General features: G+C 61.2%; 52 protein-coding genes (2 of these 52 cut by a window edge). 31 read left to right on the forward strand and 21 right to left on the reverse strand.

Annotation, left to right across the window (positions count from 1 at the left end; translation table 11 throughout):
• The 4 genes from ACZ1HH_RS00260 to ACZ1HH_RS00275 form a co-directional block, all read left to right on the forward strand.
• On the forward strand, nt 1–725 hold the 3' portion of the coding sequence (locus tag ACZ1HH_RS00260; RefSeq protein WP_472637000.1) for an exodeoxyribonuclease III. Its footprint begins 64 nt before the window's first position; 725 of the gene's 789 nt are visible here — the last part of the coding sequence; its start codon lies off the left edge, out of view; the stop codon is at nt 723–725.
• A gap of 223 nt (nt 726–948) precedes the next feature.
• Nucleotides 949–1,884, forward strand: a complete 936-nt coding sequence (locus ACZ1HH_RS00265; protein WP_168610683.1) for a tetratricopeptide repeat protein — start codon at nt 949–951, stop codon at nt 1,882–1,884.
• A gap of 27 nt (nt 1,885–1,911) precedes the next feature.
• Entirely contained in the window at nt 1,912–2,556 is a 645-nt protein-coding gene (locus tag ACZ1HH_RS00270) for an LON peptidase substrate-binding domain-containing protein (protein WP_487320324.1), read from the forward strand.
• Nucleotides 2,553–2,738, forward strand: a complete 186-nt coding sequence (locus ACZ1HH_RS00275) for a Trm112 family protein (protein ID WP_011537427.1) — start codon at nt 2,553–2,555, stop codon at nt 2,736–2,738. The genes ACZ1HH_RS00270 and ACZ1HH_RS00275 overlap by 4 nt, the downstream gene beginning before the upstream one ends.
• A 19-nt stretch (nt 2,739–2,757) precedes the next feature.
• Here the strand turns inward: ACZ1HH_RS00275 and ACZ1HH_RS00280 are convergent, their stop codons facing one another.
• Nucleotides 2,758–3,984: a UbiH/UbiF/VisC/COQ6 family ubiquinone biosynthesis hydroxylase gene (locus tag ACZ1HH_RS00280; protein ID WP_472637001.1), complete on the reverse strand. Its 1,227-nt coding sequence runs from the start codon at nt 3,982–3,984 to the stop codon at nt 2,758–2,760.
• 223 nt (nt 3,985–4,207) lie between these two features.
• On the opposite strand from ACZ1HH_RS00280, the gene ACZ1HH_RS00285 reads away from it, so the two are divergent.
• The 4 genes from ACZ1HH_RS00285 (at nt 4,208) to ACZ1HH_RS00300 (ending at nt 10,657) form a co-directional block, all read left to right on the forward strand.
• Nucleotides 4,208–5,539, forward strand: coding sequence for an amidase (locus tag ACZ1HH_RS00285; protein WP_487320325.1), 1,332 nt, complete (start codon nt 4,208–4,210; stop codon nt 5,537–5,539).
• 108 nt (nt 5,540–5,647) lie between these two features.
• Entirely contained in the window at nt 5,648–6,826 is a 1,179-nt protein-coding gene (locus ACZ1HH_RS00290) for an aminotransferase class I/II-fold pyridoxal phosphate-dependent enzyme (protein WP_168610173.1), read from the forward strand.
• Nucleotides 6,827–6,945: 119 nt separating this feature from the next.
• Complete coding sequence (locus ACZ1HH_RS00295) at nt 6,946–9,993, forward strand: DNA translocase FtsK (RefSeq protein ID WP_487320326.1); 3,048 nt, start codon at nt 6,946–6,948, stop codon at nt 9,991–9,993.
• A 67-nt stretch (nt 9,994–10,060) separates the two neighbouring features.
• Nucleotides 10,061–10,657: a LolA family protein gene (locus tag ACZ1HH_RS00300; RefSeq protein ID WP_011537432.1), complete on the forward strand. Its 597-nt coding sequence runs from the start codon at nt 10,061–10,063 to the stop codon at nt 10,655–10,657.
• Nucleotides 10,658–10,715: 58 nt separating this feature from the next.
• Here the strand turns inward: ACZ1HH_RS00300 and ACZ1HH_RS00305 are convergent, their stop codons facing one another.
• Nucleotides 10,716–11,303 carry a transglycosylase SLT domain-containing protein gene (locus ACZ1HH_RS00305; RefSeq protein ID WP_168610171.1) on the reverse strand — a complete coding sequence of 196 codons (588 nt, stop codon included), beginning with the start codon at nt 11,301–11,303 and terminating at the stop codon, nt 10,716–10,718.
• 230 nt (nt 11,304–11,533) lie between these two features.
• Between ACZ1HH_RS00305 and hspQ the strand changes: the two genes are divergently transcribed.
• A complete protein-coding gene (hspQ, locus tag ACZ1HH_RS00310; RefSeq protein ID WP_011537434.1) occupies nt 11,534–11,860 on the forward strand; it encodes a heat shock protein HspQ in 327 nt (108 codons plus the stop codon).
• 37 nt (nt 11,861–11,897) lie between these two features.
• On the opposite strand, the gene ACZ1HH_RS00315 is transcribed toward hspQ, so the two are convergent.
• The 3 genes from ACZ1HH_RS00315 to ACZ1HH_RS00325 form a co-directional block, all read right to left on the reverse strand.
• Complete coding sequence (locus ACZ1HH_RS00315; RefSeq protein WP_472637004.1) at nt 11,898–13,475, reverse strand: gamma-glutamyltransferase family protein; 1,578 nt, start codon at nt 13,473–13,475, stop codon at nt 11,898–11,900.
• 307 nt (nt 13,476–13,782) lie between these two features.
• Nucleotides 13,783–14,223: an ATP-binding protein gene (locus tag ACZ1HH_RS00320; RefSeq protein WP_011537436.1), complete on the reverse strand. Its 441-nt coding sequence runs from the start codon at nt 14,221–14,223 to the stop codon at nt 13,783–13,785.
• Between the two features lie 33 nt (nt 14,224–14,256).
• A complete protein-coding gene (locus ACZ1HH_RS00325) occupies nt 14,257–14,601 on the reverse strand; it encodes an STAS domain-containing protein (protein ID WP_011537437.1) in 345 nt (114 codons plus the stop codon).
• Nucleotides 14,602–14,698: 97 nt separating this feature from the next.
• On the opposite strand from ACZ1HH_RS00325, the gene ACZ1HH_RS00330 reads away from it, so the two are divergent.
• The 6 genes from ACZ1HH_RS00330 (at nt 14,699) to ACZ1HH_RS00355 (ending at nt 19,296) form a co-directional block, all read left to right on the forward strand.
• Nucleotides 14,699–15,871 (forward strand): thiolase family protein, encoded by a 1,173-nt coding sequence (locus tag ACZ1HH_RS00330; protein ID WP_487320327.1) that lies wholly within the window; start codon nt 14,699–14,701, stop codon nt 15,869–15,871.
• A 99-nt stretch (nt 15,872–15,970) separates the two neighbouring features.
• Nucleotides 15,971–16,438 carry a GAF domain-containing protein gene (locus ACZ1HH_RS00335; RefSeq protein WP_168610168.1) on the forward strand — a complete coding sequence of 156 codons (468 nt, stop codon included), beginning with the start codon at nt 15,971–15,973 and terminating at the stop codon, nt 16,436–16,438.
• A 15-nt stretch (nt 16,439–16,453) separates the two neighbouring features.
• Nucleotides 16,454–17,083 carry a LysE family translocator gene (locus ACZ1HH_RS00340; protein WP_416367691.1) on the forward strand — a complete coding sequence of 210 codons (630 nt, stop codon included), beginning with the start codon at nt 16,454–16,456 and terminating at the stop codon, nt 17,081–17,083.
• 27 nt (nt 17,084–17,110) lie between these two features.
• Nucleotides 17,111–17,482, forward strand: a complete 372-nt coding sequence (locus ACZ1HH_RS00345; protein ID WP_416367692.1) for a GFA family protein — start codon at nt 17,111–17,113, stop codon at nt 17,480–17,482.
• A gap of 151 nt (nt 17,483–17,633) precedes the next feature.
• Nucleotides 17,634–18,569, forward strand: coding sequence for an EamA family transporter RarD (rarD, locus tag ACZ1HH_RS00350; RefSeq protein WP_416367693.1), 936 nt, complete (start codon nt 17,634–17,636; stop codon nt 18,567–18,569).
• A 73-nt stretch (nt 18,570–18,642) separates the two neighbouring features.
• Nucleotides 18,643–19,296: an RluA family pseudouridine synthase gene (locus ACZ1HH_RS00355; RefSeq protein ID WP_416367694.1), complete on the forward strand. Its 654-nt coding sequence runs from the start codon at nt 18,643–18,645 to the stop codon at nt 19,294–19,296.
• Here ACZ1HH_RS00355 and ACZ1HH_RS00360 read toward each other — a convergent pair.
• Nucleotides 19,280–19,993, reverse strand: coding sequence for a helix-turn-helix transcriptional regulator (locus ACZ1HH_RS00360; protein ID WP_472637005.1), 714 nt, complete (start codon nt 19,991–19,993; stop codon nt 19,280–19,282). The two genes, ACZ1HH_RS00355 and ACZ1HH_RS00360, sit on opposite strands and share 17 nt — an antisense overlap.
• 141 nt (nt 19,994–20,134) lie before the next feature.
• A complete protein-coding gene (locus ACZ1HH_RS00365; protein ID WP_472637006.1) occupies nt 20,135–21,577 on the reverse strand; it encodes an aldehyde dehydrogenase family protein in 1,443 nt (480 codons plus the stop codon).
• Nucleotides 21,578–21,822: 245 nt separating this feature from the next.
• Between ACZ1HH_RS00365 and ACZ1HH_RS00370 the strand changes: the two genes are divergently transcribed.
• Nucleotides 21,823–22,473, forward strand: a complete 651-nt coding sequence (locus ACZ1HH_RS00370) for a peroxiredoxin (protein WP_011537446.1) — start codon at nt 21,823–21,825, stop codon at nt 22,471–22,473.
• Between the two features lie 83 nt (nt 22,474–22,556).
• On the opposite strand, the gene ACZ1HH_RS00375 is transcribed toward ACZ1HH_RS00370, so the two are convergent.
• The 11 genes from ACZ1HH_RS00375 to rbfA all read right to left on the reverse strand — a co-directional run bounded on the left by ACZ1HH_RS00375 (nt 22,557) and on the right by rbfA (nt 33,313).
• On the reverse strand, nt 22,557–23,714 hold the full coding sequence (locus tag ACZ1HH_RS00375) for a rhamnan synthesis F family protein (RefSeq protein ID WP_472637007.1): 1,158 nt from the start codon (nt 23,712–23,714) through the stop codon (nt 22,557–22,559).
• A 70-nt stretch (nt 23,715–23,784) separates the two neighbouring features.
• Nucleotides 23,785–24,648, reverse strand: coding sequence for a glycosyltransferase family 2 protein (locus ACZ1HH_RS00380; protein ID WP_472637008.1), 864 nt, complete (start codon nt 24,646–24,648; stop codon nt 23,785–23,787).
• 101 nt (nt 24,649–24,749) lie between these two features.
• On the reverse strand, nt 24,750–26,885 hold the full coding sequence (gene pnp / locus ACZ1HH_RS00385) for a polyribonucleotide nucleotidyltransferase (protein WP_011537449.1): 2,136 nt from the start codon (nt 26,883–26,885) through the stop codon (nt 24,750–24,752).
• A 193-nt stretch (nt 26,886–27,078) separates the two neighbouring features.
• Entirely contained in the window at nt 27,079–27,339 is a 261-nt protein-coding gene (locus tag ACZ1HH_RS00390) for a DUF6525 family protein (protein ID WP_487320328.1), read from the reverse strand.
• 2 nt (nt 27,340–27,341) lie between these two features.
• Nucleotides 27,342–28,556, reverse strand: a complete 1,215-nt coding sequence (gene zigA, locus ACZ1HH_RS00395; protein ID WP_472637010.1) for a zinc metallochaperone GTPase ZigA — start codon at nt 28,554–28,556, stop codon at nt 27,342–27,344.
• A gap of 162 nt (nt 28,557–28,718) precedes the next feature.
• The gene (rpsO, locus tag ACZ1HH_RS00400; protein WP_005607207.1) at nt 28,719–28,988 is read right to left on the reverse strand and encodes a 30S ribosomal protein S15; all 270 of its coding nucleotides are present in this window, start codon (nt 28,986–28,988) and stop codon (nt 28,719–28,721) included.
• 264 nt (nt 28,989–29,252) lie between these two features.
• Nucleotides 29,253–30,320, reverse strand: coding sequence for a calcium-binding protein (locus ACZ1HH_RS00405; RefSeq protein WP_472637011.1), 1,068 nt, complete (start codon nt 30,318–30,320; stop codon nt 29,253–29,255).
• A 103-nt stretch (nt 30,321–30,423) separates the two neighbouring features.
• The gene (locus ACZ1HH_RS00410) at nt 30,424–30,945 is read right to left on the reverse strand and encodes a DUF1643 domain-containing protein (protein ID WP_472637012.1); all 522 of its coding nucleotides are present in this window, start codon (nt 30,943–30,945) and stop codon (nt 30,424–30,426) included.
• Between the two features lie 228 nt (nt 30,946–31,173).
• A complete protein-coding gene (gene truB / locus ACZ1HH_RS00415; protein WP_472637013.1) occupies nt 31,174–32,082 on the reverse strand; it encodes a tRNA pseudouridine(55) synthase TruB in 909 nt (302 codons plus the stop codon).
• A gap of 57 nt (nt 32,083–32,139) precedes the next feature.
• Entirely contained in the window at nt 32,140–32,913 is a 774-nt protein-coding gene (locus ACZ1HH_RS00420) for a phosphodiester glycosidase family protein (protein ID WP_011537455.1), read from the reverse strand.
• 4 nt (nt 32,914–32,917) lie between these two features.
• Complete coding sequence (rbfA, locus tag ACZ1HH_RS00425) at nt 32,918–33,313, reverse strand: 30S ribosome-binding factor RbfA (RefSeq protein WP_005636729.1); 396 nt, start codon at nt 33,311–33,313, stop codon at nt 32,918–32,920.
• A 93-nt stretch (nt 33,314–33,406) separates the two neighbouring features.
• On the opposite strand from rbfA, the gene dapB reads away from it, so the two are divergent.
• Complete coding sequence (dapB, locus tag ACZ1HH_RS00430) at nt 33,407–34,216, forward strand: 4-hydroxy-tetrahydrodipicolinate reductase (RefSeq protein WP_011537456.1); 810 nt, start codon at nt 33,407–33,409, stop codon at nt 34,214–34,216.
• 194 nt (nt 34,217–34,410) lie between these two features.
• Here dapB and ACZ1HH_RS00435 read toward each other — a convergent pair whose 3' ends face one another.
• Complete coding sequence (locus ACZ1HH_RS00435) at nt 34,411–34,605, reverse strand: DUF1674 domain-containing protein (protein ID WP_011537457.1); 195 nt, start codon at nt 34,603–34,605, stop codon at nt 34,411–34,413.
• Nucleotides 34,606–34,703: 98 nt separating this feature from the next.
• Here ACZ1HH_RS00435 and ACZ1HH_RS00440 point away from each other — a divergent pair, with 98 nt between their 5' ends.
• From ACZ1HH_RS00440 to ACZ1HH_RS00470, 7 genes are all read left to right on the forward strand, one after another.
• Complete coding sequence (locus tag ACZ1HH_RS00440) at nt 34,704–35,978, forward strand: RsmB/NOP family class I SAM-dependent RNA methyltransferase (RefSeq protein ID WP_472637014.1); 1,275 nt, start codon at nt 34,704–34,706, stop codon at nt 35,976–35,978.
• 191 nt (nt 35,979–36,169) lie between these two features.
• Nucleotides 36,170–37,915 carry a heparinase II/III family protein gene (locus tag ACZ1HH_RS00445; RefSeq protein WP_472637015.1) on the forward strand — a complete coding sequence of 582 codons (1,746 nt, stop codon included), beginning with the start codon at nt 36,170–36,172 and terminating at the stop codon, nt 37,913–37,915.
• A gap of 24 nt (nt 37,916–37,939) precedes the next feature.
• Nucleotides 37,940–39,529 (forward strand): bifunctional phosphoribosylaminoimidazolecarboxamide formyltransferase/IMP cyclohydrolase, encoded by a 1,590-nt coding sequence (gene purH / locus ACZ1HH_RS00450; protein WP_472637016.1) that lies wholly within the window; start codon nt 37,940–37,942, stop codon nt 39,527–39,529.
• A 19-nt stretch (nt 39,530–39,548) separates the two neighbouring features.
• A complete protein-coding gene (lspA, locus tag ACZ1HH_RS00455; protein ID WP_011537461.1) occupies nt 39,549–40,031 on the forward strand; it encodes a signal peptidase II in 483 nt (160 codons plus the stop codon).
• A 152-nt stretch (nt 40,032–40,183) separates the two neighbouring features.
• Nucleotides 40,184–40,690 carry a DUF3035 domain-containing protein gene (locus tag ACZ1HH_RS00460; RefSeq protein WP_472637018.1) on the forward strand — a complete coding sequence of 169 codons (507 nt, stop codon included), beginning with the start codon at nt 40,184–40,186 and terminating at the stop codon, nt 40,688–40,690.
• A 133-nt stretch (nt 40,691–40,823) separates the two neighbouring features.
• Complete coding sequence (locus tag ACZ1HH_RS00465) at nt 40,824–42,257, forward strand: M16 family metallopeptidase (RefSeq protein WP_487320329.1); 1,434 nt, start codon at nt 40,824–40,826, stop codon at nt 42,255–42,257.
• The gene (locus tag ACZ1HH_RS00470; protein ID WP_472637019.1) at nt 42,254–43,627 is read left to right on the forward strand and encodes a M16 family metallopeptidase; all 1,374 of its coding nucleotides are present in this window, start codon (nt 42,254–42,256) and stop codon (nt 43,625–43,627) included. The genes ACZ1HH_RS00465 and ACZ1HH_RS00470 overlap by 4 nt, the downstream gene beginning before the upstream one ends.
• 104 nt (nt 43,628–43,731) lie before the next feature.
• Here the strand turns inward: ACZ1HH_RS00470 and ACZ1HH_RS00475 are convergent, their stop codons facing one another.
• Nucleotides 43,732–46,074 (reverse strand): aldehyde dehydrogenase family protein, encoded by a 2,343-nt coding sequence (locus ACZ1HH_RS00475; RefSeq protein ID WP_472637020.1) that lies wholly within the window; start codon nt 46,072–46,074, stop codon nt 43,732–43,734.
• A 10-nt stretch (nt 46,075–46,084) separates the two neighbouring features.
• On the reverse strand, nt 46,085–47,140 hold the full coding sequence (gene deoC, locus ACZ1HH_RS00480) for a deoxyribose-phosphate aldolase (protein WP_416367712.1): 1,056 nt from the start codon (nt 47,138–47,140) through the stop codon (nt 46,085–46,087).
• A gap of 212 nt (nt 47,141–47,352) precedes the next feature.
• Here deoC and ACZ1HH_RS00485 point away from each other — a divergent pair, with 212 nt between their 5' ends.
• From ACZ1HH_RS00485 to ACZ1HH_RS00515, 7 genes are all read left to right on the forward strand, one after another.
• The gene (locus tag ACZ1HH_RS00485) at nt 47,353–48,315 is read left to right on the forward strand and encodes a metal ABC transporter solute-binding protein, Zn/Mn family (protein WP_472637021.1); all 963 of its coding nucleotides are present in this window, start codon (nt 47,353–47,355) and stop codon (nt 48,313–48,315) included.
• Between the two features lie 2 nt (nt 48,316–48,317).
• Nucleotides 48,318–49,121 (forward strand): metal ABC transporter ATP-binding protein, encoded by an 804-nt coding sequence (locus ACZ1HH_RS00490; RefSeq protein WP_472637333.1) that lies wholly within the window; start codon nt 48,318–48,320, stop codon nt 49,119–49,121.
• A 31-nt stretch (nt 49,122–49,152) separates the two neighbouring features.
• On the forward strand, nt 49,153–50,355 hold the full coding sequence (locus ACZ1HH_RS00495; RefSeq protein WP_472637022.1) for a metal ABC transporter permease: 1,203 nt from the start codon (nt 49,153–49,155) through the stop codon (nt 50,353–50,355).
• Complete coding sequence (locus tag ACZ1HH_RS00500) at nt 50,356–51,282, forward strand: metal ABC transporter permease (protein WP_472637023.1); 927 nt, start codon at nt 50,356–50,358, stop codon at nt 51,280–51,282.
• 90 nt (nt 51,283–51,372) lie between these two features.
• The gene (gene mutL, locus ACZ1HH_RS00505) at nt 51,373–53,307 is read left to right on the forward strand and encodes a DNA mismatch repair endonuclease MutL (protein ID WP_472637024.1); all 1,935 of its coding nucleotides are present in this window, start codon (nt 51,373–51,375) and stop codon (nt 53,305–53,307) included.
• 10 nt (nt 53,308–53,317) lie between these two features.
• On the forward strand, nt 53,318–54,553 hold the full coding sequence (locus ACZ1HH_RS00510) for a DNA recombination protein RmuC (RefSeq protein WP_472637025.1): 1,236 nt from the start codon (nt 53,318–53,320) through the stop codon (nt 54,551–54,553).
• On the forward strand, nt 54,550–55,797 hold the 5' portion of the coding sequence (locus ACZ1HH_RS00515) for an adenylate/guanylate cyclase domain-containing protein (protein WP_472637026.1). Its footprint extends 66 nt past the window's final position; the window shows 1,248 of its 1,314 coding nt (coding positions 1–1,248); the start codon lies at nt 54,550–54,552; the stop codon falls past the right edge of the window. The genes ACZ1HH_RS00510 and ACZ1HH_RS00515 overlap by 4 nt, the downstream gene beginning before the upstream one ends.

Consider the following 55,797-nt stretch of genomic DNA (forward strand, 5'->3'; position numbering starts at 1 on the left):
AGCTGCTCGAAGAGGAAGGGCCGGATGTTCTCTGTCTTCAGGAGTGCAAGAGCCCGGTGGACAAGATCCCGACGGAGGCCTTTCGCGCGCTGGGCTACGAGCATATGATCGCGCGGGGTCAGAAGGGCTATAACGGCGTGGCGATCCTGTCGCGCCTGCCGATTGAGGACGTCGGCGACAAGGATTTCGCCAGCCTTGGTCACGCCCGCCATGTTGCGGGTCGGCTGGAGAACGGTGTCACAATCCATAACTTTTATGTCCCGGCCGGAGGCGACGAGCCCGACCGCGAAAAGAATGTGAAGTTTGGCCAGAAACTCGACTACCTCACGGAGATGCGGGATTGGTTCCATGCGGAGCGTCCCGAGAAGTCGGTATTGGTCGGTGATCTCAACATCGCGCCGCGCGAGGATGACGTGTGGGATCACAAGAAGCTCTTGAAGGTGGTGAGCCACACGCCCGTTGAGGTGGAGCATCTGGATCAGGTGATGGACGCGGGCGGATGGGCCGATGTGACACGCAAGGACATCCCCGAAGGGCAGCTTTATAGCTGGTGGAGCTATCGGGCAAAGGATTGGGATGCGGCTGACAAAGGGCGTCGCCTCGATCATGTATGGACAACGGCGGATATTACCAATGCCGCCCACTCCAGCCGGATCTTGCGCCATGCGCGCGGCTGGGAGAAACCCAGCGATCATGCGCCGGTCTTTGCCACCTTTGATCTCTGATCCTCGCAAGGCGACCGCCGCGCTCTTATCCGGCGCTAAGCAGTCGGCGGGAAGCTCCCGCCAAAAATGCGCACCCAGTCGGGTGCGCATTTTTGTTGGGCTGGGCGCCGCACCTGTGGTGCGGCGGGGCAAGGCGCGCATTTTGGGCTAAACTCATCCCTTGGTTTTCCGCCGCTGAAATCGCATATAGGGCGCAAGCAAGACTCGAAAGGAGTGCAGAGCAATGATGGACATTCTGGGCGGCGGCGCAAGCGCGGCACCTGCAGGCGATCTCATCAAGGATGTGACCGAAGAGACTTTTATGGCCGATGTGGTCGAGGCCTCGATGGACGTGCCAGTTGTCGTGGATTTCTGGGCGCCTTGGTGTGGCCCGTGCAAGACGCTTGGTCCGATGCTGGAAACCGCAGTGACCAAGGCCAAAGGCGCGGTCAAGATGGCCAAGATCAACGTCGATGAAAACCAGCGCCTCGCGGCAGCGCTGGCCCAGCAGGGCCTGCCGTTGCAGTCGATCCCAACGGTTGTCGGTTTCTATCAGGGCCGCCCGGTAGATATGTTCCAGGGCGCTCTGCCGCAGTCGGAGATCGAAGCCTTTCTGCAAAAGATGGCCGAAGCCGCTGGTAGCACCGCAGATGGCGGGCTGGGCGAAGCATTGGAAACCGCAGAGCAGATGCTCGAAGAAGGCGCGGCCGCCGATGCTGCACAGGTCTTTGCCGCAATCCTTGGCGAAGACGACAAGAACGCTGCGGCCTATAGCGGACTAGCGCGGTGCCACGTGGCCATGGGCGAGCTCGATCAGGCCGAGGCAGTGCTGAATGGCGCTCCGGCGGAGATCTCCACCGCAGCCGAAATCGAGGCAGCACACGCACAGATCGAACTGGCGCGGCAGGCTGAAAACGCAGGGCCGGTGGCAGAGCTGCGTGCGGCGGTCGACGCCAACCCGGACGATCACCAGGCACGTTTTGACCTGGCGCAGGCGCTGCACGCGGCGGGGGACGCCGAGGCGGCCGTGACCGAATTGCTGGAGCTGTTCCGCCGCGACCGTGAGTGGAATGAAGGGGCTGCAAAAGCGCAGCTGTTCACCATTTTCGAGGCGCTCAAACCCAACGATCCGGTTGTGCTCAATGGCCGCCGCAAGTTGAGCTCCATGATATTTGCCTGAGCCGTTTGCGGCGCTAGGTTCTCTCTCATGATAAAAGCCGCAGACCTGCCGGAGACGATCCCCGTCTTCCCTTTGCCCGGAGCGCTCCTGCTGCCTCGGGCAAAGCTACCTTTGCATATCTTCGAACCGCGTTATCTCCAGATGCTGGAGGACGTGCTTAAGACACCGAACCGCGTCATTGGCATGATCCAACCGAGCCATGCCCGCAACGCGGATGGCTCGGGGCTGCATGCCATAGGGTGTGCCGGGCGTGTGACCCAGTTCTCCGAGACCGAGGATGGTCGATATTTCATAACCCTCAGCGGTCTGTCCCGCTTTCGGGTCAAGGAAGAGATCGAAGGTTTCACCCCCTATCGCCGTTGCGCTGTGGATTGGGCCGGGTTTGATATGGATCTGGGCCCAGCGGAATGTGATGATGGTTTCGATCGCACAGCCCTGATGGGGCTCCTTGGGCGCTATCTCGATGCGCGCGGGATGTCGACGGATTGGGGCGCGCTTGATGAGGCCGGAGACGAGCTTCTGGTGAACTCGCTTTCCATGCTGCTCGATTTCGAACCCGAAGACAAACAGGCGCTTTTGGAAGCGCCAAGCCTGTCGACACGGCGGGAAACGCTGGTCACATTGATGGAGTTTGCCCTGCGTGGCGGCTCTTTAGAGGAAAAACTGCAATGAATGAAACGACACCCGCCTTTGATCGGCATATGCTGGAGGCGCTGGTCTGCCCGGTGACGCAGACCGTTCTGGAATATGATGCCGAGGCGCAGGAGCTGGTGTCGCGCGCGGCCAATCTTGCTTTCCCAATCCGCAACGGTATCCCCGTGATGCTGACGGATGAGGCGCGCCCGCTTGAATAACCTGTCGGTACGTGGGCGCTCAGAGCGGGCGCCCGCGCAACAGGCGCGGCAAATCTCCCGCAAGTCCTGCCGCTTCGCGCACAAAACCTCGGCGTAGGCCAGGCAGTGCATTTGTGAGGCCAAGCCCCAGATCTCGGGTGGCGCGCAGGATAGGATTGTCGTTTGAAAACAGCTTGTTGAACACATCTGTCGCTAGCGCGAGAGAGGTGGTGTCGAACCTGCGCCACTGTTGATAGCGCGCCAGAACCAAGGGGCTGGCGAGATCCTCACCGCGCCGCGCTGCATCGGTCAGAACTTCTGCAAGGCTGGCGATGTCGCGCAGCCCCGCATTGAGTCCCTGGCCCGCGATCGGGTGCAGCCCATGCGCCGCATCGCCCACCAAGGCCAGTCGCTCGCCATAAAAGGCATTGGCAAGGCTCAATTTCAGCGGATAGCTGAAGCGCTTGCCCTCCAAATCGATCTCTCCGAGGAAAGACCCAAACCGGGGGCGCAGCACCGAGAGGTAGTCCTGATCCGAAAGTGCCTGAATGCGCGCTGCCTCGGCATGAGTCTCACTCCAGACAATAGAGCTGCGATTGCCCGGCAACGGCAGAATTGCAAGCGGCCCCGGCGGCATAAAGAACTGATGGGCAATGCCGTTGTGAGGTTGCTCATGTGAGATAGCGCAGACCAGTGCGGTCTGGCCGTAATCCCACCCGGTGCGCTTGATGCCAGCGCGCGCGGCGGTGCCGCTTTGACGTCCATCGGCGCCGACCAAAAGCGCGCCCGAGAGCTGCGTGCCATCTTCGAGAGTGACGGTGATGGCATCCGCACTCACGGTCTGTGCGATCACAGGCTGGCCCGAGATCTGGGTGATTTTTGGCTCGGCCTCTAATGCTTCCAGAAGGGCGCGGCGCAGGTAGCGATCTTCGACCATGTAGCCCATGGGGCCCTCGTCGAGGTCGCTTTCCTCAAAATGCAGGAAAAGCGGCGAAGGGCCGCGACCGGCAACGCCGTCGCTGACCTTGATCTCGTTCATCGGTTGAGCGTGATCCTCGATACCTGCCCAGATGCCGATCTGTTGCAGGAGCCGCGTCGAGGCAAGCGCCAGAGCATAGGAGCGGCCATCAAATTCTGCGTCCTCGCGCAGGGGCGCCGGGAGCGCGTCGATCAGGGTCACAGAATGGCCAGCCTGTGCCAGCGCAAGAGCAAGCGACGGACCATTCAGGCCTCCGCCCACAATCAGGATATCACGCGTATCAGTCATGCCTCGCAATATGCGCTGCCTTGGGGGATTGTCCATGCTGTTGTCGTGCCATCGCACAGAGGCATGCTGCCGCAGCCCGCCGATCGCGTGGTGCCTGTCACACCTTCAGTGTCTTGGTGCGCCATTGTGGGGCCGAGCGGGATTGTGCGCGTGGGGTGCTCTCGCTACGGTGGCCGCAATTGACACTCTACCCTTTCAGGGGACCCACAAAGAGGCACAGGTGATGCAGGACTGGCTGACCATGAGCGCGGCGCAATTGGGGCGCGGGATCGCCGCCGGAGAGATCGACCCGGTGGCACTGACAGAGACCTATTTGACGGCGATCGACGGCCATCCTGAGACAGCGCGGATCTACACAAAAGTCACCCATGACCGCGCACGCGCCGAGGCCAAGGCCGCGCAAGAGCGCGCAAAAGCCGGCTTGCGCCGCTCGCCGCTCGATGGGGTACCGATCAGCTGGAAGGATCTTTTTGACAGTGCCGGGGTGGAGACCGAGTCCGGCTCGGATCTCCTCAAAGGACGGATCCCCGATACCGACGCGCTGGTGCTGGACACAGCTACGGCGCTGGGTTCGGTGTGCCTTGGCAAAACACATATGAGCGAGCTGGCCTTTTCTGGTCTTGGCCTCAATCCGATCAAGGCGACCCCGCCTTGCGTGAATGATCCCGAGGCGGTTCCGGGCGGGTCTTCCTCGGGCGCGGCAGCCTCTGTGGCCTTTGGGCTGGCGGCAGGGGCGATTGGCTCTGATACCGGCGGATCAGTGCGAATCCCATCGGCCTGGAATGATCTCGTGGGGCTCAAGACCACTTCCGGGCGGGTGAGCCTTGAGGGCGTTGTGCCCCTGTGTCTGAAGTTCGACACCATCGGCCCGCTGGCGCGCAGCGTCGAAGATGCGGCCTTGATGCTGGCGCTCATCGAAGGCTCTGCCACGGCGCCAGATCTTGAGGGCACGACGGTCGAGGGCAAGCGCTTTGCGGATCTACGCACGGTGGCGCAGGATGATCTCGCACCCGAAGTGGCCAATGCTCATGCGGCCGCCCTTGATAAGCTGCGCGAGGAAGGGGCAGAGATTGTTCCGCTCGAGGTGCCAGAGTTGCCAGATGCGATGGCGCTCTCTGCTATCCTTTTCACCACCGAAGCCTACGGCCTGTGGAAAGACGTGATCGAGGCCTCTCCTGATCTGATGTTCCCCGAGATACTCGCCCGCTTTCGCTCTGGTGCGGAGTTTTCGGGCTCTGATTATGTGGCGGCCTGGGCCAAGCTTGAACAGGTGCGGATGGCCTGGGATCAGGCGGTTGCGGGCTTTGATGCGGTGCTGGCCCCGGCAGCGCCGATCCTGCCGCCCAATCTTGCACGGCTTCAAAGCGATCACGATTACTACGTCACCTCGAACCTGATGGCGCTCAGGAATACGCGGATTGGCAACTTGATGGGCGTCTGCGCGTTGTCGTTGCCCACAGGCACGCCAAGCTGTGGTTTGCAAGTGATCGGCCAGCCCGACTGCGAAGAGGCGCTTTTGCGCATCGGTGCTGGCGTCGAAGCGGCACTGGCCTGAAAGACACAACTGTTGCACCCGCGCCATCAGCGGGTGGACGCATGCCCCTTTGGCCTGTAACTTACGGATCAAACGGGGCGATTACGATCCCGGTATTGAGGCACAGACATGAAGTTTCCCGAGCGGTTTGCCCATCTGCCGCCCTACGCGTTCCCGCGTTTGCGTGCGCTTCTTGACCATCACGCGCCTGGTGGCGATGTGGTGCAATTGACCATTGGCGAACCAAAACACGAATTCCCCGCATGGGTGACGGATGTGATCGTAGAGAATGCCTCCGCGTTCAACAACTACCCGCAAAACGAAGGCAGCGATGCGCTGCGCGGTGCGATGGCCGACTGGGCAGCGCAACGCTATGGTGTGACGCTTGATCCTGCGACACGCGTGATGGCGCTGAACGGTACCCGCGAGGGTCTGTACAATGCGGCGATGGCGCTATGCCCCGAGGAAAAGAACGGCCAGCGCCCGGTGGTGCTGATCCCGAACCCCTTTTATCAGGTCTATATGATCGCGGCGATTTCGGTGGCGGCAGAGCCGGTCTTTGTGCCAGCAACCGAAGAGACCGGCCATCTGCCGGATTATGCATCGCTGCCCGAAGAGGTGCTGAACCGCACCGCGATCGCCTATATCTGCTCGCCCGCAAACCCGCAGGGGGCCGTGGCCTCGCGGGAGTATTGGCAGCAGCTTTTTGCGCTTGCAGAAAAATACGACTTCAAGGTCTTTGCGGATGAGTGCTACTCGGAGATCTACCGGGACACTGCACCGGTTGGTGCACTCACCGTTGCCGATGAAATGGGGCTTGATCCCGAACGCGTGGTTCTGTTCAACTCGCTATCCAAGCGGTCCAACCTGCCGGGGCTGCGCTGTGGTCTTCTGGCTGGTGGACCAGAGACGCTGGTGCAGGTCAAGAAATTGCGCGCCTACTCCGGTGCGCCCATTCCTGGCCCCTTGCAGGCGGCGGCAGCAAAGGTCTGGGCGGACGAGGTCCATGTCGCCGAGAACCGCGCGCTCTATCAGGAAAAATACCGGATCGCGGACGAGGTCTTTGCGGGTCTCAATGGCTACATGTCACCCGAAGCGGGCTTCTTTTTGTGGTTGCCGGTTGAAGATGGCGAGGCTGCAACCCTGAAGCTTTGGCAGGAGACAGGTGTACGGGTCTTGCCCGGCGCGTTCCTGGCCCAAGGAAAGGGGGCGGAAAACCCCGGCCACGGATATATCCGCGTGGCGCTGGTTGCGTCCGAAGAGCAAACCCGCGCATCACTGCAGATGTTGCGCGATTGTCTCTACTAGACTGATAGGAATGCCTGCTTCCGACACAGCGGGGGCAGGCCAAAAGCAAGACGAAACACCGGTGGGGCTGATCCAAGAGCGAAACAGCCGATGCCCCACACGAGCGAACCGAGGTAGGCATGGCATTTCAAACCCGCAGCAGGAATCCCCTCCTGGACAGCAACATGCAGGCGGCCATTGAAAAGCGCGGCAAGGAGCTGATCGGCCTTGTGCTGATTGGCGTTGGCCTGATGGTGGCGGCGATCATCGGCTCTTATACGCCTGATGACAGCAACTGGATGGTCTCCACCGATGCGCCCGTGCAGAACTGGCTCGGCCAGACTGGCGCGACGATTGCGTTTTTGCTGATCACGTTTCTGGGCAAGGGCGCCTGGGCGATTTCGGTGTTCCTCTTTGCATGGGGCACGCGCTTTTTGTTGCACAAGGGGGAGGGACGCATTCTGTGGCCCGCCTTGATGCTGGTGTTCTGGCTCATTGTGGTCGCACTCCATTTCGAAACCCTTGTGCCGGACGAAGAATGGCGCGCCTTCCACAACGCCGGCCTTGGCGGCATGATCGGAAATACGGCGCTTGGGGCGCTGCTGGCGCTATTACCGTTTGGGTTGGCTTTTCTGGTGAAATCGCTGTCGTTCCTGACCGCCGTTGCGATGATTGCGCTTGGGGCCTTTGTGCTTGGGTTCTCTCGTGATGAGCTGAAGCGCATCGGGCGTTTCCTGCTCCTGGGCGTGCTGTTGGCCTATGACATGATCGCGCGGCTTTTGGGCCGTGGTGCCAGCGGGGGGCTTCAGGCCGCGCGCACTTGGCAACAGCGTCGTGCCGAGCGCCGCAGCAATGCGGCTTATGACGATGATGCGCTGGTCTACAGCGATCCGGTGGAGCCTGCAGCGTTTACGCGCGCCGAGCCCCAGTTTGGCTTACATGCGCCTGCGCCCACACCTGAGCCTCACCCGGAGCCTGCGACCTCGACCGAGGACCGCGGCGGGCTTTTCAGCCGCGCGACCAACCTCATTCGTCGCGCCGAGCCGGTCGAAATGCCCGAGCCGGAATTGGTAGAGCCGCAGCCGGTTGCCGATGTGGAGCACGCGCCCGGTGACGAACGGATCGCACAGAAAATTGCGAATGCGGTCCGCATCCGGCGCGCTCAGGCCCTGCCGCCAGAACAGGATCCGAACCTGCCGCTGACCAAGGGACGCGGTAAGCGTCCCGAGCCGTTGATCTTCAATGCGCCAGCACAGGAAGCTACGACAGAGCCGCCGCTCTCGGCACCAGTGCAGCAGATCCCGGCTGCGCCGACCATCACCAGCGTGATCCCGCAGGCGCCCCAGGTCGAGGATACGGTTTCCGGACCCAATGAAGCGTTTTTTGTGGACGAGGTCCCGACCGAAGATCTGCCGCAGGACCCGGTCAGTTCCAACACCGCCGCACCCGAAGCTGGACCCGCGCCTGCCGCAGGGTCCGCACCGCGTGTGCAGATCACGCCCCGTGTCGATCCGACACCGGCTGCGCCCGTATCTGAACCCCGCGCGGCTATGGCTATTCCGGTTGCAGAGCCGCGCAAAGCCGTGGTGGAGCAGCCCCAGCGTAAGCCGCTTCAGCCTTCGACCCGTGCCAAGGCCGAGGCGCAACCGAACCTGTTCAAAGAAGAAAACAGCGATTTTGAACTGCCGCCGCTCTCGCTCCTGACGAACCCGACGGCAATCGAGCGCCATCATCTCAGCGATGAGGCGCTTGAGGAAAACGCCCGCATGCTCGAGACAGTTCTGGATGACTATGGCGTCAAGGGCGAGATCGTCTCGGTCCGCCCGGGGCCGGTCGTCACGATGTATGAACTGGAGCCTGCGCCGGGACTCAAGGCCTCGCGTGTGATCGGTCTGGCGGATGACATCGCCCGTTCGATGTCGGCCCTTTCCGCGCGCGTCTCCACCGTGCCGGGCCGGACCGTGATCGGGATCGAACTGCCCAACGAGAACCGCGAAAAAGTGGTGCTGCGCGAGATCCTCGCCAGCCGTGACTTTGGCGATGGCAATCAGAACCTGCCGCTGGCGCTGGGCAAGGATATTGGCGGCGACAGCATGGTGGCCAACCTCGCCAAGATGCCGCACCTGTTGATCGCGGGGACCACCGGTTCCGGTAAATCCGTTGCCATCAACACCATGATCCTGTCGCTTCTCTACAAGCTCACGCCCGAAGAATGCCGCCTGATCATGATCGACCCCAAAATGTTGGAACTGTCCGTTTATGACGGAATCCCGCATCTGTTGTCGCCGGTTGTGACCGATCCGAAAAAGGCGGTGGTGGCGCTCAAGTGGGTCGTGGGCGAGATGGAAGACCGCTATCGCAAGATGTCCAAAATGGGCGTGCGCAATATCGCGGGCTACAATGGCCGTGTGTCCGAGGCGCTGGCCAAGGGCGAGATGTTCAGCCGCACCGTGCAGACGGGGTTTGACGATGATACCGGCGAGCCCGTGTTCGAGACCGAAGAGTTCGAGCCCAAGAAACTGCCCTATATCGTCGTGATCGTTGACGAAATGGCCGACCTGATGATGGTTGCGGGCAAAGAGATCGAAGCCTGCATTCAACGTCTGGCGCAGATGGCACGAGCCTCGGGTATTCACCTTATTATGGCGACGCAGCGCCCGTCCGTGGATGTGATCACTGGCACCATCAAGGCCAACTTCCCCACCCGGATTTCCTTCCAGGTGACCTCCAAGGTGGACAGCCGCACCATCCTTGGCGAGATGGGCGCCGAGCAGCTCCTCGGGATGGGCGACATGCTCTACATGGCCGGTGGCGCCAAGATCACCCGCTGCCACGGCCCGTTTGTCTCGGACGAAGAGGTCGAGGAGGTGGTGAACCATCTCAAACAATTCGGCCCGCCAGACTATGTGGGCGGTGTCGTCGAAGGTCCCGATGATGAAAAGGCCGACAATATCGACGCCGTGCTGGGTCTCAATACCGGGGGCAACACTAATGGCGAGGATGCGCTTTACGATCAGGCGGTGGGAATCGTGATCAAGGATCGCAAATGCTCCACCTCCTACATCCAGCGCAAGCTTGGCATCGGGTATAACAAGGCCGCGAGGTTGGTGGAGCAGATGGAGGAAGAAGGTCTCGTCTCTGCCGCAAACCACGTCGGGAAAAGGGAAATTCTGGTTCCCGAGCAATAGGCGATAAAAGGCCGGGCGGGGTGCCCGGCCTCTTCACATCAGATTTCAGACGCATATCTTTATATACATGAAACAGTTTGTCTTTGCCCTTGCGCTTGGCGCAACCTCGCTTGCGTCGGCTGCTGCATCCGCGGCCGAACAGCTGAGCCTCAATGAGATCTCGGCCTATCTCAACAGCTTTGCCACCGCGAAGGCAGATTTTACGCAGGTGAATGACGACGGCAGCTTGTCGACCGGCACGCTCTATCTGCGTCGCCCCGGCAAGGTGCGGTTTGAATACGCTGACAATGCTGGGCTGGTGCTGGCAGAGGCCGGGACGGTGGCGATCATGGATCCCAAATCCAACCAACCGCCAGAGACCTACCCGCTGAGCAGGACGCCGCTTTCGATCATTCTGGCGCGCAATGTGAACCTAGCGCAGGCCAATATGGTGGTGGGACACGGCTTTGACGGGGTGTCCACCGTGGTGCGCGCCCAAGATCCCAAGGCACCAGAGCATGGCAGTATCGAGATGATGTTCACCGACAACCCGGTGCAGCTTCGCAAATGGGTCATTCACGGTGGTTCAGGTGAGGAAACCACCGTCATTCTTGGCGAGATGCAGACTGGGTTGTCTTTCCCGTCGAGCTTGTTCAGCATCTCCCGTCCAAAACGCGACCGCTGAACGTTACAAAGCCCCGCACCCATAAGGCGCGGGGCTTTGTTTTCATCAAGTCAATTCCTCAACGGAACTTGCGGCAATTGCTCAGCTGCACCTGATAGGCGTTCGAGCGCGCCTCGACCTTGTTTGCCACGTTCAAAAGCCATCCCTTGCTGCGGTAGGTGCCGCGTGCATAGCCGGTGTGGCCCTCATGATAGGCGAGATACTGATTGCGAGCGTCCGAGAGCGGGATGCCGTTTCGCTGCAGACTGCGGGTCATGTACCAGCCCATGAAATCGGTGGCGTCCTCGATGCGATCCCGTCGCGCCCTGCGGCGCCCGGTATCATCCTTATAGTCTTCCCAGGTGCCATCCAGAGCCTGACCGTAACCATAGGCGCTCGAGATGCGGCCCATCGGAATGATGCCGAGCGCGAACCTATGTGGGGTGCGCGCATTTCCGACAAAGCGGCTTTCTTGATGGATTGTGGCCATCTGGACATGGACCGGGATTCCCCAACGGCGCTCGGTATTCTTGAACGCGCGCAGGTAGTTGGGGCGTTCCGTCACAATACTGCAGGCATTGTCCAGATCCCGAGGCGGAGAGTTATACCCTCCACCACAGGCGGCCAATGCCAACAACAGCGCCAGGGCACTTATGATTCTGCTCATTGCCTCTGCCTTTTGATTTTTGCTGCAGTTTAGCCAATCCGCCTGACAGAGAAAATCCCTTTTGAAATCCGACCATATTTCGCGCGGAACTTGGGAAAGGCGTTTGAAAATATCGGTTTGCCGCACTGTGAGATATGGCCGGACAGACTGTTTCTGCAAAATCTCGCTGCCAAGGTTGGACATTCACGGTCAGAAAACGCTAGTACAGGGGAAGAAGAGGGCCGACAAACATGCTGAAAACGCGCGCAAAATATAATCTTGGCCAGGTCGTCCGTCATCGCAAACACCCGTTCCGCGGTGTCGTTTTTGATGTCGATCCCGAGTTTGCAAATACCGAAGAATGGTACGAGGCAATTCCCGAGGACAGCCGTCCTGCAAAAGAGCAGCCCTATTATCATCTGCTGGCTGAAAACGAGCAGACCTATTACGTTGCCTATGTTTCAGAGCAGAATCTTGTGGCCGATTATTCCGGCGAACCCGTGACCCACCCGGATCTGCACGAGATGTTCACGGGCTTTGATGACGGCAATTATCAGTTGCAATACCAGTTGAACTGATGGGGACGCCGGGTGTGGCCCGGCATCCCGCGTGGTTTTAGTAACCGAGCGCGCAACCATCCTTGCGTGGATCGCTTGCACCCTCCAACACACCGGTGTCGTGAATGTGGATCGCCTGCGAGCCGCCGATTGCGGTGGTCGGGGTTTCCACCTTGTGGCCCATCTCCGTTAGTTCGGCGCGGACAGCATCGCTGTATCCGCGCTCAACGTTGAAGACGCCGCGATCGGTAAAGGCGCGGGGGGCGTCCATGGCCGCCTGCGGCTCCATGCCAAAGTCACGCAAGTTGGAGACAAACCGGGCGTGGCCATTGGGCTGGTATGCGCCGCCCATTACGCCAAATGGCATGGTGATGCGCCCGTTTTCGGCCAGCATGGCCGGGATGATCGTGTGCATCGGACGCTTGCCGCCTGCAAGCTCGTTGGCGTGCCCGTCCTCGAGGCAGAAACCCGCCCCTCGGTTCTGCAGAAGGATACCGAATTTATCGGAGGCAATCCCGGAGCCAAACCCATGAAAAATAGAATAAATCAGCGAAACGGCCATGCGGTCCTTGTCGACCACGGTGATGTAGATGGTGTCTTTGTGGACTGCTTCGCTGATGTCGGCGGGCGACGCCATCGCGCGTTTGGGGTCAATTAGCGCGGCCAGCTTCTCAGCGGTTTCCGGCGCCAACATGTAATCGAGACGCGACATATGGTCGGGGTCGGCGAGGAACCGGTTGCGCGTGTCATATGCCAGCTTGGCTGCCTCGGCCTCGATGTGGGCGCGCGCGGCACCAAAGGGATCCATCCCCGCGATGTCGAAATGCTTCAGGATGTTGAGCATCAGGATCGCCGTTGCCCCTTGCCCGTTGGGTGGATGCTCCAGCAGGTCGACCCCTTTGTAGTGCCCCTGGATCGGGTCGGTCGCGGTGGCTTGGGTGGCTGCAAAATCCTCGGCGGTGTGCACCCCACCCCGTGTGGTGAGGGCTGAAATCATGTCTTCTGCGATTTCACCGCTGTAGAACGCGTCGCGCCCGTCGCGGGCAATGCGGCGCAGCACTTCGGCCTGGCCGGGGGCGCGGAAGATCTCTCCGACGCGCGGCACGCGCCCGTTGATCAGGTAGGTGTCGCGTGCGCTGCCCTGCAGTGTTTCGGCGTCGTTGCCCCAGTCGAAGGCCACGCGCGGTGCGACCGGCACGCCTTCCTCGGCGTAGTGGATAGATGGCGCCAGGAGCGCATCGAGGCCAAGTTTACCTTCGGTTTCAGAGAGATGGCAGAATGCATCAATCGCACCGGGCACGGTCACGGCATCGGCACTGTTCAGCGGCACCGCCTCCAGGCCACGAGCGCGCAGATCTGCGGCCTGTGCAGCCTTCGGGGCACGACCTGATCCATTCAGCGCCCGCACGGTTGTTTCGCCCGCGCGATTGTAGAGCACAAAGCAGTCGCCACCGATTCCGGTCATTTGCGGCTCACAAATCCCCAAAAGAACGGCGCCAGCAATCGCGGCATCCATGGCGTTGCCGCCGCGTTTTAACACATCCACCGCAACCTGAGCGGCCAGCGGGTGGGACGTGGCACATAGGCCATTTTGCGCAAAGACCGCAGAGCGGCCCGGTGTCTGGAAATCACGCATTCCTGTTCTCCCTTTTTCGCGCAGAGCCTAGTGGTCTGGGGCAAAGTGGCAATGGCAAAAACGCCAAGGCTGCGAACGCTGGAATGCTGAGAGTGTGCTGCGACGGCATAGTATGGCCCGCAGGAGTATAGCCCCGACGCCACTTGCTTGGTGGGGGCAAAGAACAGGGCGCCGGGGCAAGCCATATAGTCCAGCTCTGCGTTGATACTTTGCTGAGGAGTGAGGCGTCTGTTGGCCGCTTTTATGGCAGGAATGCGGCGCGCACCCCCGAGTTATTCGTGATTTTACGAAACTCCCGACCGGTCGCTTATTGCGTGAGCTGGATCTCAAAGCACAGCGACAGCTGGTTGTTGTCAGGATTGCGCTGGTACTGGATGTCGCTTGCCAGCTCACGGATCAAGAACCAGCCAAAGCCACCTTCGGGCAGATCTTCGAGCGGCGTGCTCGGATCCACCAACGCGGGCTTGCCTTCGGGAAGTTTGGCATCGGGGAAGGGCGTGCCCGCGTCGCGTATTTCTACCCACAGGCGGTCGGAATGGAGGTTGCAGCGTATGAGAACATCACCCGTCGCCGTTTCGGCATAGGCATGTTCGACAACGTTATTCACAGCCTCGGCGAGGGCGATCTGCACCTCGTCGACCCGGGTATCGGCAATACCCATGTCCTTCAGCCGCTGAACCACCAAAACGATGCCGCGTCGGGCTTCAATCTCGGTCGCCCTGAAGGAGCAGGCGAAAGTCTCAACCATGAATTTTGGTCCTCAAAGACAATCCCGGCAGTTTCAATTCTCTGCATGCTCAGTATCGAGCGCTTCTTGCAGTGTGTCGAACAGGCTAAAGACGGTGTCCATCCGCGTCAGGCGAAACACCTTGTCGACCATCGGGGTAAGCCCCGCGAGATCGAGTTTGCGATCCTTGCCGAGCTGTTTCATCGCCGCAACGATCGCGCCCAGCCCGCTCGAATCAATGAATTCCACATGGGAGAGGTCGAGGATCACCCGCGACGGACCAGCTTCGGTTTCCGTGCGCATGTCTTCTTTGAATTGGATCGCCATGGCCGCGTCAATGCGCTGGGCATTCACCGTCACCACTTGTGCGCCGCCTGCTTCCGTGCTCGTAAGGCTCATGAGAGTGTTCCTTGGCTCGTCATTCTTGGAACTCACTCTAGATCTTAAATGTTATTATTCAGTATGGATAGTGCCGACAATTGGAGGAGAAGGTGGAATGACCAAGATCGTTATCGCGGGTGCAGCCCGAACGCCGATGGGTGGATTTCAGGGCATGTACGACGGCGTCAGCGCAGCGGATCTCGGTGGCGCGGCCATCAAGGCAGCGTTGGAACGCGCCGGTGCGACAACCGTGGATGAGGTCTTGATGGGATGCGTTCTGCCAGCAGGTCAGGGTCAGGCGCCGGCACGGCAGGCCGGATTTGCTGCCGGTCTTGGCGAGGAGGTTCCCGCCACCACGCTCAACAAGATGTGCGGCTCTGGCATGAAGGCGGCGATGGTGGCCTATGATCAGATTGCGCTTGGGCACAGCGATGTGATGGTTGCGGGCGGTATGGAGAGCATGACAAACGCGCCCTATCTTCTGCCCAAGATGCGCGGTGGCGCCCGGATCGGCCATGGTCAGGTCATTGACCATATGTTCCTCGACGGGCTTGAGGATGCTTATGACAAGGGGCGCCTGATGGGCACTTTCGCCGAAGACTGCGCAGAGCATTATCAGTTCAGCCGCGAGGAGCAGGACGCCTTTGCGCTGGGGTCCCTGTCAAACGCTCTGGCGGCGCAGGAAAGTGGCGCATTTGAAGGTGAACTGACTGAAGTTACAGTGAAAACCCGCAAAGGCGCTGTTGTCACAGATGCGGATGAGCAGCCCAAATCCGCCCGCCCCGACAAGATCCCGACCCTGAAGCCCGCCTTTCGCGAGGGGGGGACGGTCACCGCAGCCAACTCCTCGTCGATCTCGGATGGGGCGGCGGCGCTGGTACTGGCCTCCGAGACCGCCGCTGCCGCGCGTGGGCTTTCGGTGCGCGGTCATATCCTTGGCCACGCGAGCCACGCACAGGCGCCGGGCTGGTTCACCACCGCCCCGGTTCCAGCCGCACGCAAGCTGATGGCGCAGATCGGTTGGGATGTGGAGGATGTCGACCTCTGGGAAGTGAACGAGGCCTTTGCCGTTGTGCCCATGGCCTTCATGCGCGAGATGGGCATCCCGCGTGAAAAGGTGAACGTCAACGGCGGTGCCTGCGCGCTTGGCCACCCCATCGGGGCCTCTGGGGCGCGGATCATGGTGACGCTTCTGAATGCGTTGGAAAAGCGCGGCCTCAAGCGGGGCATCGCCGCCATCTGCATCGGCGGCGGTGAGGGCACGGCCATCGCGATCGAACGCGCCTGATCTCTTGCGATCATCAAGACGGAGCAAATTTTGCGCCGCTTTTTATCTACTCAGAGGCGGCGAGAGCACGTCGCTCAATTTTGAAAAGGCAAATATCCCATGCGGGTAAACTATGAGGATCTCTCCAAGGTCGTGGCGGCGCTGACCGAGGGCGAAACCGATGAGGTGGCCCTGATGGCGACCGTCGTCTGCGAGCTGCATCACGCCGATGACCGGTTTGACTGGACCGGCTTTTACCGCGTCACCGAACCCGAAGTGCTCAAGATCGGTCCCTATCAGGGCGGGCATGGCTGTCTGGTGATCCCATTTGCACGCGGTGTTTGCGGCGCAGCGGCGCGATTGAACGAAACCCAGCTGGTCGATGACGTCGACGCCTTTCCCGGCCACATCGCCTGCTCGTCGTCGACGCGGTCTGAGATCGTGCTTCCGGTGCGCAACAGGGCGGGCGAAGTCATCGGGGTTCTCGACATCGACAGCAACCAACCTGCCGCCTTTGATCGCGATGACCAGGACGCGCTGGAAACCTTGCTCCATGCGGTCTTCGGGCGCCTGCCATCGCAGAGCTGACGGCCACCTCACCACATGAGCTTTGACGCCTGGATCATCTTCACCCTGTTCTGGATCGCTTTTGTCACCACGCCGGGACCAAATGCGGTGAACTGTATTTCCAACGGGATGAACCTCGGCTTTGCCAAGGCGATGCTTGGCGTTCTTGCGATCCTGACGCAGGCGTGTGCCTTTTTGATCCTCTCGGCGCTGGGTGTGACGGCCTTGATCGCCGCATCCCCCACGGCGTTTTTCATCGCCAAGCTGGTCGGGGCAGGATTTCTGATTGCGCTGGGCATAAGGGGCTGGCGCAATGCTACCAAACCGGCCCCGGCTGCGGCACGCCCTGCGCGTCACGTCTATGTCCATGCGCTCGCCGTTGCCACCATCAACCCCAAAAGCGTTGCGGGTTATCTGGCGGCGTTTTCGCAATTCGTGCAACCGGATGTTCCCATCTGGTCGCAGATGCTGGTCATCATGCCAACGGCGCTGACCCTCACGGCCCTGAGTTATACGGGGTTCACACTCCTGGGCGCCCTCATGGGTCGCGCGGCTCTGGCAGCGGTGTTCAACGTCTGGATTCGCCGCCTGCTTGGAGTCTGCTTTATCATCTATGGTGTATTGCTCGGGCTGAGCAGTGCGCCGACCCCGACCGCCGCGCCTTGAGGTGGCAAACATTTGAAAGGAACGATTATGATCAAAGGTCACTGTCTCTGCGGTCAAATTCAGTTTGAAACCACCGCACGGCCCGAGGCTTCCTCCATGTGCCATTGCAGCCAGTGCCGCCGTCAGTCTGGTGGGATTTGGTCTTCGGCCCATGTGACCGAGGATGCGCTGCACATCACGGGTGATGTCAGCTGGTACAACGCCAGCCCAGAGGCAAAGCGCGGTTTTTGCGCGACATGTGGCTCGTTTCTGTTCTGGAAGCGCTCTGACGAAGACACCATCAGTTTCTCCCTCGGAGCGATCGACAATCCAACCGGGCTCAAGTTGGAAAAGCACATTTTCGTGGCGGAGAAGGGAGACTATTACGACATCGCCGACGGCGTGACGCAACAATCCTGAGCGCCGCAAATCCCGCTCATGCGCAGGTCGTCGCAGAGAGTGTTTACCCTTTGTCATTAGGCTGTTCTGACGCAGCTAGATTTTGCTTTGTAAGTTAACCAGTTGCGGGCAGATTGCGCGAGTATCGAATCGGCGTTGAGGGAGACGGTCCATGAGCACGAAGCCAGAGAATGTGGACACGCCTCAGGGCCTCGCTTTTGCGCTGACGGCTTATATCATGTGGGGCTTTCTGCCGCTCTACATGAAGATGCTGGCCCATATTCCCCCCACCGAAGTTGTTGCGCATCGGGTGATCTGGTCGGTTCCCATTGCCGGAGTCTTGCTGCTCGCCTTGGGCCGAATGGGGGATCTCAAGGCCGCGCTCCGGAGCCCGCGCGTCCTCGGCATGGGCTGTGTCACGGCGGCGTTTGTCTCGATCAACTGGGGGATCTATGTCTGGTCAGTGGGGGCAGGCTACGCGCTGGAGGCCGCACTCGGCTATTACATCAACCCGCTCTTCTCCATCGCGCTTGGGGCGCTGTTGCTGGGGGAACGGCTAACCCGTGCGCAGATGGTTGCGGTGGGTCTTGCCACGCTTGCCGTTGTCATTCTCACGGTGGAGGCTGGTCGTTTGCCGCTCGCCGCATTGGGGCTGACATTTTCCTGGGGCTTTTACGCGTTCTTCAAGAAGTCTCTGCCAATCGGGCCCAATCAGGGCTTTTTGCTGGAAGTGTTGATCCTCACCATTCCTGCGATCGGCTACATCGCTTATCTGACCACAACCGGCCAAAGCCATTTTGCCAGCGTGCGGTTTGATACGCTTTTGCTCTTGGGCTGTGGTGTTGTGACCGCGGTGCCGCTCATCATCTATGCCAATGGGGCCAAGCTTCTCAAACTCTCCACCATTGCGATCCTGCAATATATTGCGCCGACTATGATTTTCCTGGTTGCGGTCTTTGTCTTCAAGGAACCATTTGGCGGTGCGCGCATGGTCGCCTTCCCGTTGATCTGGGCCGCACTTGTGATCTATTCAACTTCGCTTTTGCGCGAAATGCGGCGCAAGGGACGCCAGGCGCTCACCGATGCGGCGCCCCCACGAGAAGCCTGAGAAGACCGTGCGCCAGTTTTCTGGGTCAACGGTTTGCCTTGTCACCGGGGCGGCGCGGCGCTAGGCAGCGCCCATGACTGTATCCAGCGAGTATTGTCCACCGAGCGATCCGCTCGATATCCTGCACCATGACGCGCAGCTTCTTGTGGTCAACAAGCCTGCTGGCCTGTTGTCCGTGCCGGGCAAAGGCGCGCATTTGGCGGATTGCCTGATTGCGCGCATTCAGGCGGCCTTCCCCGAGGCGCTCTTGGTGCATCGACTGGATCGCGACACCTCCGGCGTGATGGTCTTTGCAATGACGCCCCATGCGCAACGCCATCTGGGTTTGCAGTTCGAAAAACGGATGACCAAGAAAGCCTATGTCGCCCGTCTAACGGGCCGGTTGGAGCCGCGTTCGGGAACGGTGGACCTGCCTCTGATCGTGGATTGGCCGAACCGCCCGCTGCAAAAGGTCTGTCACGAGACGGGCAAACCCGCGCATACGGACTGGAAAGTTATCAGTTATGGCGAGGATGAAACCCGCGTGCGGCTTTCGCCCAAGACGGGTAGGTCTCATCAGCTGCGCGTGCATATGCAGTCGCTTGGTCATCCGATCCTGGGCGATCCGCTTTATGCAAGCGGGGCTGCGTTGGAACACCCACGCATGATGCTGCATTCCGAAGAGCTGCGGCTAAAGCATCCGGAAGGCGGCGCGTCGCAAAAGTTTCGGGTCAAAGCGCCGTTTTGACGCTCTCCCTTGGTTGGCTGCGAAATCGCCTTGGGGTCTGACCGCTGACTTTGCGAAATTCCCGCTGAAAATGCGCCTGATCCGCGTAGCCACAACAAAACCCGATCTCGCCCAGGCTCTGGTCGCTATTGCGTAACATGTCGGAGGCGAGGTTGGTGCGCATATGGCGCAGGGTTGCGGAGAAGCGCCCCCCTTCGGCCAGCAAGTAGCGTTGCAGGCTCCGTGTCGAGAGGCCAAGCCATGCTGCCGTTTCCTCGAGACGCCACGCCCGTGCCGGATCGCTTGCGATCAGGTGATGCAGATGATCGGTCAGTCGCTGCGAGGTTCCGGTGTCAACCTCGGGTAGCGGTGGAGCATCCTGCCAGTGAATGACACCCTGCCGTGAGGTTCGCACCTGAAGCCCTGCGCGCTCCATCAGTGCGTGCAGGATAATGAGCTGTTCTTCCACGCGGTCTTGAGATGCCGCTGGATCGATTGCGAGTCGTAGGCTCCGGTCGCCGACATCCTGAACAGCCATCCGAATTTCGAGCGCGCAATAGCGTTGCAAGCGCAAAAACTTGCCGCAGATCACACCGGGATCCGGGACCAGGCAAAGGCTGCGCACAACAGCAGTGTCCGAGCGCGCAATCGCCCGGCGAATGTCATCCGGCGGTGCATCGCTGGCCACCCTAAGCCCCAATGCGGCGCGGAAATCCATATTCTCCCTCCCGGCGGATGCCAGATGTTCGGGCTACTTTTGCAAGTTTGCGTGACGGTTTGAAGACAAAAGGAGAGCGCAGTAGTCGTGCCAACAAAAAGAGCCGCCCCAGAGGGCGGCTCCTGATGCGATGTCTGTCGTTTAGGCGTCGGGCGTCCAGCCCCCCACGGCTTTGACTTCCATAAAGTCCTCAAGCCCCCAGACGCCGCCTTCACGGCCGTTGCCGGACTGTTTCATGCCGCCAAACGGCGACCCGGCGCTGCGGGATTTGCCGTTCATTTCCACCATGCCCGAGCGCAGCACCCGCGCCAGACGATTGGCACGCGCCCCATCCTGTGTCTGCACGTAGTTGGTCAGGCCATAGGGGGTGTCATTGGCGATCTCGACAGCTTCTTCTTCAGTCTCGAAGGGGATGATTGCCATCACCGGGCCAAAGATTTCCTCGCGCGCGATAGTCATCTGGTTGTTTACATCTGCAAACACCGTGGGCTTCACATAGTAGCCCTTGTTCAGACCATCCGGGCGACCGGTGCCCCCGGCCACAAGGCGTGCGCCCTCGTCAATGCCCTTCTGGATCAGATCCTGGATCTTGGTCCACTGCAGTTCGTTGACGACGGGGCCGATATGGCGGCCTTCTTGCGAGGCGGGGCCCACCTCGACCTTGTTGGCAACCGCAGCGGCCTCTTCAACCACGCGGTCGTAGATGCTCTTCTGGACCAGCATCCGCGACGGTGCGTTGCAGCTCTGACCGGTGTTCTGCATCATATGCAGCACGCCGCGTTTCACGGCCTTTTCATCGGCGTCTTCAAAGACGAGGTTGGCGCCTTTGCCACCCAGCTCCAGATGCACCTTTTTCAGGGTATCTGCCGCAGCCTTGGAGATCGCCGTCCCCGCGCGGGTCGAGCCGGTAAAGGATACCATGTCCACATCCGGATGCGACGACAGTTGCGTGCCCACGCCCGCGCCATCGCCGTTCACGAGGTTGAAAACACCGGGCGGGAAGCCGGCTTCGTGCACCAGTTCGGCAAAGATCATCGCATTGAGCGGGCTCTGCTCGGAGGGTTTCAGCACCATGGTGCAGCCCGCAATCGCAGCGGCGCCGAACTTCAGCGTGATCTGGTTCATCGGCCAGTTCCACGGGGTGATCAGCGCGGCAACGCCTACGGCCTCATAGATGATGCGATCGTTGGGGGCATGATCGCCGAGTGGGCGCTCGAACTGGAAATTCTTTGCCGCCTCGATAAAACCGTTAAGGTGCCAGCTGCCCGCGCCTACCTGACTGGAGCGCGACATGTCGATGGGGGCGCCCATCTCGCTGGACATGGCCTGCGCCAGATCTTCTGCGCGACGGTTGTAGATCTCGACGAGCTTCTCCACCAGTGCGATGCGCTCTGCTGGTGGCGTTGCCATCCAGCCGGGCAGCGCGGCTTTGGCGGCGGCAACGGCAGCATCGGTGTCGGCCTGACTGCCGAGCGAGATCACCGTGCAGGGCTCTTCGGTGGAGGGGTCGATAACGGCGCAGTCATTGGCCGCCGAGGGTTCAACCCACTGGCCATTGATGTAGAATTCGCGTTTCTCAAGCATGGTATGCTCCCTGATCGAGGCTTGGAATTGGCCCATAGGTGGCCATCTGGCGCCACTGTGTCAGGGCGCGTGCGGCGCGGCAAGTCGGATTTTTGATCAAATTCTGAAATCGCGCGGTGTCTCGCCGCCTGACGTCGGGGCTGCGACAATTTCAAAGGCGTGTGGGCAATGCCCTTTAACCCAAGCCGAAAGAGAGTAGGGTTGCCGCAGCGATTCACGCGACTTCAGACAAGAGGAGTACTCAAATGGGTTTGCGTATTAACGACGTTGTGCCGAATTTCACCGCAGAGACGGATCAGGGCACCATCACTTTTCACGATTGGATTGGCGACAGCTGGGCCATCCTGTTCTCGCATCCAAAGGACTTCACCCCTGTCTGCACCACCGAATTCTCTGCCGTTGCGCAGCTCTCGGAAGAGTGGGCAAAGCGCAATACCAAAGTGATCGGCGTCTCCGTTGACGGTGTTGAGGATCACAAGAAATGGAAGGGCGACATCGAGAGCTACGGCAATGCCCCGGCCGGTTTCCCGATCATTGCCGATGAGGGTCTTGCGGTTTCCAAAGCCTTCGACATGCTCCCGGCCGAGGCCTATCTGCCCGACGGCCGTACCCCTGCCGACAGCGCTACGGTTCGCTCTGTCTTTATCATCGGTCCCGACAAGCAGCTGAAGCTTTCCATGACCTATCCGATGACCGTGGGCCGAAACTTTGCCGAGATCCTGCGCGCGCTGGACGGTCTGCAGATGTCTGGCAAGGGCGTTGCAACCCCCGCAAACTGGGTGCCCGGCGAAGACGTGATCATCCCGCCGACCGTTTCCAACGAGGACGCCAAAGCCAAGTTCGGCGAGTTTGAAACGATCTTCCCTTACCTGCGCAAAACCAAAGCGCCAGAGTAAACGCGCATTGCGCACCAAAGATCAAAGCCACCGCACTTCTTGCGGTGGCTTTTTTGCCTGCAGGTCGTCGCGAGGGAGGCGGCTCAGTCCGGGGCGGGTGCAAATTCCGCCGCTCTTGTCCGGCGCAGGTCCAATGCCTCAGCCTGCAGGACTTTGCCAAATTCTCCCTCAAGGTCGCGGGTGAAGGCAAGGGTCAGGTTTGAGGCATCCTCATCCAGCCAAAGCGGCGATTTCTTGAGGAACGCGAACCCGTAGTCACGGTGGATCAGACGAGGTTGCGCATAGCTGATGCCTTTCCTCGCGATCGCAGTCAGGATCACGTTGACCAAATCTTCTTTGCTCTCTGCCGAGCGGACGGTGTCTTCCAGGACCTCTTTCATCGAGGGGCTCTGCGGCATCAGGGTCTGCGCGGCAATCGCGCGCAGCTCATCTATGCCATATTCAGCCAGCCTTTGATCAAGCGCGGCAATATCGAGCGTAGAGCCATGCGAGAAACCTTGCTGGATGACCCATTTCGTGAGGCCAATCTCGCCCCGCCTGACCGTGACGGTCTTGTCATTGGTGAGCGGAAAGCTCTTCCAGAAGCGCTGAAACCGCTTATCGTTGAACAGCTTCCCGCTCATCATCAAAGCGAAGGAGCAGTAGTGAAAGTTGCGGTGATTGCTGGAATAGTGCCAGCGGATGTCCCGGAAATTCTTCGGATCGACCCGCGTGTGGCCATAGTTCGTCGCCGCACCCACGAAATCCAGCTCCAGCGCTTCGGCATCGGCCAGCCAATTGCGCGACCCAGGCAAGGGGAACCAGGCAGAATCGTTGAGCAGGACAAAACGCTCCACGCTTGTGTGACGCGCGGCGACCTCAAGAACACCATCGCGGTAGCCGCCAAAATCATAGCCATAGTTCGGACGCTGGATGACGAGATGCGCATGGGCGCGCAGGTGTTCAAGGTCGCCCTCATCAAGGGGCAGGTTTGAGACCACGACGGGCGCGTATCCGTTCTGTGCAAGATACCGCAGCGCCTCGATATGAGACCCGAGAATGCCGGAACTCGGAAAGATCAGGTAGACCGCGACCTTTGGACCCTTGGGGATCTGACCTTCGGTGACGGTCTTCTTTCCAGAAAGGAATAGATCATAATAGGTCCGCGAAAACAAAAGGCTCGCAAGACGAGGCCCAATGTTCTTTAGCTGCCTGCCTTGACGCTTCAGCTCGCGTTTGATCTTCCATAGAGGCAGCGACATCAAAAACCCACTTTCAGCTCAATATGCGCCGGTGATTAGCCTGTTCGAGATGCCAAGGCAACGTGGGGCTCTAGCGTGCGTCAAAGGGCTTGAGCGCGTCCGCACATTGACGTGCGGCCAAAACCCCACGCAGAAAGGCCAGGTGTTTCGCCCGTTTGCGCGCCGACAGCAGGGTGAGTGGCGACAGAAGCTTGCTCAGGGCTTCGATCAGGGCATTTCCAAAGGCGTTGGGCATCCCGTGTTTGCGGCAGGCGTAGACACGGGATTGACCCATGTACCAGGCCTTGAGCGCCGCCGTCCGCGGTGACCGCGCGGTGGATTCGCCAAAGAGATGCACCACCTCAGAGCCTGTCACCAGCCGCAGCGCTCCACAGTCAGCCTGGAGCCGGAGGCTCAGGTCGTCATCCTCGTGATAGAGAAAGATCTTCGGATCAAAGCCCTTAACAGCTTCGAACGCGGCGCGGCGCACAAAAATCGCAGAGCCTTGCAAAACGGGTAGCTCGCAATCCGCGTCAGCCGCCTCGCGCGGCAACCACTGCGCCTTGGGCAAGAGTTTGCTGCGCCGTTTAAAGGCGACCTTGCCATTGCCCTCGCGCAGGCGGGGGTTGAAGGCGCAGGCGTCAGGGTGCGCGTCAGCGGCCTCCAGAAGCGCCTCGATCGCGCCGGGCGCAAGCTGGGCGTCGGGATTGACGAAAAACAGGAACTCCGTTGTCGCCTGTGCCGCGCCGAGATTACAGCCCCGGCCAAAGCCGATGTTGCGTTCTGAGGCAATGAATTCTGCGCCATGGGCTTGCGCAAGATCCCGAATTTCACCCGGATCCTTCGATCCGTTATCGACCACGATACAGTCCACGCCCGCAGGGATTGAGGCCAGCAGGGTCGGCAGCACCGCCGCAGAATTATAGGCAACCGTGACAAGCGTGACGCGGGTCATAAAATCCTTTCCGGCGCTTGCAGAGCGCGGCCCATAAAAAATGCCCGGGAGACGTCGCTCCCGGGCACCTTATGTCAGATCAGATTGTCGTGGGACAGATCTTACTCTGCTTCTTTCTTCTCTGCGACGATCTCTTCGCCGGTTTCCTGATCCACGACTTTCATGGACAGGCGTACCTTGCCGCGATCGTCAAAGCCCAGGAGTTTCACTTTCACTTCCTGACCTTCCTTCAGCACGTCGCTGGGGTGGTTCAGGCGGCGGTTTTCGATCTGGGACACATGCACCAGACCGTCGCGCTTGCCAAAGAAGTTCACGAAGGCGCCGAAGTCGACGATCTTCACAACTTTACCGGTGTAGACCGCGCCTTCTTCCGGCTCTGCCACGATCGCGTGGATCATGTCATAGGCCTTCTGGATCGCTTCGCCGTTGGCGGAGGCAATCTTGATCACGCCGTCGTCGTTGATGTCGACCTTGGCACCGGAGACTTCGACGATCTCGCGGATGACCTTACCGCCGGAACCGATCACTTCGCGGATCTTGTCGGTCGGAACCTGCATGGTCTCGATGCGCGGTGCGTGCTGCGAGAACTCGGAGGCTTCGGTCAGCGATTTGGCCATCTCACCAAGGATGTGCAGGCGGCCCGCTTTGGCCTGAGCCAGCGCGTTTTTCATGATTTCAGGCGTGATGCCTGCAACCTTGATGTCCATCTGCAAGGAGGTGATGCCTGCTTCGGTACCCGCAACCTTGAAGTCCATGTCGCCGAGGTGATCCTCGTCACCAAGGATGTCGGTCAGGATGCCGTAGGAGCCGTCCTCTTCGAGCACGAGGCCCATGGCGACACCGGCAACCGGTGCTTTCAGCGGCACACCTGCGTCCATCATCGAGAGCGAGCCACCACAGACCGAAGCCATGGAGGAAGAGCCGTTCGATTCGGTGATCTCAGAGACCACGCGGATGGTGTAGGGGAAGTCGGTCGGAGCCGGCAGAACCGCCTGCAGCGCGCGCCATGCGAGCTTGCCGTGGCCGATTTCACGACGACCCGGGGAGCCCACGCGGCCCACTTCACCAACCGAGTAGGGCGGGAAGTTGTAGTGCAGCAGGAAGTTCGATTTGAAGTTGCCGTGCAGCGCGTCGATGAACTGCTCATCGTCGCCGGTGCCGAGCGTGGTCACCACGAGACCCTGCGTTTCACCACGGGTGAACAGCGCAGACCCGTGTGTCCGCGGCAGAAGGCCGGTCTGGCACTCGATCGCGCGGACCTGATCCAGGGCACGACCGTCGATGCGGCGACCGTTTTTCACAACGTCGCCCCGCAGAACAACAGATTCGAGCTTTTTCAGCGCAGAGCCGAGGTTGCCGTCTTCCTGCTGCTCTTCGGTCAGAGATGCGATGATCTCTTCTTTGGCGGCGCCAACGGCAGCAACGCGTTCCTGCTTGTCAGAGATCGCATAGGCTGCGCGCATCTTCTCTTCGCCCGCTGCTTTAACGGCAGCATAGAGGTCGGAGTAATCCGGCGGCGTGAAGTCGAAGGGCTCTTTTGCGGTTTCTTCCGCGAGCGAGACGATCAGATCGATGACCGGCTGGATTTGCTCGTGTGCGAAGGTCACAGCGCCGAGCATTTCTTCTTCGGTCAGCTCGTAAGCTTCGGACTCGACCATCATCACGGCGTCTTTGGTGCCTGCAACAACAAGGTCCAGACGCTGCTCGGGGTTGAGGCGCAGATCCTGCATGTCGTCGACGGTCGGGTTCAGGATGTACTCGCCATCCTCGTAACCGACGCGTGCACCCGCGATCGGACCCATGAACGGCACGCCAGAGATGGTCAGCGCGGCGGAGGCGGCGATCATCGCGACGATGTCGGGGTCATTGACCAGATCGTGGGACAGCACGGTGCACATCACCAGAACTTCGTTTTTGAAGCCGGGAACGAACAGCGGGCGGATCGGGCGGTCGATCAGACGTGCAGTCAGCGTCTCTTTTTCAGTCGGACGCGCTTCACGTTTGAAAAAGCCGCCCGGAATTTTACCGGCGGCGTAGTATTTTTCCTGGTAATGCACGGTCAGCGGAAAGAAATCCTGACCGGGCTTTTGTTCGCGGGCGTAGGTCACGTTGGCCATGACCGAGGTTTCGCCGAGGGTCGCGATCACGGTGCCATCTGCCTGGCGCGCAACCTTGCCGGTTTCCAGTGTGAGCGTTTCTTCGCCCCACTGCATTGTTTTCGTCGTTACGTTGAACATCTATCGTATCCTAAGTCGGAGCGCTCCCAGGCGTATCCCGGGTCTCCTAATTGCGTGGCGGCCCCATTGCCGCCGACCCTTATGCTATCTTTCTTTCGCGTGCCGGGGTCTGGGCACATCGTCTCAGATACTTCCGCCCATACAGCAGTTTCGCGCAGAAAGAAAGTGTTCGCTGACGCCGCGCAGCAATCGGTCAGCTGCGCACGCCCCGTTCGAGTGTTTTGCGCTCGGCGGCATCCAGCCGCGCCAGCGCCGCGTCGGGGCTGAGCCCTTCGCGGGTGGCAGCCTGCCAGATCCGGCGACAGGACTGCGCCGACCACGGCAAAGCCGCCTCGCGCAGCCAGGCCCGCAGGGGGGCGGGCAGGCGATCATAAGCGGCCATCGGATCCTCGCGTCGGGTGCGGGTCGGCAAAGCGACCGCGCCCCGGTTGGCGTTTCTCTGTTGCCGTCTCATGATCATGCGGCCTGATCGGCCCGCCGCCACAGCGGGAAGGGATCGTCCAGATCCGCATAGTCCTGCAGAGTCTCGGCCGTTGCTTCGGGGATCAGGCAGGCATCCAGCGTGGCCTTCAGGACGGGCCAGTCGATGCCCGCGCCGATGAAAACCAATTCCTGACGGCGATCGCCAAAGGGCTCCTGCCAATGCGCCTGTATATAGTCGCGCGCCTGCTGGTGGGTGGGCCAGCGTTCGGCAGGAACGGATGCCCACCATGTCCCCAAGGGCGCCACGCTTGATAGCGCCCCCGCAAGCGAGAATTCCGCCACCCACTCGGGGCGGGTCGCAACCCAGAAATGCCCCTTGGCGCGGATTACCCCGGGCAGATTGCCGTTCAGCACCGCGTGCAATTTGCTGGGATCAAACGGCGCCCGTGCGCGATATACAAAGGACGCGATGCCGTATTCTTCGGTCTCCGGCACATGATCGGCAAAGCCATAAAGCTCCTTCGCCCACATCGGGTGTTCGTGCGCCTTTTCAAAATCAAAGAGCTTGGTGTCGAGGATCTTGTCGGCAGACACCTCGCTGAAATCGGTCTCGGTGATCTCGGCATCTGCGTTGAGGCTGCGAATGATCTTGCGTGCCGCGTCCACTTGCTCGGCGCTGGCGAGGCTCACCTTGTTAAGCACAACCACATCGGCAAATTCGATTTGGTCGGTCAGCAGATGCACCAGGGTGCGCTCGTCTTCTTCGCCCAGCGTCTCGCCCCGGTCCGCCAGCAGGTCGTGGCTGGCAAAATCGTTCAGCAGGTTCACCGCGTCGACCACCGTGACCATCGTGTCCAGACGCGCCACATCTGAGAGGCTCTCGCCTTCGGCATCGCGAAAATCAAAGGTTGCAGCGACCGGCAGCGGCTCCGAGATCCCGGTGGACTCGATCAGCAAATAGTCAAAGCGGTTCTCAGCAGCGAGACGGCGCACCTCGGCCAGAAGGTCATCGCGCAGGGTGCAGCAGATGCAGCCGTTGGACATTTCCACCAGCGTTTCTTCGGTCTGGCTGAGGTCAGCACCGCCCTCGCGCACCAGATCCGCGTCGATGTTGACCTCGCTCATATCGTTCACAATCACCGCAACGCGCCGGCCTTCGCGGTTGTTCAGGATGCGGTTTAAAAGCGTGGTCTTCCCTGCGCCGAGGAAGCCAGAGAGGACGGTGACGGGAAGGCGGGGATCGGGCATCTGCGACTCCTGTGTGATATGTTATAAAATAACAATCATGATGCGCAAAAAGAGGCAAGACCCTTGCTGCGCACCGCGGGTCAAAATCAGACGCCGCGCATAAAAAAACGCCCGCTCCCAAGGTGGGGCGGGCGTTCCTTGACCGAAGTCCTGAGCGGCGTCTTAGCGACGGATGCCCAGTTTCTTGATCAGGTCCTGATAGCGCGCTTCTTCTTTGCCCTTCAGGTAGTCCAGCAGCTTACGGCGCTGAGCAACCATTTTCAGAAGACCACGGCGGCCGTGGTTGTCTTTTTTGTGGGTTTTGAAGTGCTCGGTGAGCGTGTTGATGCGCGAGGTCAGGATTGCGACCTGGACTTCCGGAGAACCGGTGTCGCCCTCTTTGGTCGCGAATTCTTTCATCAGGCGTGTTTTTTCTTCTGCAGTGATCGACATCGGGGTCTCCTTCATAAGGTTAGAGTGGATGGCGCAGGCCGGGATGTCGTCCAGCGCAGGCCCATGGAGAGTCCCAAGTGGCGGTGATTCCACATCGGGATGCGGGTCATTACGGAATTCAGACCCGTTTTGCAAAGGAAATCGCGCGCGGTGCGGTTCGGGGAAGAGGGGCTAAGCACCCGTTTGCTGGTGTTTTCTCAACAGAAGCCATTCGGCACCCTTTGTTCAACAGTCTCGGGATAGGCAATGGGCACAGTGGCCACCCTATTCTGGCAATGGCAGATGCGCCACGTCGCCCGCCTCGGCCTCCACCAGCAAGATCTCATCTGCTGTCAGGGTCTCAGCCCCGGTGAGGCGCATGGCGATCTCTCCGTCCAGACGCACAAGTGTCTGTCCCGGTGTGTCCGGATCGGGTTCGAGCTCCAGCTCGGGCAGACCCTGCGCGCTATCATAGATCAGGTGGAGCTGATCCTCGGCGCTGTTGAAATCGACCAGCTCGACAGTGCCTTGTGCGATCCAATCGCCAAGCAGTATCTGGTCCGCGCCATCGCCACCTGTGACGTAATCCGACGCCCCGGCAATCAACGTGTCGTCGCCGTCACCGCCGTTGATAAAGTCGCGCTCTGCATCGTCGTCTGCGCCCGTGACCACGTCATTGCCACGCCCGCCAAACAGCGTGTCCTCGCCCGCGCCGCCAAACACACGGTCGTCATCGTCGTTGCCATGCACCGCATCGCTGCCCGCGCCGCCCGCGACCACATCTGCGCCGGAGCCGCCATGCAACGTGTCGTCGCCGGCGTCGCCCTGCAAGCTGTCCGCCTCCAGCCCGCCCAACAGGGAATCAGCGCCGTCGCCCCCAGAGAGAGAATCCTGTCCCTCTCCTCCGTCGAGGTGATCGTCGCCCGCGTCGCCATGGAGCGTGTCTTCTCCGGCCGCGCCATAAAGGTCATCCGCACCCGCGCCACCGCTGAGGTAGTCATTGCCGTCATAGCCGTTGATCTGATCATCGCCCCCCAGCCCCGAGATTTCATCATCGGTCGCGCCGCCAGAGAGCTGATCGAGATCCTCCGTACCAAGGATGATATTGCGCTCATCAGTGCCGTCACCGTCAGCGATCTGAGGGCTCTCGTCTGTCTCTGTGGTGTCGGAGGCATCGTTGCCAGCAGGGTCGACGCCCGTGAGGAATTCGTCAGGCGAGACGATTGTGCTGCCGGTGCCATCCGCTTCGGCATCGGGATTTGTTTCGTCCGAGTCCGCGTCATCGGACTCAAAATCAATCATGATCGCACTGCCAACTGCGACCATTCCGAGGATACTGGCCAACCACAACATGGCACCGGTCCATTTCGTTTCAGACACTCTTTAACGAGGGAGAGCCTCTCACAAAGAGATGGCTAAACTCTAAACAAAACAGGAACGCAGGTGCATGCAGCCCTTATTGCTCAATATCTTGACGCCAGAGCAGGGGCTGTTGCGCATAGGGAATATAGAGGGGGTGTTTGGGGTGACCGGCTTTGCTTAGTCCCAAGTGGTGCAGCGGGCGACCGCTGGCCCGCAATGCTGCGGCGACCCGAGGGCCTTGGTTGCGATGCGCCCCATGGGTCCCCCACGCGCAGATCACCATATCGGCCCAGTCAAGACCCGCCTGCAACACCGACATATTGTCTGCCCCTTCGGGATCCGCTGCGGCGCGCATGTCGCGTGGGTCGGTGGCGCGATAGGCAAAGATATTTGTGGCCTGAAAACCGCCAAACCCCAGCGCCCGCGCACGTCTTTCGCAGCGTTCGATGGTGGGGTCGTTCTGGACCTCTGTTGCCTTGGAGGGGTTCAGCATCACGAACATCACCTTTTGCCCCTGCGGCTCCCAGATCCGGGTCAGGCTGTAGCGATATGTTTCGCAATCGGAATAGAGCGCGGTGGAGGGTGCATCGCCCTTAACGTGATGACGTGTGATCATGGGGCGGGTTTTGGCGCATCGCGGGGCGAAGTGCAATTGCTGCCCGGCGCCGGTGTAGCAGCATCCACCGAGCCGCTCACACAAGGGTCGGGCGGGAAGGTCAATACGTCTGACCCATTGTTTCGCGTGCGAAACAATGGGTCAGCGGCTTTTCCCTATACTTTACAGTGTCTTAATCTTGATTGTGCGAGCGTGAATGGCGCGTGCGCGCAACGCGGGTAAAGCGCCTCAGTCCTGATTGAAAACGCGCGAAGGGTGCAGCTCTCCGGCCTTGTAGGTGCCCACGGCCACGGCTTTGCCTTCAAGAGAGGCCCAGGCTTCCTCGCCATATTCCACGTCAGAGGCGATCACCATGCCCGGGTTGCCGTTGCGCAGCCGGGTCGCGCCTTGCGGTGTGCATTTCAGCTCGGGCAGATCCGCAAGTCCCTCCTCAAGCGGCCGTAGGAACTGGTCGATCTCGGGTGATTTTGCAAGCGCGTCAATCTGTTCAAGGGTCACGCCATCTTCTGCATCAAACGGGCCGGACCAGATCCGGCGCAGCTCTTGAACATGGCCCAGACAGCCGAGTTTCTCGCCCAGATCGCGCGCGATGGAACGCACGTAGCCGCCCTTGCCGCACGTCATTTCCAGCACAACATGATCGGCGTCGGGACGATCCAGCATCACCAGCTCTTCGACCCAGAGCGGACGGGCGGAAAGCTCCACGTCTTCGCCGTCCCGCGCCAGCTTGTAGGCACGCTGACCGTCGATTTTTACAGCGGAGAACTTCGGTGGCACCTGCTGGATTTCGCCAATAAAGCCAAGCAGCGCTTCTTTGATGTCATCATCCGTGGGGCGCTCTGCAGAGGTCGCAATCACTTCACCTTCGGCGTCATCCGTATTGGTCGCCGCCCCAAGGGTCACGGTGAACGTATAGGCTTTCATGGCGTCGGTGATAAACGGTACGGTCTTCGTCGCCTCGCCAAGCGCCACCGCAAGCACACCGGTTGCCTCGGGGTCGAGCGTACCGGCATGGCCTGCTTTTTTGGCGTCGAACGCCCAACGGACCTTGTTGACCACCGCCGTCGAGGTGAGGCCTGCGGGTTTGTCCACCACCAACCAGCCGGAAATGTCGCGTCCCTTGCGTTTGCGTCCCATGAATGCCCTCAGAAATGTCGGATAAGGCGCGCGGCGTAGCGCAGGACTGACGGGCTGTCAATTCTGTAGCGTGTCGCCTTCGTTCGTGTCGCGATCTTCGATCACGCCCACCACCGGCCCCATCATGAAGCCCGCATCTGATCGCTGCAGGTCAGGCGCATGCAAGCGCGAGATATTTCCATCAAAATAAAGCGCTTGGGGCAGCTGGAGGTGATCGCGAAAGAGGCCCGCAAAATCGTGGAAGTTCACTGTATTGCGCGAAATCGCAAAGACCACGCGGCGGCCATCGGCGCTGGTCCCGACGCCATTGCGGATGTAGCGGGAATCGCTGTCCTTGAGGAACCGAGGATGCAGCTCGCCGTCTATCACCAGCATTGGCCCGGATTGGGTCGCACTTTTGCAGGTGGTGCCGCTGGCCTCAAAGGCGAGGGTCTCGATTACATCGGCCCGCCCCTCACGCAGGCAAAAGACGCCATTGGGCACAAGCCCAAAATTGCCAGGACCGGGGTTTGTAACCAACCGCATCTCTTGGCTGCCGTCCTCCACATAGAGCCCCACCGGCGAGCGATCAGAGTGATACATGCCTGCGTTAGTGGCAAAGGCCAGTGTCTTGCCTTCTGCTTCGAGTCGGTCCTCGATGGTAGAGAAATGCCCCATGACCGCACCCGTATCGTCGCGCAGGAACAGTCGAAGCTCTTCCCGGCTGGCGTCCACCTCGCACAGGGCATAGCGATTGCCTTCATAGGCCAGGTCCTGGCACTCGACGGCAGAGGCCTGTCCCGACCAGAGCACAATCCCAAGAGGCAGGCCCCACAGCAGAGCGCGCCACATGGCCTCAGTCCTCCAGATCGCGGCGCACCGCGTCCTGATTGAACAGCCGCCGGGTGTCATCCATGCGATCAAAAGTCTCGTCGATCTGGAATCGCAGATCGGGGGTGAATTTCAGCCCGGTCTTCTTGCCAATGGCGCGGCGCAGCTCGCTCTTGTTGCGTGCGAGCAGTTGCAGCACGTCCTCTTGGCCCTTGCCTCCGAGAGGCAGCACATAGGCCGTTGCGATCTTGAGATCCGGCGAGGTGCGCACTTCGCCGACAGTGATAGAGAGACGGTTCAGCTCCGGATCATGGATGTCACCACGCGCCAGCACTTCGGAAAGTGTGCGCCGGATGACTTCGCCGACGCGAAGCTGACGTTGAGAGGGGCCGGGCCCGTCGTGGAACTTGTTCTTTGCCATAAGACTCGATCTATGCCGAAAGCCGCCCTTTGCCAAGCGGTCCTCAGCAGGGTAGGAGGAATCCAGCGGATAGTCCAATCAGAGAGTGAGGCCATGACGGATAAACCAGGGATCGTGATCACCGGCGCTTCGGGGCGCATGGGGCAAATGCTGATCAAGACGGTGCTGGACAGCGACAAAGCCGAACTTGCCGGTGTGGTCGAGCGCGAAGGCCACGACTGGGTCGGTCAGGATATTGGTATCGCAATGGGGGGCGCGGCCCTTGGAGTTGTGGTCACCGACGATGCGGGCTCGGCCTTCGCGGGCGCACAGGCGGTCATTGATTTTACCGCACCGCAGGCCACGATCGCCTTTTCCAAACTGGCCGCAGAGGCTGGCTGCGTACATGTGATCGGAACTACGGGCATGAGCGAGGCGGAAATCGCCCAGCTGGATCCCGCGGCCCAGGACACGGTTCTGGTCCGCGCCGGAAACATGTCTCTGGGCGTTAACCTGTTGGTTCAACTGACCAAAAAGGTCGCCGCCGCACTCGACGAGGATTTCGATATCGAAGTGATCGAGGCGCACCACCACCACAAAGTGGACGCGCCCTCGGGCACCGCATTGATGCTTGGGGAAGCTGCGGCAGAGGGCCGGGGTGTGGCGCTTGCCGAGGTTTCGGACCGGGGGCGTGATGGGATCACGGGTGCACGCAAAAAAGGCGACATTGGGTTCTCGGCCATTCGCGGTGGCGACATCGTCGGAGAGCATGACGTTCTTTTTGCAGCAGCGGGCGAGCGCATCGTGCTGCGCCATATGGCCACGGATCGCGCGATCTTTGCCCGTGGCGCACTCAAGGCCGCGCTTTGGGGGCAAGGCAAAGACGCCGGCGCCTACGACATGATTGATGTTCTCGGGCTTTGAGCAAGATCTGAAGCCTTGATCACATGGGGGCTTTAACCGCATCGGGCCGACCTCCGGGTCGGCGCCCCCGGCCGGGGTATCTGGAAAAAGCTGCAAGCGCCGAAGCTTCTTCTAACCCCAAATATCCCGGGGTGAGCGCCCGCAGGGAGCGAGGGGCAGAGCCCCTTGTGGCCGTGCTCAAGAACTGGCCGTGCTCAAAAATCGATCGCGATGCCTTTTTTCTCCCAATCGCCATAGCGCGCGGGATCGGGGCCGTCGCGACCACCAAGCTCGGTTGGCAACGGTTTTTCCGCGTCACGGGCCTTGCGGCGTTCCTCAGCCTCCGCCAGCGCGCGCTGGGCGGCTGCGGGCAGGTCCTTTGCCCGGTTGGATTCGGGGGTGTCGCTCATCGGGGCTTCTCCGCAGCATGGGTTTCTTTATCCTGAGCCTATGATATACGCCCGCGTCCGATGTGGACAAGCCGATCCCCGATCAGGAGCACTTCTCTATGACTGACCATCCTTCCTCCGCCTCAGATGCCCGTCGCGCTGCGGTTGCGCTTCTCGACAAGGTTCTGGGCGAAGGGCTCTTGCTCTCGGAGTGTCAGACGCAGATCTTGGAGCGGCTCGAGCCCGCGGATCGGGCCCGCGCGCAACGCCTCGCGCTGCAGGTCCTGCGCGCGCTGGAACGGGCCGACCGCGTGCTTGCAAAACATCTGCGCAAGCCGCCGGCGCTTCATGTGCGCAATGCGTTGCGTCTGGGCACTGTCGAGCTCTGTTCGGGCGGCGCGGCGCATGGGGTTGTGAATGACATCGTCAATCTCGTGGCGCGTCACCGTCGCCATGGCCAGCTCAAGGGGCTGGTCAATGCGGTGCTGCGTAAGGTGGCCACCGAGGGGCCCGGCGAATGGGCCAAGCTGCGGGTGCCGCGTTTGCCCAAATGGCTGCGCGCGCCTCTGGTGCAGGCGTGGGGCAGCGATGCGATGCTCGCAATCGAAGCGGCCCATTACAAAGGCGCGCCTTTGGATCTGAGCGCCAAGCCGGGGGCAGATCTGGCGGCGCTGGAAGGTGCGATGACCCCTACTGGAAGCCTGCGTTTGCAGGAAGCGGGTCAAGTCTCGGCCCTTCCCGGCTATGAACAGGGGGCGTGGTGGGTGCAGGACGCAGCCGCAGCCCTTCCGGCGCAGCTTTTGAATGCTGCGCGCGGCGAACGTGTGCTTGATCTCTGTGCGGCGCCCGGCGGCAAAACCTTGCAGATGGCTGCTTCAGGGGCTCAGGTCACAGCGGTTGATATTTCCGAAAACCGCCTTGCGCGTCTGCAGGAGAACCTCACGCGCACCGGGCTCTCTGCCACGGTTGTTGCAGGCGATGTGTTTGAACAAAAGGGGCAGTATGATGCGGTTCTGCTGGATGCCCCCTGTTCAGCCACAGGTACCATCCGCCGCCATCCGGATTTGCCCCATGCCAAGGACGGTGCCGGTTTTGGCGGGCTCATCGAGCTGCAGGCGCAGATGCTCGCCCACGCCTGGGGGCTGGTGCGGCCCGGAGGGCGTCTGGTCTACTGTACCTGTTCCCTCTTGCCAGACGAAGGTGAATGTCAGGTCGAAGATATGCTCGAGATGTTCCCCGGTGCCCGGATCGGCGACCGGCTGAAGTCGCTTTCGGGTATTGATCCAAGTTGGATCACCGAAGAAGGTGGCCTGCGCCTCAGACCGGACTATTGGGCCGAGATTGGCGGTATGGACGGGTTCTACATGGCCGAACTCGTAAAGGCCGAGGTCTAAGGCTCCGCAAGGCACCCGGTGCCCCGCCCGCAGGGCGCCCGGCCCAACGGGAGCGGACCCTGCTCTGATGATACGCGACGGGCGGGAGAGTTTGCAGCTCTGGCGTCCTCGTCGCAACAGAGCGCATGACTCCCGACCGCAGGCGCGTTATCCTCCCGCCAAAACGCCAAAGGCGCGTGAGGCAAGAGAGCATGTCCAAATATGACCGAATGGCCAGTCGCGGCACGCGACTGCTGAACCGCTATACCGCCTGGAAGGCGCGCAAACAGCCCGCGGCCACTGGGTTTGTCTCGCAGCCCGAGCCGCGTACCATAGGCAGTTTTGCGCGTGGGCGGCAGCTGGTGGCCGGCAACCTCCTGTTTGCAGGCTATCTGGTAGAGAGTGACACCACTGGCCTTTGGGATGTGGAGGCGCCTGATTTTGCCTTTGAGGCAGAGCGCCAGGGCTGTACATGGCTCGATGATCTGGCCGCGGTTGGCGATCTGAAGGCGCGCAGCAAGGCCCAGCACTGGGTCTGGGGCTGGATCGATGAGTTTGGCAAGGGCACTGGTCCCGGCTGGTCGCCGGATCTGACCGGGCGGCGCGTGATTCGATGGATCAACCACGCCCTATTCCTGCTGAGTGGTCAGGACAAACGAGCCTCCGATGCCTTTTATCGGTCTCTCTCGCAGCAGACGTGGTTCCTGTCGCAGCGCTGGAAGGGGGCATCGCCTGGCTTGCCGCGGTTTGAGGCGCTTACCGGGCTGATCTATGCGGGGCTTGCGCTCAAGGGCTGCGAGGAACTCGCAGACCCTGCGGTCAAAGCGCTGGCTCAGGACTGCGCGCAGCAGATCAACGCCGAGGGCGGCCTGCCGACCCGCAACCCCGAAGAGCTACTGGATGTGTTCACCTTGCTCACATGGGCCGCAGCGGCGTTGCATGAAGCGGGACGGTCGGTGCCGCGCGAGCATCACGCCGCGCTGGATCGTATCGCACCCACACTGCGGGCCTTGCGCCACAGCGACGGGGCGCTGGCGCGGTTTCATGGCGGCGGGCGTGGGCAGGAGGGCTGGCTCGATCACGCGCTGGCCGCCTCGCATGTCCCTGCAAGACCCTTTGAAGGGCTGGCGATGGGGTTTGCGAGGCTCTCTGCGCGGCGCACTTCGCTCATCATTGATGCCACCGTGCCACCCGTTGGCAAGGCCTCCTACAATGCACACGCTTCGACTTTGGCTTTCGAGCTAACGTCCGGGCGGCGTCCCTTGATCGTGAATTGCGGCGCGGGCGAGAATTTCGGGCTGGAGTGGCGCCGGGCGGGACGGGCCACGCCCTCTCATTCTGCGCTCTGTATCGAAGGGCACTCAAGCGCCCGGCTGGCCGCGCCGCAAAAGGGCACGGGACATGAGTTCCTGATCGACGCGCCCACCGATGTGCCAATCGAGCGCGAAGACCTTGTGGATGGGTATCGGTTTCAGGGTGCTCATGATGGCTATGCCAAATCCTATGGCGTGACCATTGCGCGCTCTTTGGAACTGTCGGTGGACGGGCGCATGGTGTCGGGCGAGGACATGGTGCTGGCACTTGATGACGCCGCAAAAAAGCGCTTCGACAGGGCGCTGGACGCGGGCGGCCTGCGCGGTATTGGCTATGATTTACGGTTCCATTTGCACCCGGATGTGGACGCAGCCCTTGACTTAGGGGGCGCAGCAGTATCCATGGCGCTCAAGAGTGGGGAAATCTGGGTATTCCGTCACGATGGTCAATGCGACCTCAAGCTGGAAACCAGCGTTTACCTGGAAAAGGCCCGCTTGAAGCCGCGTCAATCGCTGCAAATCGTCCTGTCGGGCCGGGCCATTCAATATGCGACCCAGATCCGCTGGACCCTCAGCAAGGCGCAGGAAACGGCTGTGGCCGTGCGCGACTTGGCCCGCGACGACCCCATGGCCTACGAAGAGTGAACCTGAACAAGGATTCTGACACCGATGACCGACCTCCACCCCGTCCGCCGCGCCCTTCTGTCCGTCTCTGACAAAACCGGGCTGATCGAGCTGGGTAAATCCCTCGCTGAGCGCGGGGTTGAACTGCTCTCGACCGGTGGCACCGCCAAGGCGCTGCGCGATGCCGGGCTGACCGTGAAGGACGTCTCCGAGGTGACCGGCTTTCCCGAGATGATGGATGGCCGCGTAAAAACCCTGCATCCGATGGTGCATGGCGGCCTTCTGGCTCTGCGCGACAATGACGCGCATGTGGCCGCGATGACCGAGCATGGCATTGGCGAAATCGACCTCTTGGTGGTGAACCTCTACCCCTTTGAGGCGGCGCTGAAGCGCGGTGCGGCCTATGACGAAATGATCGAGAACATCGACATCGGTGGTCCCGCGATGATCCGCGCGGCGGCCAAGAACCACGCGTTTGTCAATGTGGTGGTGGATGTTGAGGATTACGGCGTCCTCTTGGAGGAGCTGGACCAGAACGACGGTCAGACCTCCTTTGCCTTCCGTCAGTGGCTGGCACAGAACGCCTATGCGCGCACCGCTGCCTATGATGCCGCTGTGTCGAACTGGATGGCCGGTGCGATCGGTCTTGAGGCGCCGCGCCGCCGTGCCTTTGCCGGTCAGATTGCGCAGACGCTGCGCTATGGCGAGAACCCGCATCAGGATGCGGCCTTCTACACCGATGGCACCGAGCGTGTGGGCGTGGCGACCGCAGAGCAGTTGCAGGGCAAGGAACTCTCCTACAACAACATCAACGACACCGACGCAGCCTTTGAACTCGTGAGCGAATTCGCCCCCGAGGACGGCCCGGCCGTGGCGATCATCAAACACGCCAACCCCTGCGGCGTGGCGCGTGGCGCAACCCTCTTGGAGGCATACAACAAGGCGTTTGACTGCGATCGCACCTCTGCGTTTGGCGGTATAGTTGCGCTCAACATGCCGCTTGATGCCGAGACCGCAGAGGCAATCACCCAGATCTTTACCGAAGTGGTGATCGCACCGGGTGCCTCGGATGAGGCCAAGGCGATCTTTGCGGCGAAGAAGAACCTGCGCCTGTTGGTCACCGAGGGCCTGCCCAACCCGCAGGACGCAGGCCTGACCACCCGTCAGGTTTCGGGCGGGATGCTGGTGCAGGACAAGGACGTTGGCCACCGGGCCATGGACGACCTGAAAGTCGTGACCGAAAAGGCGCCGACCGAAGAGCAGATGGCGGATCTGCTCTTTGCCTGGAAGGTCGCCAAACATGTGAAATCCAACGCGATTGTTTATGTCAAAGACGGCCAGACGGTGGGCGTGGGCGCAGGCCAGATGAGCCGCGTCGACTCCGCCACGATTGCAGGTGTCAAAGCACAGCGCATGGCGGATGCGATGGAACTGCCCGAAAGCCTCGCCAAAGGCTCCGCAGTGGCGTCGGATGCTTTCTTCCCCTTCGCTGATGGCCTGATGGAAGCAGCTTCCAATGGCGCCACCTGCGTCATTCAGCCCGGTGGCTCCATGCGTGATGACGAGGTGATCAAGGCGGCGAATGACGCGGGGCTTGCCATGGTCTTTACCGGTATGCGCCACTTCCGCCACTAAGACCGGAGATCAGAAGACCATGCGGAGCTACGCGCTGTATCTTGCGGCCCTCATTGCGCTGATCGTGGATCAGGCCACCAAGATCGGAGTCGTCTTCGGCCTCGATCTGGTGCGTGTGCTGCGCATTGATGTGGCTCCGCCCTTGCTCAACTTTCGCTATGGCGAAAACCGGGGCATCAATTTTGGTCTGTTCAATGATGGCGGCGATTCCAGCCGCTGGATCTTGATCGGGATCTCTTTGATAATCTGTGCTGCGGTGTTCCTCTGGGTGCGCCGCAGCCACGCCAACAGTCGCCTGATGCTGATCAGCGCAGGGCTGGTCATCGGCGGTGCGCTCGGCAATGTGCTGGACCGGGTGCTCTATGGCTATGTGCTCGATTTTCTCAACATGTCGTGCTGCGGGATCAACAACCCTTATGTGTTCAATGTCGCGGATGTGTTCATTTTTGCGGGAGCGGCAGGGTTGATCCTGTTTGAAGGCCGCGCAAAAAAGCCCGCGTGACCTCCTGCGCGATATGCGCTAGAGGTAGGGAGACCGTCTGGGCCTGCGGCGGGTGGATCGCCGGATAAGGACCCAACTGATTGATAACGCATGTCTGAGGCGCTTTCCGGGTTCTGGCTGTCGCGCGGCATGCACAAAGAGGATCGCGCCCCATGCGCTTTGTGACTGCACCGATCATCTTGAGCTCTATTTTGCTGCTGGGCGCTTGTGCCAACAAGCCGCTGCATGATCTGGATGCGCGCCGCAACTCGCCGGATGAATTCCTCGTTTTGCCCAGCAAACCGCTGGAACAGCCGGAAAGCTATGCTGCCCTGCCCGAGCCCACGCCCGGTGGCAGCAATCGCACCGACCGCAACCCGCAGGCCGAAGCGATTGTCGCGCTGGGCGGACGGCCGAGTGGCGCCGGGATCCCTGCCTCCGAAGGGACATTGGTGGCGGCGGCAAGCCGCTACGGCGTTGAAGGTGACATTCGCGAGACATTGACGGCCGAGGACACGAAGCGGCGCAAGAGGGCGGGGATTCTCGCAAATATCAAGCTCTTCCCCGTGGACCGCTATGCGGAAACCTATGAGGGCGATGCGCTGGATCCGCAACGCGTCAGCGCCGCCTATCGTCGGGCCGGGGTTCCGACGCCCTCTTCGCCACCAAACGGCGAATAACCCTTCACAATTTCGGCAAACCGTCTTGTCGCTGACGGTCGGCACCGTAATTTGATGCCCAGCAGGCTAAAACGACTCTGCGCCGGGCCGTGTCGTCGCGCGCGCTCGGGTACCGATCTGGAGGATAGGACACATGACAACTGAGGCAGCAATCCTGTCGGGGCTTCGGGCCAGCTGGCGGTCTGCGCTTTGTGCCGTCGTGATGGCGACAGGACTTGGCGCGCCGGGTCTTATGGCGCAGGAGACGTCCGTGGATGGGGCAGGGGCCGCGCAAACCTCGCAAAGCGGCGCCGAGATGGTCACAACCTTCACACTTGAAAATGGCATGATGGTGGTCGTGGTCGAAGACCATCGCGCCCCTGTGGTGCAGCATATGGTCTGGTACCGTGCCGGTTCTGCAGATGAGCCAGTCGGTCAGAGCGGTGTTGCGCATTTTCTCGAACATCTGTTGTTCAAAGGGACCGACACGCTGGAGGCGGGCGAGCTTTCGGCGACGGTGGCGCGCAATGGCGGGCGCGACAATGCGTTCACCAGCTATGACTACACCGCGTATTTTCAGCGCGTGGCTGCCGACCGGCTTGAGCTGATGATGCAGATGGAAGCGGACCGGATGCGCAATCTGCGCCTCACCGAGACCGACATCGTGACCGAGCGCGAGGTGATCCTCGAGGAGCGCAATCAGCGCACCGACAATGATCCAACGGCCCTGTTTCGAGAGCAGATGCGCGCGGTGCAATATCTCAACCATCGCTATGGCCAGCCGGTGATTGGCTGGCGGCATGAGATGGAGACCCTGTCGATGGAGGACGCGCTGTCCTACTACGGCACTTATTATGCGCCAAACAATGCCATCCTTGTGGTGTCGGGCGATGTGCAACCCGAGGCGGTCCGCAAGCTGGCCGAGACCTATTACGGCGTGATCCCGGCCAACCCAGATCTGCCCGAGCGGCTGCGCAGCGAGGAGCCCCCCCAAACCGCGGCGCGCCGGCTGACCTTTGCCGATCCCCGGGTGTCTCAGCCTTATGTGCAGCGGTCTTATCTGGCGCCCGAACGTGACAGTGGCAGTCAGGAAAAAGCGGCGGCGCTTTATCTGCTCTCGCAGCTTCTGGGCGGGGGCAGCACGTCTTATCTCGCCAATGCGCTCCAGTTCGAGCAGCAGGTGGCGGTTTATACGGCAGCCTTCTATTCGGGGGTGTCGCTGGATGACACCACGTTTGATTTTGTGATTGTGCCTGCCGATGGCGTCACGCTGGACGAGGCCGAGGCCGCGCTGGATCGCAGCGTTGCGCGGTTTCTTGAGGCTGGCGTTGATACCGCACAGCTCGACCGGATCAAGCTGCAGCTGCGCGCCTCGGAGATTTATGCCCGCGATGACGTCGATCGGATTGCCAACCGCTATGGTCGCGCGTTGACCTCCGGGCTGACGGTTGAGGACGTGCAGGACTGGCCACGGGTGCTGCAATCCATCACCGAAGACGAGATCATCGCCGTCGCGCGCGAGGTCTTGCGCCCGCAAGCCTCGGTCACCGGATACCTGATCCAAAGCCCGCAGGAGGTCGCCCAATGAGCCGCTTCAAGACAGCCCGACGTGCGCGTGCTTTTGACATGCGTCCCGTGAAACGCGCCCTGATGGCGCTATGCCTCGGGTTTGCGCTGATGTTCGCTGCGCAGATGGCGCGGGCGGAGATCGACATCAAGGAGGTGACCTCGCCTGGCGGCATCAAGGCTTGGCTGGTCGAAGATCACAGTATCCCCTTCGCGGCGCTGGAACTGCGGTTCCGGGGCGGCACCTCGCTGGATGCGCCCGGAAAACGCGGGGCCGTGCATCTGATGGGCGGGCTCCTCGAAGAGGGGGCGGGGGAGCTGCGTGCGCAGGACTATGCCCGCGCGCTTGAGGCCCTTGCTGCAGATTTTTCCTATGACGCGGACAAGGACACGGTTTCAATTTCTGCAAGTTTCCTCAGCGAGAACCGGGATGACGTGATGGAGCTCTTGCGCCAGACCATTCAGGAACCACGGTTTGATCAGGACGCTTTGGATCGGGTGCGTGCGCAGGTGCTTGTGGGCTTGCGTTCGGACCAGACCGACCCAAATGCGATTGCGGGCAAGACCTTTGCCCAGCAGGCCTTTGGCGATCATCCCTATGGCAGCGACGGCAAAGGCACCATCGAGAGTGTCTCGGCGCTCACGCGTCAGGATATGTTTGCCGCGCATGAGGCAGTGTTTGCCCGCGACCGGCTTTATGTGAGCGCGGTGGGCGACATCACCCCCGAAGCCTTGGGGGCGTTGCTCGACGAGCTTTTGGGCGATCTCCCTGCCGAGGGTGCGCCGATGCCCGGTCCGGCAGAAGTCCTGTTGACCGGGGGGACCACCGTGGTTCCCTTTGCAACGCCGCAGTCGGTGGCGCTCTTTGGGCAGAAGGGTATGGATCGAAACGATCCCGATTTCTTTGCAGCTTATGTGCTGAACCAGATTTTGGGCGGTGGGTCGTTTGAAACCCGCCTGATGCAAGAGGTACGCACCAAGCGGGGCCTCACCTACGGCGTCTATAGCTATCTGGTGCCGCGGGATCTGGCTGCCACCTACATGGGGTCATTTGCCTCTGCCAATGAGAAAATGGCCGAAGCGGTGGGCGTGGTGCGCGATCAGTGGCAGGTTCTGGTCGAGAACGGCGTCACGGAGGCGGAGTTGCAGGACGCCAAGACCTATCTGACGGGTGCCTATCCCCTGCGGTTCAATGGTAACAGCCAGATTGCATCGATCCTTGTGGCGATGCAGATGGACGGGCTTTCGACCGATTACGTGGTGACCCGCAACCAGAAGGTCGAGGCGGTGACCCTTGAGGATGTGAACCGGGTCGCCAAAGAGCTGCTTGATCCCGACGGGCTGCGATTTGTGGTCGTCGGAGAGCCCGAGGGGCTGAGTTCTACGGATTAAGTCTCTGCACGTGGTTTGAAATCGAATGCGGCGCGGTCCCAGGTGGGGCCGCGCCGCTTTGGTTTTGTGGTGGTCTCAGGGAAGGCCCGGAGCCCCACCGTTGATCACTCGCCGTATGGGATCCAGACGGTCTTGACCTCTGTGGCGGCCTGCAAAAAGCGCTTTGACTGATCGCGCGACCAGTCAAAGGCGTGGCCGTTGTTGACCCAGGTGCGCTTGAGGTTCCCGGCAGAAGCGGCCTCGATCATCTTGGAGAGGTCGCTGGAAGAGAAACTCCAGACCGCGTCGATATCGAGGTGCTTGGCCATTGTGTCACCGAGGTCCTTGTGCGGGCCGGTGAGGATATTGACCACGCCAGCGGGCACATCAGAGGTTTCGAGCACCTGATAAAGATCCGTAGCCGCCAGAGGAAAGGCCTCTGAGGCCGCGAGCACCACGCGGTTGCCCATGGCAATGGCGGGGGCCATGGCCGAGACGAGCCCCAGGAGCGGCGCCTCATCGGCGCAGAGGACGCCAATGGTGCCCACGGGTTCTTTCATGCCAAGAGCCACGCCACGGATCGGCACGCCATGGGCGAGACCGTCGTATTTGTCGGCCCAGGCTGCGGCAGAGAAGAGGCGTTGCAGCGACGCCTCGACCTCTGCGGCGCCCTCTCCTTTGCCGGTCATTGCGTCAATGCGGGCCGCAAACTCCCCCGCGCGAGCGGCGAGGTTTTCGGCCAGATAATACAGGATCTGCGCGCGCAGATGGCCAGTGGTCTTGGCCCATCCCTTGGCCGCATTGGCGGCCTCTACGGCATTTCTGACATCCTTTCGGCTGCCAAGGCCGACGTGGCCCAATAGGTCGCCTTTGGGGCCATACACGGGTCTGGAATAGCCGCTGTCCGGGCGCGCTTGCTTGCCGCCGACAAACATCTTCGCGGTGCGGTCAATGCCCTCTGGGGCGGCGCCCTTGGCGTTGCCTTCAAAGGCCACAACCGGCTGGAGCGCCTCAGACTGTGCTTTGGGCTTGGTATAGGCCATCAGGCCCTCAACTCCGCCCTCGCGGCCAAAGCCGCTCTCGCGCACGCCGCCAAAGGGGGCAGCGGCATCAAACATATTGGTTCCATTGACCCAGACCACGCCGGCAACGAGCTTGGGTGCGACATCCAGCGCGAGGTTCACATTCTCTGTCCAGAGCGTCGCCGCAAGCCCGTAGCGGGTGTTGTTTGCGAGCTCCACAGCCTCTGCTGGGGTGCGGAAGGTGGTAGAGACCAGAACCGGGCCAAAGATCTCTTCCTGCATCAAGGGATCAGAGGGCGAGAGGCCCTCGATCAGGGTCGGCGGGAAGAAACAGCCCTTTGCGGGCATGTTGACTGCCGATTGATGCACGGTGCAGTTTGTGGCCGAGGCCACCAGACGGCTGATCTCGGCGTGTTGAACGGGGTCGACCACGGCGCCGATGTCGATGCATTTGTCGAGCGGATCGCCCAGACGCAGGGTTTTCATCCGTGCGCGCAGTTTCTGGTGGAACCGCTCAGAGACGCCCTCTTGCACCAAGAGCCGGGAGCCCGCGCAGCAGACCTGCCCCTGATTGAACCAGATCGCATCCACGAGGCCTTCGATGGCGCTATCAAGATCGGCGTCGTCAAAGACGATGTAGGGGCTTTTGCCGCCAAGCTCGAGCGTCAGCGCCTTGCCGGACCCTGCAGTGGCTTCGCGGATCTTGCGCCCCACCGAAGTGGAGCCGGTAAAGGCGATCTTGTCGACCTCTGCATTGACGATCATCTCGCCCACGGCCCCGTCGCCGGTTACGATATTCACGACCCCTTTGGGCAGGCCCGCCTGACGGCAGATGTCGGCAAAGAGCAGCGCGGTGAGCGAGGTATATTCGGCGGGTTTCAGAACCACCGTGTTGCCCATGGCGAGTGCAGGCGCGACCTTCCACGCGAGCATCAAGAGCGGGAAATTCCACGGGATGATCTGACCGCAGACGCCAAGTGCGGCGCGGTCGCTCATCTCGTCATCCATCAGCTGCGCGTGGCCTGCGTGATGGTAGAAATGGCGCTGGACCAGCGGCACGTCGATATCGCGGCTCTCGCGGATCGGTTTGCCGTTGTCGAGCGTCTCTAGCACCGCAAAGAGGCGGCTGTGTTTCTGCAGGAGGCGGGCGATGGCATAGAGGTATGTGGCGCGACCGGAACCGCCCATCGCGGCCCAGCCTTCTTGCGCGGCGCGGGCGGCTTTGACAGCCGCATCAACGTCCTTTTGCGTGGCTTGTGTCAGCTCTGCCAGAACCTCGCCGGTTGCGGGGTTCTTGCTCTCGAACACTGTGCCGGGGGCGGTGAAATCACCGTTGATGAAGTGACCAAACTGGCTGCCCTGGTCGACCAACCAAGCAAGGGCTTCTGCGGCATTTTCCGGGGCGGGGCCATAGTCCATGGTCTCGAAGATCTCTTTGATTGTCATATCTTGGTCCTCACGCCATCGGGTGGCGGTAGCCAGCGGAATAGGCGCCGGTCACATGGTGTTCGAGTTGGCGTTCGATGTCGCCCAGAAGGCTGGACGCGCCAAAGCGGAACAGGTCCGGCTGCAGCCAGCGGTTGCCAAGTTCCTCTTTCATGAGGCTGAGATACACCAGCGCGTCCTTGGCCTTGGAGATGCCGCCAGCGGGCTTGTAGCCCACATGGAAGCCGGTGCGCTCGTAGTACTCGCGAATGGCGCGGATCATCACCAGCGAGACGGGCAAGGTGGCGTTGACGCTCTCCTTGCCAGTGGAGGTCTTGATGAAGTCGGCCCCCGCCATCATGCAGATCATCGAGGCGCGGGCGACATTGCGCAGAGTGCCAAGCTCGCCAGTGGCGAGGATCGCCTTGACGTGGGCATCTCCGCAGGCCTCGCGGAAGGCTTTCATCTCGTCATAAAGCGCCTGCCAGTCCCCCGAGAGCACATGGCGGCGCGAAATCACGATGTCGATTTCCTTGGCACCGGCCCGCACGCTTTCGCGGATTTCCTCGACGCGCAGATGGAAGGGCGACAGCCCCGCCGGAAAGCCCGTAGAGACGGCGGCAACCGGGATATGGGTGCCATGCAGCGCGCGCACGGCGGCGGGGATCATGTCGTGATAGACACAGACGGCTCCGGTCGTGATCCCGTCGATGCCAAGTGCCGACAGAATATCCGCTCGCACCGGCTGGCGCGCCTTGGCGCAGAGACGGCGCACGCGGGCCTCGGTATCATCGCCCGAGAGCGTGGTGAGATCGATGAGGCTGATCGCCTTCAAGAGCCAAGCGGCCTGATAGTCCTTCTTGACCGAGCGCCGACCCGGCAGGCTCGCGCAGCGGCGTTCAATCGCGGAGGTATTGGCCTCCAGGCTCAGGGCCCAGTCGAGATCAAGCGCGATACCCGGATTGCGGGGCAGGTCGCTGTGTTCATGGTCCTGCGTGGCGGCTGCGGTCGGCTTGGCCTTGGCGGAGGGTTTGGCAGCGGAGGTCTTCGGCGGCTGCGTGCCGTCTTCTGCGGTTTGGCTGTCCATTTTCGGGAGTCCTCGAACGTTTCACCCCCAAAATCGCACGCGATCCCGCTTTGATGCAAGGTTTCCCCGAGGTTTTCCTGTCCAATTTTTTACCAAAAGGACAAAAAACGAAGTTATTGTGAGAATAATTCTCATTTTCATTGACTAAGTTGCGAAGCGTTCTCATATTGACCGGGAGAGAAGCGAGAATCTTGCGGACAGGGAGCACATACATGTTGAACCGACGTCATACGCTTTTGGGGCTTGGGGCTGTGGCGGCTTTGGCTGCGACACCGGTCGTTGCCACAGAAGGGCGGCTCAATGTTGTGGCGACCACGGGCATGATCGCGGATGCTGCGCGTCAGATTGGCGGCGCGGATGTAGAGGTCACGGCGCTGATGGGTGCGGGGGTCGACCCGCACGCCTATCGCCAGACCCGCAGCGACATCGCGGCGATGACCCGCGCGGATCTGGTCCTGTGGCATGGCCTCTATCTCGAGGCGCAGATGGAGGACTTCTTTCGCGGTTTGGCACGCAAGCGCGAGGTCGTGGCGGTGGCGGAGGCCATGCCCAAGGATCTTTTGCGTGGTCACGACGACTATGCGGATAAGTTCGACCCGCACGTCTGGATGAGCCCGGATCTCTGGGCGCATGTGGTGCAGGAAGTGGCGCGCGCGCTCACCGCTGCGCGTCCCGCACTTGCGGATCGTTTTGCCGCCAACCTCGAGCGCCACCTTGGCGAGCTAGACCGGCTGTCAGATTACGGGCGGCGTGTTGTGTCTGGCGTTCCGCAGGAAAACCGCGTGCTGGTCACCGCGCATGACGCCTTTGGATATTTTGGTCGTGACTACGGGTTTGAGGTGATGGGCCTGCAGGGCATCTCCACCCAATCCGAGGCGGGGCTGAACCGGATAGGCGCCTTGGTCGACACCCTGGTGGAGCGCCAGATCAAGGCCGTTTTTGTAGAGACCTCTGTTGCGGATCGTTCCATGCGGGCGCTGATCGAAGGGGCGGCGGCCAAAGGGCATGCAGTTGCGATTGGCGGCGAGCTCTTCTCTGACGCGATGGGGGCGGATGGCACCTATGAGGCGACCTATGTGGGCATGCTCGACCATAACTTTACCACTATTGCCGGCGCTTTGGGCGCAGAGGTGCCTGGGGCCGGGATGGACGGCAAGCTTGGGGCTGGGCACTGATGATGCAGCTCTCATTGGCCAGCCATAATGGCCAGACCGCATCGGATACGCAGTGGGATCAAAGTCCGCTCGCCATTCGTGGTCTGACTGTCAGCTACGGTGAAAAGCCTGCGGTGTTTTCGGTCGATATGACAGTTGAGCCGGGCCAGATGACTGCGATCATCGGGCCAAATGGTGCAGGGAAATCTACCCTTCTGAAGGCCGCGCTGGGCATTGTGCCGCCCGTGTCTGGCCGCGTGCAGGTGTTTGGTCGCCCGCTCGACCATCAACGCGCGCGGATAGCCTATGTGCCACAACGCGCATCAGTTGATTGGGATTTCCCAACCCGGGTGATCGACGTGGTGATGATGGGGCTCTATCGCGAGTTGGGGCTTTTGGGGCGCATCCGGGGGACCCACCACAAGATCGCGAGAGACTGTCTGGAGCGCGTCGGGATGAGCGAATTTGCCACCCGTCAGATCGGGCAGCTTTCGGGCGGCCAGCAGCAGCGCGTGTTCCTCGCGCGCGCCCTGGCACAGGGCGCAGACCTCTATTTGCTGGACGAGCCCTTTGCAGGCGTGGATGCGGCCACGGAGAAAGCCATCATTGGCGTCCTCAAGGCTCTGCGGGCCGAGGGCAAGACTGTGGTGGTGGTGCATCATGATCTGGCGACGGTACGGGACTATTTCGACAATGTGTTCCTGATCAACACCCGCAAGGTGGCAGAAGGCCCGGTTGCCGAGGCCTTCACCGCGGAGAATTTACAGGCGGCTTATGGTGGGCGGTTGGCCACGGCGCAGATCGAACAGATCGCGCGGCCTCTGTGAACCCTGAACAGGTCGGAAAGGCAAGCAGAGCATGTTGATTGACGCGCTGTTCCTGCAGTTGGGCTATAACGCGACCTTGGTTGCGATCGGCGCGGCGCTCTTGGGCGCAGCTTCGGGTATCACTGGCACCTTCCTGTTCTTGCGCAAGCGGGCGCTGGTGTCGGATGCGGTGAGCCACGCAACCTTGCCAGGTGTTTGCGTGGCCTTTCTGATCCTTGTGGCTCTGGGCGGAGACGGTCGCAGCCTAGCGGTGCTGCTCGTTGGCTCGGCTGTTTCAGCGGGGATCGGGCTTTGGTGCATGAACTGGCTTACCCGCAACACCCGGCTGGCCGAAGATGCGGCGATTGGCGCGGTGTTGTCTGTGTTCTTTGGTTTTGGCGTGGTGCTTTTGACGGTTATCCAGACCCTTGGGGTTGGCCGTCAGGCAGGGCTTGAGGGGTTCCTGCTCGGCTCCACCGCTGGCATGCTCTACTCGGACGCGCTGGTGATCGCCTCGGGTGGCGCGGCGGTTTTGCTGGTGATCCTGCTGACGCGACGGCCCATGACGATGGTGGCATTTGATCCCGAATATGCGGCGGCACGCGGCTTGCCGGTCGACAAGATCGACCTGCTGATGATGGGTCTGGTGATGGCGGTCACGGTGGTTGGCCTCAAAGTGGTGGGGTTGATCCTGATTGTCGCACTGTTGATCATCCCGCCCGTGACCGCGCGGTTCTGGACCGAACGGGCCGACTATGTGGTGATCCTCGCGGGGGGTCTGGGCGCTGTTGCCGCCTATCTCGGCGCGGTGGTCTCGGCCTTGGCGCCGAACCTGCCCACGGGGCCGATCATCGTCTTGATGAGTTTTGCGCTTTTTGCGCTCTCGCTTCTGGTAGCGCCCAACCGAGGGGTGCTGGCGGCGGTGCTGCGTCACCGTCGGTTCCAGCGCCGCGTGCACATCCGGCAGGGGCTTTTGGCGCTTGCACAAGCGCAGACCATATATGAACCCCTGACTCTGCGGCTTTTGTCTCGGGCAGGTCTGGTGCGCGCAGATGGTGTGGCCACCAAGGCGGGACAGGCGCGCGCCGCCAAGGCGCTGCGCGATGAGCGCCGCTGGGACATCCTGCGCCGCGATCAGGCGCAAGAAGCGGCGGCGGCGCTCTATGATGGGCTGCGCGAAATCGAAACCGTGCTGACCCCGGATCAGATCGCGGAGATCGACCGCAAGATCGGCACCCCGAGGGAGGCCTTCTAGATGGGCAGCGAATTTGTCACCCTGTCGCTCACGCCGCTGTTGATCGGAATCTTTGCCGCGGTGGCCTGCGCGCTGCCCGGCAACTTCCTGCTGCTGCGCAAACAGGCGTTGATCGGGGATGCAATCAGCCATGTTGCCCTGCCGGGCATCGTCGTGGCCTTTTTGCTGACAGGTGCAATTTCGACCTGGCCGATGATGCTGGGGGCCGCCGGCGCGGCGGTGGTTGCGGTTGTGATGATCGAAGGGATCCGGCGTCTCGGGCGGATTGAGCCAGGCGCGGCAATGGGCGTTGTGTTCACTACGCTCTTTGCTGCGGGTGTACTCTTGTTGGAGCAGAGCGATACGTCCTCTGTACATCTGGACGTGGAGCATGCGCTCTATGGCAACCTTGAGAGCCTGATCTGGCTGGATGGCACCGGATGGGAGTCACTTCTCGATCCGGAGGCGCTGGCGTATCTTCCCGTCGAGCTGCCGCGGATGGCGGCGACATTGGTTGTCGTGGCCGGGTTTATCGCGCTCTTCTGGCGGCCCCTGAATATTTCGACATTTGATGAAGGCTTTGCCCGAACCATGGGCCTACGCACCGATCTCTTGGGGCTTGCGCTTGTGATCATGGCGGCGATTGCAGCGGTGGCGGCGTTTGATGCGGTGGGGTCGATCATTGTGATCGCAATGTTTATCTGCCCGCCTGCGGCGGCGCGGATGATGACCAATCGACTGGAGATCCAGATCGCGTGGAGCGTCGTCTTCGCCACGCTCTCGGCCATTCTTGGCTATGTGTTGGCAGGCTATGGCCCGCTATGGATCGGCATGAACGACGCCGTGAGCGCGGCGGGCATGATCGCAACCGTTTCCGGTGTGATCCTCGCCCTCGCGGCGCTCTTTGGCCCCTGCCGCACCCGTGCGGGTGCGCCTTCGGGCGTCTAGGCGCGAAGCTCTATCGAGGGACTGCAAGTGGCTATCCGCACGCGTATTGCGGGTGGCAGAATCGCGGGCTGGCATGCTAAATATTGCGGCATGGCTACAATCGACCCCCAAATCAGCGAAAAATCACCGACTGAGGCGCCGGCCAAACCCGCGCGTCCCGTGATCCGGCAACTGGATGACGGCGCCATCAACCGCATCGCGGCTGGTGAGGTGGTCGAGCGTCCGGCCTCGGCCGTCAAGGAACTTGTGGAAAACGCCATCGACGCCGGTGCGACCCGCATCACGGTAGAGATCGCCGATGGTGGTAAGACGCTGATCCGGGTGATCGACAATGGCTGCGGGATGACACCAGAGGACCTGCCGTTGGCGCTGTCGCGCCATGCGACTTCCAAGATTGATGGCTCTGATCTGTTGAACATTCACACCTTTGGCTTTCGGGGCGAGGCGCTGCCGAGCCTTGGCGCGGTGGGGCGGCTGGCGATCACCAGCCGGGCCGAAGGACATGACGCAGCCCAGATCCGCGTGTCAGGCGGCCATATGGAGCCTGTGAAGCCTGCGGCGCTCCGGCAGGGTAGCATCGTGGAGCTGCGCGATTTGTTTTTTGCAACACCTGCGCGGCTCAAGTTCATGCGCACCGACCGGGCGGAAACGCAGGCGATCTCGGACACGGTCAAGCGGCTGGCGATGGCAGAGCCTTCAGTGGGCTTCACCTTGCGCGATGTCTCAGGTGGCGGCGAGGGCCGCGTGACCTTCCGCGCAGATCCCATGAACGGCGATCTCTTTGATGCGTTGCACGGTCGGCTGGCGCATGTCATCGGGCGTGAGTTCGCCGAGAACGCCCTGAAAATCGATGCCACGCGAGAAGGTATCCGGCTTTATGGCTATGCGGCCCTGCCGACCTATTCGCGCGGCGCGGCAGTGACGCAGTTCCTGTTTGTGAATGCGCGTCCGGTAAAGGACAAGATGCTCACGGGCGCGTTGCGGGCGGCCTATATGGATTTCCTCAGCCGGGAACGACACCCGGCGGCGGCCCTCTTTATCGACTGTGACCCGACGCTGGTGGATGTGAACGTGCATCCGGCAAAATCCGAGGTGCGCTTTCGTGATCCGGGGCTGGCGCGCGGGCTGATCGTCTCGGCGCTGCGCCACGCGCTCGCCGAGGCCGGCCATCGTGCCTCCAGCACCGTGGCAGGCGCAACCCTGGGGGCGATGCGACCGGAACAGCCCACCGCGACAGGGGCGCCGCGGGTGTATCAGATGGACCGGCCGTCCTTGGGCGCACGGCACAGCGCCTATGCGGCGCAGGCCCCCGCTCAGCCGCAGGCACCGTCCTATGCTGCGCCGCCTCCCTCTGATGCGGCAGGGTTTGCCGAGTTCTCGGGCGCTTATAGTGGCCGTCTGGTCGAAGAGACACCTCTTGAGGAGGCTCAGCCCCCCGCCGAGGATCAGCCCCTTGGCGCGGCACGCGGGCAGGTGCATGAGAATTATATCATCGCCCAGACCCGCGACGGGATGGTGATCGTCGATCAGCACGCCGCCCATGAACGGCTCGTTTATGAGCGGCTCAAACGTCAGATGGCCGAGAATGGCGTCGCGACCCAAGGTCTGCTGATCCCCGAAATCATTGAACTCTCGGATGGGGATTGTGCGCGCCTGCTGGAAGTTGCCGAGGATCTTGCCAAGTTGGGACTGGGTATTGAGGCCTTTGGCGGCAGCGCCGTGGCTGTGCGAGAAACGCCCGCCATTCTGGGCGAGGTCAATGCCGAGGCTATGATCCGCGACATTCTGGATGAGCTGGCGGATCAGGGTGAGAGCCAGCTGGTGCAGGCGCGCCTTGAGGCAATCCTGTCGCGGGTGGCCTGTCATGGCTCGATCCGCTCCGGACGGCGCATGCGCGGAGAGGAAATGAACGCGCTCCTGCGGGAAATGGAAGACACGCCCCATTCCGGCCAGTGCAATCACGGCAGACCCACCTATGTGGAGCTCAAACTCGCGGATATCGAGCGCCTCTTTGGGCGCAGCTAAGGAAGATCTGATGGACGGCATGGAGATTGCCATCGCCAATATGAGCGCCGCAGGACCCGTCCTTTGGGCCGCCGGCGCAGGCATGCTTTTGGTGCTTGTGTTGCTGTTTCAATCGTGGCGCACGTCGGCGCGCACCGCCCGCGCACTGGAGCCCCTGAGCCAGCAGATGCACACGCTCGGGCATGTGGCGCAGCAGCTCTCTGCCGGGCAGGACGCCTTGCGCGGCAACTTGCAGACAGTGTCGGACACTCAGGCGCATGCGCAGATGCAGATCCTTCAGACCATGGAAGCGCGCCTTGGAGATGTGCAACAGCGGATGAACGACCGGCTGGCAGAAAACGCGATGAAACAGGCGCGCGCAATGTCCGAGATGCAGGAGCGCATGGCCGAGAGCCTGCACGGGAATGCCAAACGCACTGCCACCTCGCTCACCCAGTTGCAAGAACGGCTTGCGGTGATCGACAAGGCGCAGGACAATATCACGAAGCTCTCGGGCGATGTGCTGTCGCTGCAGGATATCCTGTCAAACAAGCAGACGCGGGGCGCCTTTGGTGAGATCCAGTTGAATGACATTGTCTCAAAGGCGCTGCCGAGCGATTCCTATGCATTCCAACACACGCTCTCCAATGGCAAACGCGCGGACTGCTTGATCCACTTGCCCAACCCGCCCGGGCCCATCGTGATCGACAGCAAGTTCCCGCTCGAGCCCTATGAAGCGCTGCGCGGCGCTGAAACCCAGGAGGCGCGCGCCCAAGCGGCCCGGCTCCTTAAGGGCGCGCTGCGCAAACATATCCGAGACATCGCTGAGAAATATATCCTCGACGGGGAAACCGCCGACGGGGCGCTGATGTTTCTGCCTTCAGAGGCGGTCTATGCAGAGCTACACGCGAATTTCTCGGATGTGGTGCGCGAAGGGTTCTCGCTCAAGGTCTGGATCGTCTCGCCCACCACATGCATGGCGACGCTGAACACGATGCGGGCGATCCTGAAAGATGCCCGCATGCGCGAACAGGCGGGTGCCATTCGCCAGGAACTGGGTCTGCTGCACAAGGATGTTGAACGTCTCGGCGACCGGGTGGGCAATCTCGATCGGCATTTCGCGCAAGCCCAACGGGATATTTCCGATATCAAGATCAGCGCCGACAAGGCTGGGCGACGCGCCCAGCGGCTAGATAATTTTGACTTTGAGGACCTTAACCCAGAGAGCGTATCGCGGGTTGTTGCCCTTGAGCACCCGGGCGAATGAGACCTCTGCGCCACCGTCGCACCGCACCGGATGCGGCACTCTTGCGCGAAGCGGAGCTGCGGGCGGAGAAGGTTGTCTCGATCCTGCGGATTTTCGTCGCGCTTGGGCTCATGGTGGTCTTCTTCCTCGCGGTGGGTGAACCACCCGAGGAGATTGCTGATTTTCTGCGGGAACAGTGGATTTTCGCCGTCCTGTCGATGCTGTCCTACCTGCTCCTTGGGGTGTTCAGCCTGTGGCTTGCGCGCAGTGGGCGGTTTCGGCGCTGGATGATCTGGCCGGTGGTGACGCTGGATTGTCTGTTTATGCTAGTGAATGCCTGGGTGGGGCTTGAGAACATCTCCATGCCCGGAGCCCTAACATTCCTGTTGCCGCCGACCTGGCTGGTTCCCGTGGTGATGGCCTTTGCCGTTTTGCGGTTCAATCCTTATCTGCAGGCCTATTGTGTGGTGCTGATCGTTGCGGGTCTCGGGTATCTGAGTTTTGTGAGCGATGTGACGGTGTCACCCGACGCGATCAATCGCATCAAACATCTTGTGTCCGTGCCACCCAACATCGTGCGTCTGACCATGATCCTGCTTGCAGGCGTGGTTCTGGTGGTTGCGGCGGCGGCGCTTCGGGATCTGCTGCATCGAACCTTGATCGAGACGGAGAAGCGCCTGCTGCTGACCCGCTATCTGCCCGCTCGGTTGGCGGACCGTATTCAGGGCGAAACCCTTGCAGATGTGCGGCAGGAACAGCGGCAGGATATGGCTGTTATGTTTGTCGATATTCGCGGCTTTACCTCCTGGGCGGAGGGGCGCGATCCGGCCGAGGTTGGCGCCTTTGTCACCGAATATCGCATTCGGGTTCAGAAGGCGGCCCGCGAAACCGGCGGCATGGTCGATAAGTTTATCGGCGATGGCGCGATGCTGTTGTTTGATGGCGAGGCCGCTCCCCAACGGGCGCTTGAGTGCGCACAAAGGCTCTCGGAAGAAGTGCAGGATTGGTCTGAAACCCGGCTAAAGGCAGGGCGCAGCGCCGTGAGCGTGGGCATCGGGCTTCATTGGGGCGAGGTTTTCTCCGGTGTGGTCGGAGATGAAGACCGTCTGGAGTATACGGCCCTTGGTGATACCGTGAATATTGCCGCACGGCTTGAACAAATGACCAAGGCCTGCGCGATGGAGATTATTGTCTCGGACGCAGTGCTTGCGGCGGCAGGGGAGCCCGCGCGTGCAGGTTGGATTGCGCTGGAGCCGGCACCATTG

This window comes from Epibacterium sp. HA2-3 (assembly GCF_055693725.2).

Bases quoted from the DNA above. Each gene is read 5' to 3' on its own strand.
- ACZ1HH_RS00280 (WP_472637001.1), bottom strand. From the start codon at position 3,984: ATGACTGATACGCGTGATATCCTGATTGTGGGCGGAGGCCTGAATGGT.
- ACZ1HH_RS00295 (WP_487320326.1), top strand. From the start codon at position 6,946: ATGGCATTTCAAACCCGCAGCAGGAATCCCCTCCTGGACAGCAACATG.
- ACZ1HH_RS00290 (WP_168610173.1), top strand. From the start codon at position 5,648: ATGAAGTTTCCCGAGCGGTTTGCCCATCTGCCGCCCTACGCGTTCCCG.
- ACZ1HH_RS00420 (WP_011537455.1), bottom strand. From the start codon at position 32,913: ATGTGGCGCGCTCTGCTGTGGGGCCTGCCTCTTGGGATTGTGCTCTGG.
- ACZ1HH_RS00270 (WP_487320324.1), top strand. From the start codon at position 1,912: ATGATAAAAGCCGCAGACCTGCCGGAGACGATCCCCGTCTTCCCTTTG.
- mutL (WP_472637024.1), top strand. From the start codon at position 51,373: ATGGCTACAATCGACCCCCAAATCAGCGAAAAATCACCGACTGAGGCG.
- ACZ1HH_RS00485 (WP_472637021.1), top strand. From the start codon at position 47,353: ATGTTGAACCGACGTCATACGCTTTTGGGGCTTGGGGCTGTGGCGGCT.
- ACZ1HH_RS00410 (WP_472637012.1), bottom strand. From the start codon at position 30,945: ATGATCACACGTCATCACGTTAAGGGCGATGCACCCTCCACCGCGCTC.
- ACZ1HH_RS00265 (WP_168610683.1), top strand. From the start codon at position 949: ATGATGGACATTCTGGGCGGCGGCGCAAGCGCGGCACCTGCAGGCGAT.
- ACZ1HH_RS00500 (WP_472637023.1), top strand. From the start codon at position 50,356: ATGGGCAGCGAATTTGTCACCCTGTCGCTCACGCCGCTGTTGATCGGA.
- ACZ1HH_RS00360 (WP_472637005.1), bottom strand. From the start codon at position 19,993: ATGGATTTCCGCGCCGCATTGGGGCTTAGGGTGGCCAGCGATGCACCG.
- ACZ1HH_RS00370 (WP_011537446.1), top strand. From the start codon at position 21,823: ATGGGTTTGCGTATTAACGACGTTGTGCCGAATTTCACCGCAGAGACG.
- hspQ (WP_011537434.1), top strand. From the start codon at position 11,534: ATGCTGAAAACGCGCGCAAAATATAATCTTGGCCAGGTCGTCCGTCAT.
- lspA (WP_011537461.1), top strand. From the start codon at position 39,549: ATGCGGAGCTACGCGCTGTATCTTGCGGCCCTCATTGCGCTGATCGTG.
- purH (WP_472637016.1), top strand. From the start codon at position 37,940: ATGACCGACCTCCACCCCGTCCGCCGCGCCCTTCTGTCCGTCTCTGAC.
- ACZ1HH_RS00495 (WP_472637022.1), top strand. From the start codon at position 49,153: ATGTTGATTGACGCGCTGTTCCTGCAGTTGGGCTATAACGCGACCTTG.
- ACZ1HH_RS00325 (WP_011537437.1), bottom strand. From the start codon at position 14,601: ATGAGCCTTACGAGCACGGAAGCAGGCGGCGCACAAGTGGTGACGGTG.
- ACZ1HH_RS00405 (WP_472637011.1), bottom strand. From the start codon at position 30,320: ATGTTGTGGTTGGCCAGTATCCTCGGAATGGTCGCAGTTGGCAGTGCG.
- ACZ1HH_RS00460 (WP_472637018.1), top strand. From the start codon at position 40,184: ATGCGCTTTGTGACTGCACCGATCATCTTGAGCTCTATTTTGCTGCTG.
- ACZ1HH_RS00320 (WP_011537436.1), bottom strand. From the start codon at position 14,223: ATGGTTGAGACTTTCGCCTGCTCCTTCAGGGCGACCGAGATTGAAGCC.
- ACZ1HH_RS00380 (WP_472637008.1), bottom strand. From the start codon at position 24,648: ATGACCCGCGTCACGCTTGTCACGGTTGCCTATAATTCTGCGGCGGTG.
- ACZ1HH_RS00435 (WP_011537457.1), bottom strand. From the start codon at position 34,605: ATGAGCGACACCCCCGAATCCAACCGGGCAAAGGACCTGCCCGCAGCC.
- ACZ1HH_RS00510 (WP_472637025.1), top strand. From the start codon at position 53,318: ATGGACGGCATGGAGATTGCCATCGCCAATATGAGCGCCGCAGGACCC.
- ACZ1HH_RS00440 (WP_472637014.1), top strand. From the start codon at position 34,704: ATGACTGACCATCCTTCCTCCGCCTCAGATGCCCGTCGCGCTGCGGTT.
- ACZ1HH_RS00470 (WP_472637019.1), top strand. From the start codon at position 42,254: ATGAGCCGCTTCAAGACAGCCCGACGTGCGCGTGCTTTTGACATGCGT.
- ACZ1HH_RS00355 (WP_416367694.1), top strand. From the start codon at position 18,643: ATGACTGTATCCAGCGAGTATTGTCCACCGAGCGATCCGCTCGATATC.
- deoC (WP_416367712.1), bottom strand. From the start codon at position 47,140: ATGGACAGCCAAACCGCAGAAGACGGCACGCAGCCGCCGAAGACCTCC.
- ACZ1HH_RS00445 (WP_472637015.1), top strand. From the start codon at position 36,170: ATGTCCAAATATGACCGAATGGCCAGTCGCGGCACGCGACTGCTGAAC.
- rbfA (WP_005636729.1), bottom strand. From the start codon at position 33,313: ATGGCAAAGAACAAGTTCCACGACGGGCCCGGCCCCTCTCAACGTCAG.
- ACZ1HH_RS00315 (WP_472637004.1), bottom strand. From the start codon at position 13,475: ATGCGTGATTTCCAGACACCGGGCCGCTCTGCGGTCTTTGCGCAAAAT.
- ACZ1HH_RS00330 (WP_487320327.1), top strand. From the start codon at position 14,699: ATGACCAAGATCGTTATCGCGGGTGCAGCCCGAACGCCGATGGGTGGA.
- zigA (WP_472637010.1), bottom strand. From the start codon at position 28,556: ATGCCCGATCCCCGCCTTCCCGTCACCGTCCTCTCTGGCTTCCTCGGC.
- ACZ1HH_RS00285 (WP_487320325.1), top strand. From the start codon at position 4,208: ATGCAGGACTGGCTGACCATGAGCGCGGCGCAATTGGGGCGCGGGATC.
- ACZ1HH_RS00300 (WP_011537432.1), top strand. From the start codon at position 10,061: ATGAAACAGTTTGTCTTTGCCCTTGCGCTTGGCGCAACCTCGCTTGCG.
- truB (WP_472637013.1), bottom strand. From the start codon at position 32,082: ATGGGACGCAAACGCAAGGGACGCGACATTTCCGGCTGGTTGGTGGTG.
- ACZ1HH_RS00335 (WP_168610168.1), top strand. From the start codon at position 15,971: ATGCGGGTAAACTATGAGGATCTCTCCAAGGTCGTGGCGGCGCTGACC.
- ACZ1HH_RS00490 (WP_472637333.1), top strand. From the start codon at position 48,318: ATGCAGCTCTCATTGGCCAGCCATAATGGCCAGACCGCATCGGATACG.
- dapB (WP_011537456.1), top strand. From the start codon at position 33,407: ATGACGGATAAACCAGGGATCGTGATCACCGGCGCTTCGGGGCGCATG.
- ACZ1HH_RS00345 (WP_416367692.1), top strand. From the start codon at position 17,111: ATGATCAAAGGTCACTGTCTCTGCGGTCAAATTCAGTTTGAAACCACC.
- ACZ1HH_RS00275 (WP_011537427.1), top strand. From the start codon at position 2,553: ATGAATGAAACGACACCCGCCTTTGATCGGCATATGCTGGAGGCGCTG.
- rarD (WP_416367693.1), top strand. From the start codon at position 17,634: ATGAGCACGAAGCCAGAGAATGTGGACACGCCTCAGGGCCTCGCTTTT.
- ACZ1HH_RS00390 (WP_487320328.1), bottom strand. From the start codon at position 27,339: ATGAGACGGCAACAGAGAAACGCCAACCGGGGCGCGGTCGCTTTGCCG.
- ACZ1HH_RS00305 (WP_168610171.1), bottom strand. From the start codon at position 11,303: ATGAGCAGAATCATAAGTGCCCTGGCGCTGTTGTTGGCATTGGCCGCC.
- ACZ1HH_RS00475 (WP_472637020.1), bottom strand. From the start codon at position 46,074: ATGACAATCAAAGAGATCTTCGAGACCATGGACTATGGCCCCGCCCCG.
- pnp (WP_011537449.1), bottom strand. From the start codon at position 26,885: ATGTTCAACGTAACGACGAAAACAATGCAGTGGGGCGAAGAAACGCTC.
- ACZ1HH_RS00365 (WP_472637006.1), bottom strand. From the start codon at position 21,577: ATGCTTGAGAAACGCGAATTCTACATCAATGGCCAGTGGGTTGAACCC.
- ACZ1HH_RS00375 (WP_472637007.1), bottom strand. From the start codon at position 23,714: ATGTCGCTGCCTCTATGGAAGATCAAACGCGAGCTGAAGCGTCAAGGC.
- ACZ1HH_RS00465 (WP_487320329.1), top strand. From the start codon at position 40,824: ATGACAACTGAGGCAGCAATCCTGTCGGGGCTTCGGGCCAGCTGGCGG.
- rpsO (WP_005607207.1), bottom strand. From the start codon at position 28,988: ATGTCGATCACTGCAGAAGAAAAAACACGCCTGATGAAAGAATTCGCG.
- ACZ1HH_RS00340 (WP_416367691.1), top strand. From the start codon at position 16,454: ATGAGCTTTGACGCCTGGATCATCTTCACCCTGTTCTGGATCGCTTTT.